Here is a 40512-nt window from a genome sequence, read left to right as displayed (position 1 = left end):
CAAGCGGCTTCTCGCCCTTGGGATAAAGACCGCGATGGCTTTGTGCTTTCTGACGGTGCAGGTGTTGTTGTAGTTGAAGAGTACGAACATGCTAAAGCTCGTGGCGCTAAAATTTATGCTGAGCTAGTAGGCTTTGGTATGAGCGGCGACGCGTATCACATGACGTCACCACCAGAAGATGGGGCGGGTGCTGCACTTGCAATGCAAAACGCACTAAACGATGCGCAAGTAAACGCTGAGCAAATTGGTTACATTAACGCACACGGTACATCTACAAATGCAGGCGATAAAGCAGAAACTGCCGCTGTTAAGTCTATTTTTGGTAATGCAGCTAAAGATGTAATGGTAGGCTCGTCTAAATCGATGATGGGTCACTTGTTAGGTGCTGCAGGTTCAGTTGAATCGATTATTTCGATTTTATCGCTGACAGATCAAAAAGTGTCGCCAACTATCAACCTTGATAACCCAGACGAAGGGTGTGACTTAGATTATATTGCTCACACTGCACGTGATGCAAAGTTAGACTTTGCACTGTGTAACTCGTTCGGTTTTGGTGGTACTAATGGCTCGTTGCTATTTAAAAAGGTATAATCTTTTTTAACAACGAATCAAATTATAAGAGCTCAGTTGTTTAACTGGGCTTTTTTTATATGCCAAACAAAATGCAAACAATAATAGCAGTAGATCAAAACAGCACTTTAAGCACGCGTGACAGGGGCTTAAATTACGGTGATGGCTTTTTTACAACCGCTAAGGTTGTTGATGGGCAAGTACAGTATTGGGCTCATCATAAAGCGCGTTTGATTGAATGCGCACAGCGTTTGGGTTTTCCTGAGTTAGACTTTAATAGCCTTGAAAATCAAATTGCTTTGCATATAAACGCTGCACCACTAAACGTGCTTAAAATACTTGTAACGCGAGGCGAAGGCGGACGTGGTTATGGGCTGCCAAGTGAGTGTAATATTACTATTTTATTGAGCATATTAGATTACCCTAGTAATTACGAAGCGCTTACTAAAAAGGGTGTTAATCTCGAAATAAGCCCGATTAAATTAGCGGCACAGCCATATTTAGCGGGCCTTAAAACATTAAACCGGCTTGAACAAGTGCTAGTTAAAAAAGCGATGCAAACGCAAAACTGCGATGATGTTTTAGTGCTTGATTACAATAACAATGTAATTGAAGCTTCAGCTGCTAATATTTTTGCGATTAAAAATAAGTGTGTGTTTACGCCATTGCTTGATGAGTGCGGAATAAAGGGCGTTTATCTACAATCGTTATGTGATAAATTGCCTGTTGAATTTAAACGCGTGAAAGTAGAAAATTTAACCCAAGCAGACGCCGTATTTGTGTGTAATAGCTTAATGGGAGCAGTACCTGTTAAACGTATTGAGCAACAGGTATTTAATACAGACGACAGCCACGCATTACTAACTAGATTATTAGCCAAGGAGGCTGAGTGTTAAAAGTTATTTTATCGGTACTTTTTTTAGCTGTTATAACCACTGCTATTGGTTACCAGCAATTACAAGCAACAATAAATAGCCCGCTAAAAGTAGCGCAAAACACACAATTTGAAGTTAAGCATGGCACTGGCTTTAATAAGTTATGTCAGCAGTGGCAAGCTAACAACTGGGTAGAAGGCTGCTGGCGTTATCAAGTAATTGCCAAATTAGATCCCACACTCACCGACTTAAAAGCGGGCCTTTACGAGCTAACAGCCGATAGCGTTATCAACAACGTAAAAAAAATTAATCAAGGCCAGCAAATCAACTTTAGTTTTACCATAATTGAAGGGCAAAACTTACGTGAAGTACTTAGTGCTATTAAAAAAGCCGATAATTTACAAAACGATTTAAAAAGTGATGAGCTAAGTACACAAATACTGGGCAAGAATACACACGTAGAGGGCTGGTTATTCCCCGACACTTACCATTATCATAATAACGATACTGCAAGCAGTGTATTAAAACGTGCAGCACAAAAAATGCAGCAAACGTTAGACGGTGCTTGGCAGCAGCGGGCAGCTGAGCTCCCTTACAAAACAGCATATGAAGCACTTATAATGGCTTCAATTATTGAAAAAGAAACAGGCCTTGCCAGCGAGCGTCCGTTAATTGCATCAGCGTTTGTTAATCGATTAAACACTAATATGCGCCTACAGACCGATCCAACCGTAATATACGGACTAGGCTCCGATTTTGATGGCGATATTAAATACAAAGATTTACGCGATTATACGCCTTACAATACGTATCGTATTAATGGCTTACCGCCAACACCGATTGCTATGCCATCTAAAGCCGCTATTTTAGCTGCAGTTAATCCGCCTCAAAGTGAATATGTTTACTTTGTATCAAAAGGCGATGGCAGCCACCAATTTTCAACCACGTTAAAGCAGCACAACGCGGCAGTTAAAACGTATATATTAAATAAAAAGAATTAATATTTTATGAAATCAAAATTTATAGTAATAGAAGGGCTAGAAGGGGCCGGTAAATCAACCGCAATTTCATTATGCCAAGACTTTTTAAACAAACAAAAAATAGACTTCATTAACGTCCGCGAACCTGGCGGCACACCGCTTGCTGAATCGCTTCGTACGCTTGTAAAAGCAGAGCACGAAGAAGAAATTGCCTTTGAAACCGAGTTGCTTATTATGTACGCAGCACGTTCGCAATTAATGCACAATGTTATTACCCCAGCGCTTGATAAAGGCCAATGGGTACTTGCCGATCGTCATGATTTATCGTCTCAGGCGTATCAAGGTGGTGGGCGTGGTATTAGCTCAAATACATTAGCTTCACTTTCGTCAATGGTATTAAAGGGCTTAAAGCCTGATTTAACTATTTACCTTGATATTGACCCGGTGATAGGCCTTGAACGTGCAAAAGGACGTGGTGAGCTTGACCGTATTGAACAAGAAGCCATTGAGTTTTTTCAGCGTACACGTATGCGTTATGTTGAACTTGCTAATGACGACAACACAATTAAAACGGTTGATGCAAACCAAAGTATTGATAAAGTACATCGCGATATAACCAATGTACTGCATTCATTTTTTGAAGGCCTAAAATAATATGCCATTGCCGTGGCTACATGATACCCAAGCACGTTTAGCGCAAAGTTATCGTGCAGAGCGTTTTCATCATGCGCAATTATTTTGTGGGCCTGTAGGCGTAGGTAAGTTTGAGTTAAGTGATGAGCTTGGGAATGCTTTGTTATGCCAAAATATAGCTAAGCAGGTAGCTGCGCAAAACAGTATGCTAAAACCTTGCGGACACTGTAAAAGCTGCTTACTTACTCTTGCGGGTACTCACCCCGACAAGCGCTTAACGCAAGTTGATGGGCAAAGCATAGGCGTAGATGATATACGCGGCATTAGTGATTTTATGAACCACTCAGCAGCGCAAAATGGTAATAAAGTAGCAATAATCGAAAATTGCGAAAAAATGACTACAGCCGCAGCAAATGCACTTTTAAAAACACTTGAAGAGCCAACTAATAGCCGCTTTTTAATATTAACTACAAGTCAACCAGCACAGCTCCCTGCAACTATTTTAAGTCGATGTGCTAAAAGCGATGTAAAAATAACAAATACAGCACTTGCTCAGCAATGGCTAGAAACATTAGATATACCTAACTATAGTTGGTTAGCACTTTTTTATAACCAACCGCTGCAAGTAAAGTATTGGCAACAGCAAGACCAGCTAAAAAATATTGATACACTTTATAAGTTTGCAACTGAGTTTAAACAAAGCCATAATTTCAAAGCGTTAGTCGATATAATAAATAAACAGCCTGAACTTGTTCGCATATTTACTTTATTTTTAAGCGTGCAATTAAAGCAGCAATTACTGCAAGGCATGAGTTTTGACGCTTATCAAAGTGCGCAAAATGCATTAGGCGAGTTTTTACAAAATAACACACAAGTACTTGGCCTTAATTTACCGCTTGCTGTATCACGATTAGCATACACATTGCGAAATTCTTAAAAGGATTAATCATGCAAGAACTACTAGTAGACATAGACGATTTAGACGAGTTATACCGTTGTTATATGCCTTACTTAAAAAAAGGTGGCTTATTTGTACGTACTAATATGCGTTACGAAGCAGGGCATTCATTAGCGCTTAGAGTTACCTTGCCCGATGCCTTAGAAGATGATGTAGTAACAGGTAAAGTGTCGTGGATCACGCCACAAGGGGCACAAAGCTCTAACCCTCCAGGTATTGGTATTAGCTTTTTAGATGACAAAACAAACCTAAACGCTAAAATCGAAAAGCTACTTGGGACTATGTTAAACTCAGGCGATCAAACATATACCATGTAGTTATAGGGTCGGTTTTTCATTGAGATTAACGCCGCCCTATATTGGGTTCTTTTAATTGCTAACATAATAAATTAAAAGAACAAATTTAAACCCTGAACATAATACAGGCCTTATAGTGATTGTAGATTCTCATTGCCATTTAGATCGTCTTGATTTTGATAAACTAGACTTAAACCTTGACCAAGTTCTTGATAAAGCGCGTGCAAAGCAAATAGAGCACTTTTTATGTGTAAGCGTAACGCTTGATCAGTTTCCAAGCATGCTTGATAAAATTAAGCACTACGACGATGTATCAGCCTCATGTGGTGTACATCCACTTGATCAAAAAGACGCCCTTAACAAACAGAAACTAATCGACTTAGCCTCACACGAAAAAGTCGTCGCTATTGGCGAAACGGGCCTTGATTACTACTATTCAAAAGATACTCACGCAGTGCAGCAAGCAAGTTTTGTTGGGCATATTGAAGTAGCTAACGAATTACAAAAACCGTTAATTATTCATACTCGTGATGCCCGCGCCGACACCATTAATTTAATGCGTGAGCACAAGGCCGAAAACTGCGGTGGTGTACTACATTGCTTTACTGAAGACTGGGATATGGCTAAAAAAGCCATAGACATGGGCTTTTATATTTCTATTTCGGGCATTGTTACCTTTAAAAATGCAATTGAGCTAAAAGAAGTAGTAAAACAAATACCGCTCGATAGATTACTAATAGAAACCGACTCGCCTTATTTAGCGCCGGTACCGTATCGTGGGCAAACAAATCAGCCAGCGTACGTAGAAGATGTTGCTTATTATATTAGCGAACTTAAAGGCATTAGCTTTAATGAACTGGCTAAAGCGACTACCGAAAACTTTTATTCTTTATTTAAATTAGCAGCTAAAGGCTAAATACATGATTACTCACACGGCAAACCTTCCTATTTTACTAATGGGGCCAATGGTGCGCCGTGCAGAGCAAACTGGAGTCTGCATTCAGTTTGCTACCTCCAGGCCTGCAAACTGCCAAATAAACTTATTAAATGTTGAGTGTTATAGCGATCAACACACTGTTTCTTTAGGCGAACATTTATACCTGCATTTCGTCATTATAAAGCCAATAAATAACAAACTCCCTGTAGATAGCTTATTAAGCTATGAACTTGTAATTGACGATACAGCAATCGATTTATCGCCTTGGTGCTATAGCAATCAAACAACGCCTGCATTTGTAATCCCCGATAAACTCAGTGATATTTTGCATGGCTCGTGCCGTAATGCACATCACCCAGCAAAAGACAGCTTAGTGTCTGCAAGTCACTGGCAAAATACTCAGCGCGGTAATAATAATCAAGGCGCACAATTGCTATTACTGAGCGGTGACCAGGTTTACGCCGATGACGTAGCAGGCCCCATGTTATTAGCTATTCATCAGTTAATTAAAGCGTTAGGTATTTATAAAGAGCAACCACTTGCCATTGAGCTACCGGATGATATAAATGAGCAACTTTATAATCGCCATTTGTTTTTACCAAAAACGCCTTGGCAAAAACGTTCAAAGTTAGGTGTTGGTTACTGGCTAAAAAAAGACGAACCTCATTTTTCAAGCGTAAAAGCCTACAATCACCTTATCCATTTTGAAGAATATATAGCACTCTATTTATTAAATTTTAGTGCTGCTGCTTGGCAATGCGTTGATATACAAAACACAACGTATTTAGGTCAAAGCGAGCAAAACAAAACTATTTTTGACGCTGAAAAAACAGCACTGATTGATTATGCAAAAGGCTTAAGTGAAGTAGAGCGATTGTTTGCCAATGTATCTACATTAATGATGTTTGACGATCACGATGTAACCGATGATTGGAACCTCACCGCTGGGTGGGAGCAAGCTATAAATGAAAATCCAAGTAGTAAACGAATCATTAATAACGGCTTAATTAGTTATTGGCTTTTTCAGGGAATGGGGAACGATGCACTAAATAAAACAGGCGAGCTACTTACACCTTTTAAGCAAAGCCGTACTGCTAATAATTTATGGCAGTTTAAAGCATTTGATAAACCACTAAACGATTTTAGCTTTTGGCATTACGAGTTAACGACAATACCCAAAGTAGTGGTGCTAGATACGCGTACGCACCGCTGGCGAAATGAGCAAAACTTTAATGAGCCCTCAGGTTTACTTGATTGGGAACGCCTCACAGAGCTTGAGGAAAGCCTATTAAGCCACGACCAAGTTATTATTGTATCGCCAGCCCCCGTGTTTGGTGTTAAATCAATAGAAGCCATTCAGGCCATGTTTAATATTTGCGGGCAACCGCTCATGGTTGACGTAGAAAACTGGATGGCACACGAAGGCTCAGCCAAAAAGCTACTCGATACTTTTAGACGAACCGACACCCCAAACGAAACGCTTATTTTATCGGGTGATGTACATTACTCATTTTGCTTTTCAGTGCAAAAGCGTTTTGGCGATCACCACAATCGAATTTGGCAACTTACCGCCAGCGGTATTAAAAACGAGTTCCCGCGTAAATTAATAAACATACTCGATAAACTAGATTCAATTTTATACGGCCCAAAAAGCCCCTTAAACTTTTTTACCAAACGCTGGCACATGGAAGTAGATAAGCACCAAACCATAGGCGAAGGGCAAAAATACTTAGTAAGCGACTCAGCTATTAGTTTAATAACACTAGAGCAAGGGAATTTAGCCCGCTATCAGTTAATACACGGTGAAGGGCATTTAACTGAGTTTGATTTAGAGCATAAGTAATAAGTTACTCATAAACGTAAAAGCGTTGCTTTTAAACTCCAGCAAGTTATGCGTCTACGAGTGAGTTTAACCACAGTGTTAAATTTTACCGGTAGACGTAGAGCTTGCTCACGTTAGAAGCGAAGCTTCTCATTACTTAAAAATTGGTCTCAACACCGAGAGTACAGAGGCGCCTTGTGCTACACAGAGAAAAGCTAAGTTAAATTTGTTTGCAGTTACTAGCTCCTAAAATTACTTCTCTTTTTCTTCTCCGTGTCCTCGGTGGTTAATTTATTATTGATATACCAGCGAATTCGATTAAATATAAAAGCGTTGCTTTTAAACGCCAGCAAGCAGCGCGTCTACAGGTTATGTTTGAGTGTGGTGTTTACTTGTAGAAGCAGAGCTTGCTCGCGTGAGAAGCGCAGCCTCTAATCACTATATTGGGTAATTACTTAGCTTTGTATTTAACCATGCTCTTTTCGGCTTCGTTTAGACGCGGGTAATTTACTACTTAATATTGCTAAACATAAAATAGTCATAAACAACATTGAATTTGCTCCAGCTTGTAAAGAGTAATCTACCAACGAATGCAGCAGCATATCTATAATTGCAATGGCGCAACCAAAAGCAACGCCCTGAAACAACGCTGTTTTACGCTTTCTCATAGCAGCTATACATAACCATAAACAATAAAGTATAAGTGAGCCCAGTGCAGCTGTAGTTGGTATCCCCAGCTCTACTGCAAACTGTACGTAATCGTTATGGGCGTTATCGTAGTAACCTGAATAAGGCTCAGACTGATACGCCGGAAACGCAGTATAAAATGTACCACCACCAGAGCCCAACAAAGGCTTATCTAAAATAAGGGGTATTGAATCACGTACAACTTCGTCGCGGGTTTCTGATGAAATACTGGTTTCGCTTATACGCTGTTTAACTTTTTCTACATCAAATATAGCGCCTATAATAATTAAATCGATTATAAAAAAACTAACTATAAGTAGTTTAAACGCTTTAGGTTTTTGCCTGTAAATAAAAAATGCGAGTAAGCTAACAGCCATTAATGCAATAAAAAATGCAGAGTTACCCATACGGCTACGCGTTAAAATTAACGCAACAATAATAATAATTAACGAAATACGTAAAATTATTTTTGAGCTTAAAAGTATTTCAGTCCACGCCCGAAGTGTTTGTTTTAATGTTTGTTTGTAATCGCTAGTTGAGCGTTTTAGCTCGCTAACTAAAACCCCAATACCTAGACATAAACATAAAGCTAAAAAGTTAGCCAAAAAGTTAGAGTAAGTAAACGTACCAATAGCACGGTCGGTATGTTTATAGCCAAATAGCGGGCTAATTATATCTGGTGACAGGTTTAAATAAGTAGCATATAAAGCTTGAAACACGCCGGCACTTATAATTGCATATATTAAATTTTTAATACGCTTTTCGCTATTGCAATAAATAAGTACAAGCCAACAAAATAAAATCATAAAACTTGTTTTAATAAGCATTTGTTTAGTTTGAAACGGGTCAACACTTACGGTAAATATTTGTACTGCGCATACGCCCGCCACTATACTGAGTACAGTAAATAAGGGCCAAGAATATAAAGGTGGGTATAAAGGCTTATCGTTATTAATACTGCTGTAAACTAAATGGATGAAAAAGGTAGCACTAATTAAGATCCCCATTGCTAAAATTGCCCAAGGGCGGTAACTACCTAATGGTAAGGGCAGCAAAAATAAAATAGCGCATAGTAAAAAAAATATAAAACGATTCACAGTATTCTCAAACAAGGAGCTAAAAGGTAGGAGCTTAAAGTAATGGGTCTAAAATAAAAACGCAGCCCAAAGGCCGCGTTATTATTATTTAGATAACTGTTAGTTGCCGACTTCAGATATACCTGCATCGCCACCTGTGCCGCCGGCACCTTGAGGTACTGTAGTTGTAGGTAGGTTCACAATTACAGGGCCAGTTGGTGCAGTAGGCTCAGTAGGGCCAGCTGCAGTAGCCTCTGAAGCTAATGTGGCATCAACTCCAGCAGTAATCGCGGCAAGCGTTACTGCATCACTATCAACACCTGCAGTTACTAACGCAGCCAAAAAGTCTGAAATAAATGGACTATCTAAGCCAATTGCGGCAATTACTGCATTCATTATTATATCAAGTTGTTCAGGCGAGCAAGTTCCATTAGCTATTGGGGAGTCTAAATCCAATGGAGCTGTGTTCTGACATAGTTGTTCAATAGCAGCAACTAATTTTTTTTGTAGTTCTTCAGAAGGTATATCTACAGATGCATTATTTAAAATATTAATTAATGTATTAAGGTTATCAGTCTGCACTATTACATCATTGTCTGATTGTGCATAAACTGGAAACGTTGCAAATGCAGATACGCTAACAAATAAACTAGCAAATAAAAGTGATTTCATCTTGTGTCCCTTTAAGAAATTATCTAATTACAAAATTTTAGCGTATCGGTGCAAAAAGTAAACTCTTTATTTACGCCATTATTATTAGTTTTTAGTATTTTAGAGGGGGGCATTATTAAATTGCCCTGTACGCCATCGCAACCTAAACCTTCAAGTACCTTTAAAGTTTCAGGTTTTTCAATTAAACAAGCTAAAACTTTAATACCAAAGCCATGACAAATATTATTAACTGTTTGAATAAAAAATTGGCTTTGGGTGTTATCTAACAAATCTTGAATATAGCTACCATCTATTTTTATATATTCTATATCTAACCCTTGCAAGTATCTAAACGAGGTTAAACTAGTGCCAAAGTGTTCAACACACACACTTATGCCAATATCTTTTATTGTATCTATATGTAAAGAGGCAACATGCACGTTATAAAGTAAGCTAATTTCATGCAATTCAAAAACCAAGTTTGTTTTAATAATTGGTTTAGTGTGAGCATAAAGAGTAAGCCATTCAATAAAGTCAGTTGAATACAACGAAGCTTTACTAATATTTAACGCAAATGTATCGTCTGGGTGTTGCTCTTTAACGTTTACAAAGTTACGAATTATTTTTTTGTCTAACTCTTCGGTTAAGTTAAGCTTTTCGGCCATAGCAAATAAATGGCCATTATTAACCTTTTCGCCTTCATGTGTAAAATGAGCAAACACCTCAAAGTAGCACTGCTTGTTTTCTGATTTAGTGCGTTTAACTGGCTGCACCGAAAAACTAACTTCACCAGTAGCAATAATTGACTGAATAAGCGAACGCCACTCTTTAACACTAAACAAAGTATCTTTATCTACTTTATTTACAGCCGAATCGCCAATAGTACAGCCAGTATCAAGCGCCGAAAGCACACTCACAATAGATGAGCCTTTATCAACACTTACTAACGCTAAGTTAGCAAAACCATTTACGTGCAAGCTGTTTTTCTTTTTACTAAAAGCATCATTTATATCGAGGCGTGTTCTACTTAAAAATTGCATATCGAATGGGACTAAAGCAATAAAAGTACTACCGTTAAGTCTAAATATTTTAGAGTTGGTCAAAGCACCAAACACATTTTGCAAAGTAACGCTTACATCATGTACGTGCTCGTCACCATCTTGGTAACTTACAGTTTGGTTAATATTAGCAAGTGAGGGGAGAGTAACCATCATTGCAGTGATTGGAGTGTCGCTAGTAATGGTGTCAACCACTGAGTTAAAGTGGTTCTCAAACGAACGGCGGTTACCCAGCCCAGTGAGTGAGTCTACATATACTTCATCGGTAAGTGCTTGTGTTTGCTTTGTTAAAGAGTCGAAGGTGCTTTGTAGGTTCATTACCATATTATTTATGGCTTTAGTTACAGTACGCAGCTCGCGCGCAACAGGTATTTCGTCGTTTAATGTAAAGCGTTTACGCGTTACCAGGTGAGCTTGGTTCTCTACTGCTTTTAAAGGTTTAAATACAGCACGTAATATCAAATATGCTACAGCAAGCGACGCTACCAATAATAATAAAGAACCATAAAAGCTGCGTTTAGTATGTTCCCATAGCGTTAAATACGATTGCCCAACATGGCTTGTTACTTNCCAGCCATAATCCAGCCATTGTTTAATTCTGATTGCATAGTCGGGGCTTTAAGCTTTACTGCTGTAATAAACCAATTAGGTACAGACTCAACGCGTTTTGGGCTTGTTAGGTTAAATACCACGTTACTATCGGCGTTAGTAAATTTTATTTGTTTGTAATAACCTGAGTCGAAAATAGCGGTTGCCATGGTTTGAGCAATCATTAAGCTATCTTCTTCAAGGTAGGGTGAAATAGAAAGCCCTAAGCTTGTTGCTGTATCTTGCGCGTGGCTACCCATTTGTGTTTGTAAGTATTGGCGAGTGGTATCAACGTCAGTAATTACGCGTACAAAAAACGAAAGTACCGAAATCAATATAATAAGGCCATATACTTGGGTTTTTAAACTTAATCCATTTTTAAAAAGTCGAGACATAACTCGGTGTTCCTTTATCACTTTTGGCGGGCGCAAGCTCACCTTGTTCAATTCGCTCTAGCATGGTGTTCCAGGCAGAAACACCACGGCTATTTTTTACTTTATTGCCTAACCCTTTTGATTTGGCTAACCATAAACCTTGGCCATTAAAACTATATATAGGTGTTAAATCAGGGCGTTTATTGGCGGGCAGTAGTTTAGTATTAAAGTTACCTAAAACAAAGGGGATTTGATTAGGAGTTTCAATATATATCAGCACCATGTGAGGTTGATTAACTGTTTTTTGACGTACATACATTAAACGAATTTTATCTTCAGGAATCCCAAGGGCTATTAACGTAAAGTATTTGGCAATTACGTAGTCTTCACAATCACCCATACCCACGCCTAAGCTTTCAAGCGGGGTAGCCCAATAATCTTTTTGGTGCCAAAGCTCATCATCGGTTTTGTATTTAATGTGCTTATTAAAAAAGTCATTCACTAAATGGATTTTTTGCCATTCACTTTTGTCAGCCGATTCATCTATAAAACTTAGCCAGTTTTTAATGCGTTTGTGGCCCTCATCACCATACTGTTTTTGAGCGCGCGCAATTATATCGCTATTGCGTAAATACAAAAGCATATCTTGTGCGCATACAAACAAAGACACTAATAATAAAATGCAAAACCCTAAACGCACAAATGTTCCTTTAAGTCTGTTTTTCCAAATAACCAAACAAGCTAAGCCTAGTATAGTATTGCTAGCTTTGAAAAGGTAGATCACCAAAAAGTATGGGAGTACTGAAATAGTGTGATGAAATCGAATTCTATGCAACATAAATTTAACAAAAAAACAATCAAAAAGTACTCTTTAATTATTGAGTGCATTATTGTGTTGTGTATAATAGCAATCTCACAAGGCTTGTGAAGCGCTTAAAAGGGATTCAGCTTTAGTTATCCCTTTTTTTGCTGTTAGCAAAATAATGAAAGGAATTAAAGTGAAAGTTTTAAAAGCAGTATTACCTGTAGCAGGCCTTGGTACGCGTATGTTACCAGCCACAAAAGCCATCCCTAAAGAAATGCTCCCTCTGGTAGACAAACCTTTAATCCAATATGTAGTTAACGAAGCTGTAGCCGCTGGCATAAAAGAAATAGTATTGGTTACACACGCTTCAAAAAACTCAATAGAAAATCACTTTGATACTAGCTTTGAGCTAGAAGCCACGCTAGAAGCACGTGTAAAACGTAGCCTACTAGAAGAGGTTCGCTCAATAGTACCAACAGATGTAACGGTAATTTCTGTGCGCCAATCAGCACCACTAGGCTTAGGCCACGCGGTATTAGCAGCGCGTCCAATTGTTGGTGATAACCCATTTGCGATAATGCTACCCGATGTAATTATCGATAAATATAAATCAAATTCAAAAACTGACAATTTAAGCCAAATGATCGACCGATTCGATAAAACAGGCTTCAACCAAGTAATGGTAGAGCCAGTGCCTCAAGAGCAAGTGCATCAATATGGTGTGGTTGATTTAGCCGGTAAAAAAATAAATGCAGGCGAAAATACTGCTATTAAAAACATGGTCGAAAAACCTAATAACGACGAAGCGCCAAGTAATTTAGCTATTACAGGGCGCTATGTTGTATCTACCGCTATTTGGGATTTGCTTGAGTACACCCCACCAGGTGCGGGCGGTGAAATACAGCTTACTGATGCATTATTACAATTACGTCATTTGGAAACTCTAGAAGCATACCATCTAAGAGGTAAGTCACATGATTGTGGTTCTAAGTTAGGTTATATGCTTGCTAATGTCGAATATGCAATGCAATCGAGTCAAATGGGTCAGGAATTTACCCAACAAGTTAAAAAGCTATTTGCTGTAAGCAACTAATAAATTGAATTATTCAAATTAAGGAAAGTAATGGCTATTAAGATATTGAGCATATTTGGTACGCGTCCTGAGGCTATTAAAATGGCACCATTAGTCAAAGCATTGAATTTAACTGATGGTTTCGAGGCTAAAGTATGCGTTACCGCGCAGCATAGAGAAATGCTAGATCAAGTTTTAGACCTGTTCGAAATTGTACCAGAATACGACTTAAACATAATGAAACCAGGCCAAAGTTTATACGATGTAACCACCAATATTCTTTTAGGTTTAAAACCTATTTTGGAAGAGTTTAAGCCAGACCTAATACTTGTTCATGGCGATACAAGTACAACACTTTCAGCAAGCCTTGCTGCATTTTATCAACAAATTCCGGTTGGGCATGTAGAAGCTGGCTTACGCACAGGTAATTTAGGGTCTCCTTGGCCAGAAGAAGGAAATCGCAAATTAACAGGTGCGATTACAAAACTTCACTTTGCGCCAACAGATACTTCACAGCAAAACTTACTTAACGAAGGCGTTAATTTAAGCGACATAGTTATAACGGGTAACACCGTAATAGATGCACTATTACAAGTTGTTGATAAAGTAAAAACAGATAAAGTATTAATAAACACACTAAAAGCAAAGTTTCCAGAATTAGACGAAAGTAAAAAATTAATTTTAGTAACAGGCCACAGACGAGAAAGTTTTGGTGGTGGTTTTGAACGTATTTGCGAAGCACTAGCAGAAATAGCACTTGCACATCCAGAGGCGCAAGTACTTTACCCTATGCATTTAAACCCAAATGTACGCGAACCTGTAAATCGTATTTTAAAAGACGTTAAAAACGTACAGCTTATAGAACCTCAAGACTACTTGCCATTTGTATACCTGATGAGTAAAGCCCACATAATAGTAACCGATTCAGGCGGCGTACAAGAAGAAGCACCAAGCTTAGGTAAACCTGTTTTAGTAATGCGCGATACAACTGAACGTCCAGAAGCAGTTGCTGCAGGTACAGTTAAATTAGTAGGCACCGATAAAAATCGAATTATAGATGAAGTTAAAAACCTACTAACAAATCAAGCTGATTACCAAACAATGAGCCGAGCACATAATCCATATGGTGATGGGAAAGCGTGTGAGCGTATTATTTCAAAAATTAAACAACACTTTAACGTGCAATAAAAAGTTTTTTAAAGGATTTTGTAATGACAATTAAAACAGTATCAGTAGTAGGTTTAGGCTACATAGGACTACCAACAGCAGCTGTAATAGCCTCAAGAGGGATCAACGTTATTGGTTTAGATGTAAATCAAAAAGCGGTTGATACAATTAACGCTGGTGAAATACATATTGTAGAGCCTGATTTAGATATTATTGTACGCGGTGTTGTTTCTACAGGTAACTTACGAGCAACAACGGTTCCAGAAAAAGCGGATGTATTTATGGTTGCAGTACCAACACCATTTATCCATAGCGAAAGCGGTGATCATAAAGCAGATCTAAGCTACATAGAATCTGCAGCTAAAACTATTGCCCCTGTACTCGAAAAAGGCAATTTAGTCATTTTAGAATCAACTTCACCAGTAGGTGCAACAGAGCAGTTGGCAAAATGGTTAAGCGAAGCTCGCCCTGATTTATCGTTCCCTCAAGATAAAGGCGATGCAGCCGACATTAACGTCGCACATTGCCCTGAACGCGTATTACCAGGTTATGTACTACAAGAACTGGTATCTAACGACCGTGTTATAGGTGGTATGAGTAAAACATGTAGCGAAAAAGCAGTAAAGTTATACGAAACATTTGTGCGTGGTGAATGCATCGTAACAAACGCACGTACAGCTGAAATGGCAAAGCTAACAGAAAACTCATTTCGTGATGTAAACATAGCATTTGCTAATGAACTATCGGTAATTTGCGACAAGCTTAAAATTAACGTGTGGGAATTAGTTAAATTAGCTAATCGCCACCCTCGCGTAAATATACTTAACCCAGGCCCTGGTGTAGGTGGGCATTGCATTGCTGTTGACCCGTGGTTTATTGTTGCTAGCTGCCCAGACGAAGCAAAAATAATTAAACAAGCGCGCTTAACAAATGATGCAAAACCGCATTATGTAATAAATAAAATAGCTAAAGCCGCTGACGAATTTAAACGCCCAGTTATAGCGTGTTTAGGGCTTGCATTTAAAGCCGATATTGACGACTTGCGTGAAAGCCCTGCACTACAAATAGTACAAGAGCTAGCCATACAAAACGTAGGTAAAATTTTAGCAGTAGAACCTAATATACAAGAATTACCTGAAAAGCTTTCATCAAAAGGTGTCGAGCTTACAACATTAGAAACCGCACTAGAGCAAGCTAATATTATAGTAGTGCTAGTAGATCACAAACAATTTAAAGCAGCAGATAAAACAGAATTTGCCTCAAAAGTTGTTATAGATACGCGCGGGATAATGTAAGTTAATATGATTATCAGTAAGTTAAATGAAAGTAATATATATGGATGCTCTTCATGCAATTTAAGTCTTTTATTTATAATAAATTTAGCAGTATGTTTTAAAAAGAAGAGCTATGCCTAAACAACATGTAGTGTTAATTATGCCCCTCTCAACTTATGAGTGGGGTACAGAAAACTGTGGTGGGGTAGACAGTGTTTGCCAAATGTTTGCCGAATATTTGGTTAATCATTCTGACACTAGCTTTAAGTTTACTATCATTGGGCTCGATCCGCAGAGTAAAACATCCTACACAGGTGAAGTTATTAACTTAGCCGATAACGTGGATTTTATTTGGTTGCCAGCATCTAGTAAGCAAACGGGTTTAAAAATTCCAGGTATTCTTTGGCAAAATTGGCATATTCGTAAATTATTAAAATTACTCGAGCCAGATTTAGTTCATACGCATTTTTGGAGTTCATTAATTGGAAGCGGCTTTACAGGTAAGATAGTAGTTACAGTTCATAGTTATAAAAAAATAGGTCGACATGACTTTGGTTTTTTTAATAATTATTTATATGAAAAAATTATTCCACAATTCACCAAAAAATTAGGTAATAAAATAATTGTTGTTGGTGACATTTTAAAAATAGCACTTGCTAAAAATAAAATAAAAGCAGACATAATTTATAATCCTATTGATAACAGTTTTTTTAGCAGCACTAAAAAAACTAAATTAATAGGGCCCACTAAACCAATTAAATTTATAACCTGTGCCTTGATCAATCCTAAAAAAAATATTGAGCAGTCTATAGATGTTGTCAACCTGCTATATAAAAGTGGCATTTCATGTCATTTAAATATAATTGGAGGGATATCTGATAAAGAGTATGCGCAAAAGCTTCAGCACAAAATTAAAATATTACAGCTCGATGAATCAGTTACTTTTTTAGGTAAAAGAAATAAATATGAGTTAGTTGAGCTTTATAGCAATGCTGATTGCGGTATTTTTACCTCTAAGGAAGAAACATTTGGTCTAGTACCGCTCGAAATTATAGCCACGGGGCTACCGTTAGTCTGTACTGAAGTGGGTATACTCGCTGAGCAAAAAGAGTTCTTTCAATCAATAGGTATTCTCTATATAACCGAATCGACAACTGCTAATGAAATTACGGCATGTATAAATAAATTCGATAGCGAATTGTCTGTGAGAAAGTTAAAAGAGCTATTTAATACTTCAGAAATAATGAAGCAATATCAGGCTGTATATAATCAGTTTTTAAGCATGAGTGATAACAATAATGTTTAATATATTACTTAAATATGCCCCAGTACAAATATTTGCAGCAATAAGTGTTTTCGCTTTAATTAGTATTCATACGAAGCTATTAACAACTACTGAATATGGTATGTTGTCGCTAATGCTGCTTACCGTTGAAATAGTCAGAGCAGTTGCTGCTCAGTGGGTCAACTCGAGCATGCTACGTCTATTACCAAGTAAAACTAAAGAGCAACACTCACGTTTTGCTGCTATAGCGTGTTCTATAATTTTGTGTTGTACCATACCTGCATTTTTTTTGGTGGTTTTAGGGCTGTATTTAACCGATTTATTAAGTTTAAATATTTTAGTTACTACATTTATACTTTTTGTAACTAAAGCGTTGTACTTATTTTATTTAGAGTTAGCACGAGTTATGGAACGCTTGAATCCGTATCGCCTCGCTGTTTTAGTTCAATCTGTATTGGCGATAATATTTACCTGGTTTTTTCTAATAATTAAAGCAGATTTATTACTGGCTCTATTTGCTTTAGCCTTAAGTAATTTTATAGCAGGTATAATTGTATTTAAAAGCTTAAAGATAAGTATAAAAGAACTTTTTTCAGTTGATGCCAATATTATTTATACATATGGAATACCATTAATGGTAAGTGGCCTCGTAGCGTCCATATCAAGTCGTTTAGATCGTTACTTTATCGCTGATTCATTGAGTTTGGCTCAAACGGGCATTTATGCGGCTATTTCGAACATTCTTTTGGGGATAGGCGCATTAATTTTCATGGTTGTTGCTTTGCCGAGCTACCCTGAACTCACAAAAAAAATTAATAACAAGACTGAATTATATAAAGCCCATAGCGAGTATTTAACGCTTCTAATGTTTATTACGTTACCAGGGCTATTAGGCTTTTGTATATTAGCTCAACCGATTACTCAATTACTGCTCAGCGAAGAATATTTGTCGCAAGGAACGACTATAATTTACATATTATGTGCAGCAGTTTTCATCTTGAATGTAAAAGCGCATTATATAGATCATGGTCTTCAATTTTCATTAAGTACTAAGTATATACCGAGAATAAGTTTAATATCATTACTATTAAATTTAGTGTTATTAACGATATTAATACCAAACTATGGGTTAACCGGTGCAGCATTCTCTTTTTTAATAACCAGTTTAATATCTTTTTTTCTAAGTTTATTTGTATCACTTAAAAAAGGTTATAAATTCATCATTCCTAGACAAGTATATAAAATAATTTTCTCATCTGCTTGTATGGGCTATTTACTCGGTTTTTTTTATACAAAGCAATTCTTATATATAGAAATTCCAACTTTATATTTAGCCATAAATGTATTATTCGGAATATTAATATTCTTAGTAGTAATGGTTTTATTAAACTATAAAAAATGCCGACACTGGATTCGCAATCATGAATAGCCAAACCATGTATAGAGCAATGCTTTTCGTTTTTATATCTTCTTTTATTTTAGGCGGGTATCTGCTGGAAGATTTAGGTGTTAAATATGTTTCTGATGGCGGTAGCCCTTTAGTAAAAGTCCATATATATAGTTATGTTTTATTGTTTTTTACTGTATTGCTTACGCTTAAAAAAGGCATCAGTAAACCGTTAGGTAATTTAAAAGAACTAAAGAGCGCTTGGCTAATCAGTTCGCTGAGTGTTTCTATTGTTGTATTATATGGATTATATCGATTTGGTACTTCAGGTATGGCCTATTTAATAGATACAATAGTGTCTGCATTGTTGGCTATATATATTTTAAGCCAATTAACAAACGAACATAAAGACAAGCTATTAAAGCTAGTAGCTTATTTGTTATTTATTAATGCCGTAATTGCTATCTTAGAATTTATATTAGGCAAAACTTTGGTTGATGTTAGTTTTTCAAGCTTTTCACATTTTCGTTCAACTGCTCTATTAACACATCCATTAAATAATGCATTAATTACTGCCTCTTTGGCTTTATTATTATTAAATAAAACGAAGATCCCTGTCTTTATTTATTTTACAGTTATGTTAATCGCGCTATTTGCTTTTGGTGGAAGAGGTGCCGCAGGAATGTTTTTGGCCGGTTTCGTAATAATGACGCTACCAAATTCGATGCGTTTTTTTACAGCTGGCATCAAAATGTCAAAACTTAAATTTGCATTGGCGCAAGCATTTTTTTTACTCACATTGATAGTAATAATCTTAATTTTAACACTTACACCAGTGGGTGAGCGGATTATAAGTAAACTGTATATAGATGGCAGCGCACAAGCGCGTTTTGATGTTTTTATTATTTTAGAACAATTAAGTATTAGTGAATGGCTGCTAGGTGCTTCAGCTTCAATTATGAATAATATAGAGTTTTATATTGGTATTAATGTAATAGAAAACTATGTAATAGGGTGGGTAGTCAGCTTTGGTTTATTTGGCACTATTTTACTTCTTCTTTCTAGTTTTTTAATATCAATAAAAATGGTTTGGAAAAATGATATTTATATGCAAGTTTCTTTACTCGTGTTATTTGCAGTATCGTTAACAAATAATGCACTGACCACTAAAACCCCTGTTATTATGTTATTTTTTTCGTGTTTATATTTAGTTTATTCAAGGAAATATAAAAATGATGTTATATAAAATAGGTTCTTGGTTTTATAAAAACAAAATCCCACTTTTACCAAAGTTATTTAATGCTTTAATTCGTATTTTCCACAATAGTGCTGTTTTTTCAGAGTGCGAAATTGGTAGTAACACTATATTCGCTTATGGTGGAATAGGGGTAGTGATACATAAAAGATCCATTATCGGCAAAAATTGTGTCATAGGATCTAATGTTACTATTGGCGGGAAATCTAAATCGAAAAATGTTCCCATTATTGGTGATAACTGTTTTATAGCTACAGGTGCTAAAATTTTGGGAGAAGTAAAAGTTGGCAATAATTGTGTTGTTGGAGCTAATAGCGTTGTAGTTATTGGCGTCCCAGACAATAGTGTAGTAGCTGGTATACCGGGTAAAGTAATTAAATCGAACGTTAATCCAAAGGACTACTATTAATGTTTACGAATAAAATATATCAATCAAGCCCTATTTTAGTTCAAAATGTTTTATTAAGTATTAGAGCTCTCATAAGGCAGAAACTACGTGAGAATAAAGAGTGCGCAAAGCTTACTAGTGAACTGATGACTCACGATTTTGATATTAACGCATTAAGTAGTTACCAAACTAAAATGCAAAAAAAAATAATTAATGAAGCGACCCAAAATACTGAGTTTTATAAAACGAATGCAAAAGAAATAAACGATTTTTCTTTTATAGATAAAAAAACTATTAATGAAAATAAAGACCAGTTTTTATCTTCAAAAAGAAATGGACCAATAATTAAAGGTGCAACTAGTGGGACTACAGGCTCTCCGTTGACAATCTTACAGAATATGGAGTCTGTAGTTATTGAGCAAGCATTCGTCAACAGGATGATGGCTTGGGCTGGCTTTAAGGATGGTGATAAAAGAGCATGGATAAGAGGGGATATGATTGTTCCTTTAAATCAAAAAAAAGCGCCATTTTGGCGTTACTCTTATTTTGAAAACATGATTATGCTTTCTTCATTTCATATGAGTCAGCAGCATTTATCTAGTTATATTAAAGCAATGGCTGATTTTGATGCGCAAATAATTCAAGCATACCCATCTTCAATAGTTACACTCGCAAAATACTTAGATACTAATGATTTATATTATCCGGGTGTATTGAAGTCGATAGTTACCTCATCGGAGTCTTTGGCAAAAGAAGATAAAATATTAGTCGAAAAAAGGTTTAAATGTACAGTATTTGATTGGTATGGCCTTTTTGAACGTGTTGCAGCTATTGGCAGTTGTGAGCACGGGTCTTATCATATCCTAACGGATTACTCTCACGTTGAATTAATTTCGGCAGGTAAAAACGAAGAAGGCAAGGAAAGAGCTGAAATAATAGGTACTAATTACAATAATTCACTTTACCCATTAATACGCTATAAAACGGGTGATCATGTGATTTTATCTGATAAAACTTCATGTGCTTGTGGAAGAGTATTCCCTATTGTTGAGAGTATAGAAGGTCGGGTTGGCGATTACTTAGTCGCTGAGGATGGTCAAAAGGTACATATACTAAACCATATACCTAAAGGCGTTAATGGTTTGCTAGGTACACAATTTATTCAAAAAGAGTTAATGAAAATAGAAGCTCTAGTTACTTGTAATTCAGATTTTACCGACTCTGAGCGCTTAAAATTAATAATTAATATTAAAGAACGGTTAGGCCATAAAATGGAAGTCACTATAACTGTAGTTAATGATTTTATTAGAACTAAAAATGGCAAAATGAGACAAGCTATTTGTGAATTGCAAAGGTAGCAATATGAAAATGTTACAGTTATTAAAACATACAGTTATGGAAAAAATTCGGTGCCTTTATTTAATTAAGTTTAATTATAGGTACAAAGAAAATATGCAGCGTTTTAAGCAATCTACGGATAAAAAAGACATTGCTGTAATGAAGTTTGAAATTAAAGCATTAAAAAAGTATTGGGGGTGTTTTCCCTTGCAATATTTTAATCATGATTTTTACTCAGCTAACTGTACGTTGACCATTGATGAGATGAAGCAATTCATACCTAGTTATTATTTTTATAAGATTATATTTCCGCAGTATGATGACTCTAAAGCATTACTTAATATTGTAGAAGATAAAATAGTAATGGATGTTTTATTTGATGGAATGAACTTCCCAGCGGCAAATGTCATAGCTAAGAAAAAGACTCACTATATTTTTAATTCAAAAGGTATTGCACTAAATAACGATAGTTTTGCAGAATTATTGAGCTTCTCACATAGTGCTAAATTATTTATTAAACCTGCAAATGGGCGCGGGGGGAGCGGAATTTTAATTGCTAAAAAGCAAGACGATGTTTATAAAATTAAAGGCTCTGATTTAGAGTTAAATTTTGATTATGTTAGTAAGTTGAAAGGTGATTTTGTTATAGAAGAAGCTATTTCACAGCATTTGGATATCGAAGCCGTCTATGCTCACAGTGTAAACACACTTAGAGTTATTACAAAAAGAAATACCCAAGGGCAAGTAGAGATAATAGCTACGACGCTTAGAATGGGGTCGAAGGGTAGTGAAATAGACAATACATCTGCAGGAGGCCTTGTTATAGGTATTGATTTATTAACCGGTCACGCTTTTAGAGATTATGCGACACAAGAATATGGTTTAGAGCGTTTTTATGAACATCCAGACTCCGGTTTTAAATTTAAAAATTTAAAAATTCCTAATTGGTTAAATATTCAAAATGAAATATTAGAACTTGCGAATAAAAATATAATTTTGAATTTAACCGGCTGGGATATTGCTATAACAAATAATGGAATTGTAGTGATTGAAATCAATACATTATTTGGTATTGACGGATTACAGTCCGCATTAGGGGGCTTGAAAAATAAGTTTATGGAAAATTATACAGTAAAACTGTAAGGGATTATAAAATTGAAAAGTAAAATTTTAGTCATTAGTGTTTCTAATAAAGCTAAGGGTGGTGTTGCCTCAGTAGTTACCACATTTATGGATAATGATCTTTTAAATAAAGAGCATGATATAGAGTATTTTCACTCTCACAACCCAAGTGGGTGGGGTAATAAGTACTTTTCGTTATTAATTTCGGCAATATATTTTCCTTTCTTACTATTATTTAAACGATTTAATGTTGCGCATATACATGGTTCGTTAAAAGGAAGTTTTCAGCGTAAAAGTTATTTTTTATTTTGGTTGAGACTTTTTTCCATACCAACGATTTATCAATGCCATGCAGCGCAAGTGGATAAATTTTTTGATAATTTAAATAGTAAACAAAAAAGCAGAGTAATTAATACGTTTAAAAAATATGAATTATGTTTGTGTTTAGGAACTAGTTGGGTAAAAGAATTTGAGCGATTAACGGATAGAAATTGGAATGTTTTATTCAACCCAGTTCCTGAAATTAAATTAAATAAAGTACAACACGATACTTGCAACTTTACTTTTATGGGAGAGTTATCACAGCGTAAGGGCATTAAAGATTTGTTAAATGCTTTTGCATTGTCACCTTGCGATAATGCTCGTTTACTAATTGCAGGTAATGGCAACATTCAAGAAATCCATGATTTATGTAGCACATTAAAAATTGCAGACAAAGTTGAAGTTTTGGGCTGGATCGATAAAGAACAAAAACTGGAGCTACTATCTCGCACTGATGTCGTTGTACTACCAAGTTATGCTGAAGGCCTACCTATGAGTATTCTTGAAGCTATGTCCGTAGGTTTGCCTGTTATAACAACACCCGTAGGTGCAGTAGAAGATGCAATTACACACAATGTTCATGGCTTGTTAGTACAACCAGGTAACATAGAGCAAATTTCTGATGCATTAAATGAGCTCACACATAACATAGACAAGCGAATTCAATTTGGAAAGGCTGCCAAGGGTAAGTTTTTAGAGTGTTTTAAAGATGATGTAGTAGCTAAAAGCTTATCAAATTACTACCAGAAATTAATTATAAGGGTGGAGAAATGAGTTGTCAGGTTGGTTTAATAACAAAAAAAATGTTTCTTATCGCTAAAAGTGATGATTATGCAGGACAAGACCCATTTGATGGACTCAATAGTAAGCTATTTGAATTATTCCCTCGTTTAAAAAGGGGTCTTGTTGGGCTTGCTTGGATTCAGTTACATAAACGTTCAGCAGTAAACTTAAGACCATTATGCGGGGTACCAAAAAAGCGTAATCCTAAAGGAATTGGTTTATTTATTTTAGGTTTACTGGAAGACTATAAAGCAAAGAATGAGCAAATATATTTAGATGAAGCCATAGAACTTGCTGACTGGTTACTTACCCAGCAAAGCGATAAAACTACTTGGTTACATAGTTGTTGGGGATATCATTTTGACTGGAATGCACGCGCTTTTTTTGTGCCAAAAGGTAAGCCCAACGTTATTACTACTATTTATGTGGCACAAGCTTTATACGCATTAAGTGAAGTGACCGGCGGAAATAAATATAGAGAACCAGCGCTTGATAGTGCTCATTTTATAGTTAAAACTTTATACAAAGAAAGTGATGATAAACAGTTTTTTGGCTACATACCAGGTGAAAATACATTTGTACATAACGCTAGTCTATGGGGCGCTGCATGGGTAGCAAAAGTGGCTACACTTACAAGCAATGAACCTTATAAACAGCTTGCTTTAAACGCTGCGCGCCAGTCAGTAAAAGGTCAGGGAACTGATGGCTCTTGGGTTTATGGCGCTCGCCATCATCATCAATTTATAGACGGTTTTCACACAGGCTACAATTTAGAAGCATTACGCTTATTAAGTGATGCTCTAAATACAGATGAATTTGAAGAGCCTATTAAGCTAGGATTACAATATTATAAAGAGCACCTATTCGAAAAAGACGGTACCGCTAAATATTATAATAACAACCGTTATCCATTAGACATGCATAGTGTGTCGCAAGCTATTTTTACGTTATTAAAAGTAGGTAAAACAGTCGATGACTTTGCTATGGCTGAAAAAATAATAAATCGATCTATTGAAATACTGTACCTATCAAAAGAGCAGCGTTTTATTTATCAAAAAAATAAGCTTTTTACTAATAAAATAAACTACATACGTTGGACCCAAGCGTGGGTTTATTATTCGTTTGCTTATTTTAATCGTAAAAAAATGAACAGCACAAAAAGTGCGGCTATTGAACAACTTTAAAAACGGACACAGCAATGAAACGTATTGAATTTTTAAAAGCGCCTATGGATATAGCAACAATGGAAGAAACAGTTTCTTTTATTGAAAGTAGAATAGAGAAAAAGCAATTTTTACAGCACGTGGTAGTTAATGTGGCAAAAATTGTGAACATGCAAAAAGATCCTGTTTTAGCTGATTCAGTAAGAGCGTGCGATTTAATAAATATAGATGGTATGGGCGTCGTGTTTGGGGCCCGCTTTTTAGGTCATGATGTACCAGAACGTGTTGCTGGTGTTGATTTATTCCATGAGCTATTAACAATGAGTGCAAGACGAGATTTCCCTGTGTTTTTACTCGGTGCTACCGAAGAGGTTGTAAGCAAAACAGTAGAAAAAGTAAAAGCACAAAACCCTAACTTAAACATCGCTGGATATCATGATGGTTATTTCTTTGGAAATAAAGAGGGGGATGATGAGGAAGCTGTTGTAAATAAAATACGTGAATCAGGTGCAAAGTTATTATTTGTAGCAATTACCTCACCCAAAAAAGAAAACTTTATCAATAAGTGGCAAGACAAATTAGGTGTTGATTTTGTTATGGGAGTAGGCGGTACATTTGATGTGGTTGCCGGTAAAGTTAACCGTGCACCACTGTGGATGCAAAATGCGGGCTTAGAATGGCTTTATAGAGTTATGCAAGAACCGGGTCGAATGTGGAAACGTTACTTAATGACAAATTCTAAATTTTTGTTTCTATTAATTAAAAATAAAATAGCTAGTTAATCTTATGCGCATAAACTACATTGATAATATGAAAGCACTAGGGATTTTTTTTGTAGTGCTGGGGCATGCCGCTTGGTTAGATGAAAATTTATATATTCTTATATATTCCTTTCACATGCCTTTGTTCTTTTTTCTTTCAGGTTATTTATTTTTTAAAAAAAGTTTATACAAAGTAGAGTTTCTTAAAATTATTCAAAGATTAGTAATTCCATTTTTATTTTTCTTTTGTATATCGTATTTATGCTGGCTTCCCTTGAGCTTATTTGGTAATGGTCAAGCTAGTGAAATGCCATGGTTTGATCCATTGCTTAGGGTAGTGACCTCAAAGGCTGATAGTTTTCATATTAATGGGGTTCTTTGGTTTTTTCCTTGCTTAATTGTAATATTTTTGGCTGAGATTACGTTTTTCACTAGGTTAAAAATAACTGTTTCTTTATTTTTCTCTATTTTTGTATACATCATTTATTTAGGAGTTATCTATCCAGTTCACGGACGTCTACCTTGGAGTGTAGACTCAGCAATCGCAGGAATGCTATTTTTTCAACTAGGAAAATACATTAAGTCTACAGAAATACTGAATCGTTGTATTTTTGAAAAAAAAACCTTCAACCTTAGCTTTTTGTTGATATTACTACCTGTTTTTTACTTTTTAGCGATCTACAATGGACGTGTAGACATGAGAGAGCTTAATTTTGGTTTCAATTCTATTTTCTATCCTATAATTGCAGTTATAGGTATTGCAATTGTTTTTCTAATAAGTAAGCTTTTGGGACAGAATTTACTGCTTCAAAAATTAGCTCTATCATCAATAGTTATCTTCCCATTACATTTGATTTTTTTCAGGTTTTTACAGAAATTTGAAAGTAAGACATTAGCAGATGATTCCCTACTGTATACCTTACTTCCTTATATAAACACGTTTGTCGCAATTTTGCTCTGCAAGTATGTTTTTTACTACCTTAAAAAAAATGCGCCAAGGGCTATTGGTTTATAAGTAATTATTATTGAGTATGGGTAATTATTTGGCTAGAGGAAGAACAATAATCATTAAAACAATTTTAAGTTAATTTGAGTTTTAAAGTGCGAACAAATGTCAGGTCTTAAGGGCAGGTTAATTGTGTGATAAGGTCATTTTAGCTGTTGTTTTTATGTTAGTTATCGCTGTGGACTACACATATCTTAATTGCTCGACTTATTCAACTTAAAACCAGATTGTTTAATTAAATTTATATTTATTAATGCGATTATTTATATTGGTTAAATACCTGGTGTAAAAAGTAACATTATGTAGTTATTTAGTATTGGTAATTTTAAAATTCATCTGTTTAATATCTTTTATTAATCGTAAATCATTGATATTTTAATCTCAAATGTTTAAAATTTGTTTTTATTGGTACTTTTGTTGTATTTTTTGTTTCATTTTCCTCCCCGGTATATATAATAGTCTGCTTGAGTTGTGGCTTTAATTAAGTCGATGGTTAAAGTTCATAGCAGAAAAATGATGTATACCTTTTATTTTCGAGGGAAGAAAATGACAAAAACTGTAGTGAAATTTAATAAACTAAGTGCACTGATTGCGCTTACTTTAGTGAGCTCGCAAACATTTGCAACTGACTTAGGTATTGCAAATAACTTTTCTGCATTTGTATTTGACGAGTTTAAGTCTCACGTAGGCCGTGCTGATGGCGCTATTGCTGCTGGCGATATTAATTTAAAAGGTGTGTATAGTGTTGGCTATAACCGCCCATCGAGCCCTAATGAATATTATTTAATCAGCGAAACAGGCATTGAATTTGAGCGCGGTCGCCAGTTTGTTGGTAGCATGTTTGCCGGTGGTGGTATTGACACCCATTGGAGTGTGCGCTGGGGCATGGAGCAAGGCTCGAGCATTAAAAGCCACCAAGATGAGTCTGCATTCCCGTTTAGCTTTGATGAACAAGAAGAATACTATAAAAATTTAAGCTCAGAACTCAATCAGCTTGACGAAACAGGTACAGCTAAATGGAAGTGGGGTGGGCTTTACCTAAAAGGTGATAGTACATCTGAAACTCAAGTATTTAATGTAGATGCTGAACGATTTGCTAAAGCTCATACTTTTAGGGTTCGTGGTATACCTAAAGGCGCTACTGTTATTTTTAATATAACAGGCGATCAAAATGTAAATGTAAGAAGTAAAAGCTTTGCTAGGTTAAGAAAGCATGCTTCTAAAACTGTATTCAATTTTGTTGATGCTCAAAATCTTAATATTAAAGGTAGCCGCTGGGAAGGGGTGATTTTAGCTCCTTATGCTGATATTAAAGCCTCTTTTGGTATCGCAAAAATGCCTGTAATTGGCCAGAGTTTTCGTGGTTCGATGGCATTATTAGGTGGTGAGTTCAAAGGGAACCTACCATCTGTTGCTGAACCAATTGCTCCATTTGCAATGGAACCAAAATGGCAATGGAATTCTAGCGACTTTATGCCGCAATACAATCAAGTAATGAGCACTCCAGTTGTTGTACAACTGAATGATGATAATAACGATGGCTTGATTAATGAACGTGATGTAGCTGATATAGTTGTAACAACGTTTAAAAATAATGTAAATAAAGCTGGGTTAGTCCGCGCACTTAACGGGATTGATGGCACAGAGCTATGGGATTATAAAAATGGTGGTGTTCTCAGTGATCCACGTAACTCAATTGCAGCCGCTGATTTAGATGACGACGGTATTATTGAAATTGTTTTAAATAATTACGCGTCAGATGTTATCCAAGTAGTTGACAACTTAGGTAAAGTGAAGAAGGAGCTTTCTAAATCTGGTAAGCCTTTAGGGGCTATTACCTTGAGTGACATTAACAATGATGGGATGCTTGAAATTATTACAGGCAATAATGTACTCAATTATGAGCAAGGATTACTTTACACAGCGAATTGGTCTGCTGCGTCTATAACATTTGACGCTGATAATAATGACTCTCAAGAAGTTTTGTCTGGAGGGGGATTATATGATTTTGATGGTGTGCAACTATGGCAGTATGGTCAGCCTGGTAGTATTTGGTTTAGTTCAATTGCCAATTTAGATTATGATTTAGAACCTGAAATAGTAATCAGTAATCCAAGTAGTGTTAGCGATGGTGTATTTGCAGTACTTGAACATAATGGTAATGTAAAGTGGGAAGTTAAAAACGAATTAAATCCAGGTGGTGGCGCGCAAGCTGTATCTAACTTTTTAGTTAATAAAGAATTAGGTATTGTTTACGCAGGTTATACTGCTGTTGATATGTATAGTAAAAATGGTGAATTAGTTTGGTCAGTACCTAATGACGACGAGTGGAGTGGTAAAATAGGCGTAAGTGCTTATGACTTTAATGGCGATGGTATTGATGAAGTAATAGTTCAAGATCATCTTACTGTTAGAGTGCTTAATGGTGTTAATGGTGAAGTTTTATCAACCGTTGATAATTCAACGGCATCACTTTGGGAATATCCAATAGTAGTAGATTTAGAAGGCGATAATAACGCTGAGTTAGTTGTTGTTTCTAATAACTATGATTCTCGCTGGTCAATTAACAACGGTGTAACTGTATATGGCGCTGCTGATAGTAGTAAACCATGGAAAAATGCGACTAGAATATGGAATCAGCATTCTTACCATCAAACTAATATATCTCAAGATGGTCAAATTCCTAAAGTCGAAAAACCTAGTTGGTTAAATAATAATACATATCGCTCAAGTACAATTAAGTAAATATTTACTTTTTATTTAAAAAGCCAATTAAGTTTTTAATTGGCTTTTTTTTATTGTTTATATTATTAACATTTTGTATTTCAAAAATAAGTAGGATTTACGTTTGTCGAAATTAAAAGCAGATCCAGCTATACGCAGTTTACTAAATCGTATGCCTAGTAATGTGCAAAAGAGCTTTACTGAAGAGCAGCTAGCTCATTTAAAAGTGGCTATAGGTGCAAGGCAGTGGGGTAAGCATGCTGTGGATTGCAGAGGTGTAATTAAGTTTTTTAAATACAGATACTATTTTGTTTTACTGGCTGGTCGTAACAGAAGAGAACTTAGTAAAAAAGAGCAAAAAATAGCAGCTATATCGCAGGCAATCACTATATCTATGTTTAGTTTTTTTGTTATTACAATTTTGCTGCTTATTATTTATTTAGTTAAGTCGGCTTTAGGTATTGATATATTTAGTAATTACTCTTTTGGGGTATGGGCTTGGTTTAAAGATTTGTTTAAATAAAAATAAGATGCTTCTGTTTGGAGGTGGTTTATAAATGTTTATGTAAGTTTATATTTGTTTTGTTTTGTGTAAGTTCCTCGCTACTTAAAGACATTTTACATAATATTACTATATATAAAGTCATCCTTAATGTTGAATACTTTAGTATGATACTGTAACATTTGCCGCACAGTTTTGTGGAGCTTATTTCACTTTTAAGATATCTATAGGGATACATAGTATGACATCTTCAAGGACGTTTAAGCCTAACGGCTCGTCTGATGCGAATTTTTATCGATTATTCGATATTTTTGCATTGTTTTTAGCCTTTCAGTGCTCGGCTTTGTTCTATAGCTTTGAGCTCACTCCTATTTATATGGTTTCGGTTTTAACCGTTGCTTTAAGCTTTTTATACTGTGCTGAAATATTCTCCGCTTATCGCTCTTGGCGTGCTGGTAAATTTAGAACTATGGTGCTTTGTGCTTGGGGCTCCTTATTTGCTGCATTTTCTGTTTTATTAGTTATATCGTTTGCATTTAAGTTTACTGAGTCGCTTTCGCGTATTGGTCTGGGTTTGTGGTTTTTGTTAAGCGTAACTTTTTTATATGCTTGGCGCCTTGCTGCATACTTATTTAAAAGAAGTAGACGTAAACTAGGGTTAAATTTACGCAATGTTGCCATTGTTGGGGCTACCGAGTCAGCAGTACATTTATATAACGAGATTACTAAAAATGACGAACTTGGCTTTAAGTTTTTAGGTTTTTATGATGACAGGCAACCAGAGCGACTTTTTGAAAACTCAACAAAACACGATGTTGCAGGACGAATTCAAAATGCAGTAGATGCAGCCCGTGATGGTGAAATTAGCGTTTTATATATTGCTTTACCTATGAAAGCTGATAAGCGTATAGCTGATATTTTGCGTCAACTGGGTGATACAACGGTTGATGTGCATATAATTCCTGACTTTTTAATATCTAACTTAATACATGCTCGTATTGAGCATGTGGGGGATGTTGACACATTAAGTGTGTTTGAATCACCGTTTATAGGTGCTCGTGAATTTATAAAGCGTACTGAAGATATAGTTGTTGCCTCTATTATTTTAATGCTGATTTCTCCTGTACTTGTTGCAATTGCGTTTGCTGTTAAATTTACCTCAAAAGGCCCTGTGATTTTTAAGCAAGACCGGTACGGGCTTGATGGACGTAAAATTAAAGTATGGAAGTTTCGTTCAATGAGTGTTACCGAAAACAGTGCAGTGGTAACGCAAGCCACAAAACATGATGTGCGTATTACACCTTTAGGTGGCTTTTTACGCCGCACAAGCCTTGACGAATTACCGCAATTTATAAATGTTTTAAAAGGCGATATGTCGATAGTTGGGCCAAGGCCTCATGCGGTTGCCCATAATGAGGAATACCGTAAAAAAGTAGAGTTTTATATGTTTAGGCATAAAGCAAAGCCAGGTATAACAGGCTGGGCTCAAATTAACGGATGGCGCGGCGAAACTGATACGCTGAACAAAATGGAAAAACGTGTTGAATTTGACTTACATTATATTAAGCACTGGTCGTTATGGTTTGATATAAAAATTATTTTTATGACAATTTTTAAAGGATTTAAGAATGCGAATGCATACTAAAACACTTGCACCTATATTTGCTTTGTTAAGTGTAGGGGTCGCAGCACCTGCGGCTGCTAATTTAAAACCAGGTAGTTTTATAACTAAAGATGGCGCCGAAATTACGCCAACGTTACAAACGGGTATAAGCAGTAATAATAACTTTTTTAGTACGCCAGAAAATGAAGAGTCACGTACAATTTGGACCATTACCCCTAATATAAAGGCAGCTATTGAAGACGGCCCCGATAGTTACAACCTTGATTTAGGCACAAGTAGCTCTTTGCATAATAAGGAGAGCGTTGATAATTTTACCCAAGTAAATATTGGTGTTGGTGTACATAAAGAGTTTACCAGCCAGCATCGCCTAGATGTTAATGGTAAAGCCGACTGGCTTTATGAGCCGCGTGGCAGTGGTTTAACTGAGGGCCTTGGGGATGCAGTAAATGAGCTTGTAAAATACCAGCAGCAAAATATTACAGCACGCTATGAATATGGTGCGCAAAGCTCAAAAGCACAAGTTGCTTTAAACGCGGGTTTTTATAGTAAAAAATATCAAAATTTTAGAGCCGTGTCACAGTTTCGTGATTATGATAAATCGTTAGTTGGTATTACCGGTTATTACAATACTCAAGCTGCTACACGTACATTTTTAGAAGTTAAGCAAGAAAATTACCGTTACGATTTTTTAGCAAGTAGCGGCATATCACGTGACTCAGACGACGTAAAGGTGCTGCTTGGTATGGAGTGGGAAGCAACCGCGCTTACCTCAGGCTCATTTAAATTGGGTTATCAAAATAAAGATTTTAGTGCCAATGAACGTGAGAGTTTTAGCGGTTTAAGTTGGGAAGCTGGGGTTAACTGGCAGCCACTTAGTTATTCTACAGTGCAATTAACAACAAGTCGCTCAGCTAAAGATCCGCTAGTACAAGGCGATTATATTAAAGAAAGTTTTTACGGTATTAATTGGACACATAGCTGGAGCGATTATTTAAGTTCGCTTGTAGGAGTTACTTATATTGACGAGCAATACACAGGTGATATTGGCCGAAAAGATAAAACTAAAAGTGCACGCTTAGGTTTAAATTATATTGCGAGTAGATTTGGTATGGTTTCTACTTATGTCGATTTTATTGATAAAAATTCTACACAAAATGCAATTGAGTTCGATCGAGTAGTTGTAGGTGTTAATTTTACGTTTGCTTTAAAGGCTAACTAATGAAGTTTATTTTTAGTTTAACACTACTAATATTTAGTAGTGTTAGCTTTGCGCAAACAGCGCAAAGTTATGTAATTGGTGCTGGTGATAAGGTAGAAATAAAAGTATTTGGCCAACCCGATTTAGAGGTTACTGCACTTTTAGGTAATAGTGGGGAAGTTAATTATCCTTTTTTAGGTAAAGTTAAATTAGCTGGTCTTAACACTTCTGAAGTTGAACAAGTTATAACACAAGGTTTAAAACCTGATTATTTAGTAAATCCAAATATATATGTGCAGGTAATTGAATACCGACCTTTTTATATTCATGGTGAAGTTAAAGAGCCAGGCGCTTATCCTTATCAACCCGCAATGACAGTTAATCAAGCGATTGCGCTTGCCGGTGGTTTAACTGAGCGCGCCTCTATTGATAAAATATACATATTTAAAGAGCAAACTAAACAGCAGCAACAAAAAGGTAGTTTAAATAGCCAAATTGCAGCGGGCGATACCATAAAAATTGAACAACGGTTGTTTTAAGCAGTTTACAGGGCAGTATTTAATGAACCAAACAAATGAAAACCTAAGTAATAATGAAGAAATTATTGATTTAGGATCTTACCTTAATGTAATTAAACTCGCTAAATGGCGTATTTTAGGGTTTGCTATTGTAGTTACTTTGTTAACTATTATGGTGGCTTTGACCTTAGTGCCAAAATACATTGCAACTGCTACTTTACTTATAGAAGCTGAGCAAACTAAGGCAGTAAGCTTTGAAGAGATATACGGTCTTGATTCGACAAAAAAAGAATATTATCTGACGCAGTTTGAGGTGATTAAATCGGACAGTATTGCCCGCGAAGTAATCACTAAGCTTAATTTAAAAGCGCATACAGACTTTATAGCTAAGCCGTCTGCGTTGGGTGAACTTAAAACAGCGATAAAAGAGCAACTCCCTTTTTTAAATAAAAAGGAAGAAACGGTATATGATGCACAAGAACAAGCAGAACGAGAAATGCTTGGTTTATTAGCTGTATTTAAGTCACGTCTTTCAGTCTCGCCTATTATTAAAACTCAACTCGTTAGAGTTAGCTTTGAATCGAGCGATTCTAAACTAGCAGCGCTTGTAGCGAATACCGTTGGTGAAGTTTATATAGATAGCCAAATGCGTGCAAAAATGGGGATTACTCAACAAGCCTCTAACTGGTTAAATACGCGTTTATCGCAATTACGAATTCAACTCGATGACTCAGAAGTGCGCTTACAAAACTACAGAGAGAAGCAAAAACTAGTTGATATTGAAGGTATAGCAGGGCTCGCCACACAAGAGCTTGAGCAAATATCACAACAGTTAATTGTAGCGCGCAATGAAAAAAATAATCTTGAGAGTATAAATCGCGTAATAACTGAGTACGGCAATAATAACTTGGAGTTATTAGGGAGTATGCCTGAAATTACATCCCACAAAGTAATACAGGACGTAAAGCGCGAAGTTATATTAGTAGAGCGTAAACTCAGTGATTTAGGCGAAGTGTACGGCCCTAAACATCCGCGTATGATCTCAGCTAAAGCAGAGTTAGCAACGGTAAAAAATAATTTAAACAAACAAATTAAAGGCCTTATTACGGGTATTGAAAAAGAGCTAAACCGGATAACACGTACCGTTAGCGCGCTTGAACGTGACTTAGTTAAAATTCGTGCCGAATATCAAGATATTACCCGCAAAGAAACTCAATACAACCAATTAAAACGTGAAGTAGAAACAAATCGCAGTATATTTAACACGTTTTTATCTCGCTCAAAAGAAACAGAAGTAACGAGTGATTTTAGCTCTGCTGCTGCACGTTTTACTGATAGAGCTTATGCCCCAAATGATCCAGCAAAACCAAATAAAAAATTAATTGTTATTTTAGCTTTTGTGGCAAGTTTTGGTTTTGCAGTAGTCATGAGCTTTATATTTGACGCGCTTAACGATACCGTTAAAACTAAAAGTGATGTCGAAAGTAAGTTAGCACAGCGTATGCTTGGGCTTTTACCGCATGTACAAACACCCAAAAATAGCGTGTTTCCGATACATGCTTATCTGGATGATAACTATAGGCGTTTTGCAGAGTCGGTACGAACGTTCAGAACTAGTTTGCTATTAACTCAGTTAGAGCGCGATCATAAAGTAATAGCCGTAACATCAAGTGCTCCGGGTGAGGGTAAAACAACGACCTCAGCTAATTTAGCTATGTCGCTTGCTCAAATGGGTAAAGTATTGCTAATTGACGCCGATTTGCGCAAACCAAGTATAGCTAAGCGCTTCGATATACCGGTATTTCATCCGGGGTTAAGTAATTTAATCGTAGGTACTGAGCAGTTAAGTGAGTGTGTTCATGTAGATGGGCAGTCGGGTGTTGCTATTATGCCAAGCGGGCAGATCCCAGGTAATCCATTAGAGCTTTTATCTAACACGCGCTTTAGTGAAGTACTCGATATATTAAAAACTAAGTATGACCATATAATTATAGATACACCACCAACACAGGCTGTGAGTGACGCTTTAGTTATTGCACAGAGTGTAGACTCGGTAATTTATGTTGTTAAGTCGGATATTACACGAATTAAACCGATTAAAGCGGGTATTGAACGGTTGTTTGAATCTAAAGCTCATGTTGCAGGTATTGTGCTTAACCAAGTAGATATGAGTAAAAGTAAAGACGAGCATAGCCATGGTTATTACGACTATTATGATTACTCGCAAAAACCTGAACAACCTAATGCATAGTTAAATGCAAATCTATGATTGATATTCATTCTCATATTTTGCCAGGAATAGATGATGGCGCTAAATATTTAAGTGATTCTTTAGCGCTATTGAATATTGCACAAAATGATGGAATAACCCATATGGTTGCCACGCCACATATACATATTGGGCGATTTAATAACTTGGCCTCGCAATTGTATAGCGAACTTGCTAATTTAAAAGCACAGGCATTAGTAAATAATATTGGTATTAAACTAGCTGTGGCCGCTGAAGTTAGGCTTGATGTAGAGCTAATGAGTTTAGTGCTTAGTAATAAACTCCCGTTTATTGGTACACTTAATTCAGTAAATTATTTATTATTAGAACTCCCGCACTCGCATGTACCGCAAGGTTACGATAAGTTTATAAATTGGCTAGCTAAACAAAATATAAAGGTGATTATTCCTCACCCTGAGCGTAATCGCGATATTCAAGCAAATCCTTTTTATATTGAGCGTTTAAAGCAATTAGGATGTGAGTTTCAATTAACGGCTTCAAGCATTGAAGGTGCATGGGGCGAAACTGCAAAAAATATTAGTATAGATATGCTAGAAAAGGGTTTAGTAACTTATGTTGCATCTGATGCTCATTCAGTTAAGCGTAGGCCTCCTATTTTAAGTAAAGCTAAGCAAATAGTGAGCGAGCAAATTGGTCAAAATGATGCACATGATTTATTTTTTACTAATCCTAAGCGTTTAACAGAGTCGTTGTTTAATGAGTAATTTAAATACAAACCGCCTCACACAAATTGCTATACTTGCAGTTATTACATTAGCTATAGGTTATCAAAGCTTACAAAGTATGCGTGCAAATACATGGTATTTTAATGCACTCAATATTTTGAAGCAGCCCGAAGGTTCAATTACGGCTGTAGAGCTCAAACTTGCTAATGACGCTATTATCCTTGCTGTAGAATTAGAACCAACTCAATCTCATTACTGGCAGTTAAGTGCTTATATAAAAATGCTCAATTTAGCTGTAACTAGCGAGCAAAATAATAATAAGCTTTTGGTTTATCAACAAGCAGAAAAAGATCTATTAAAGTCATTAGAGTTAAGGCAAACATGGTCAGAAACTTGGATTGCACTAGCGCAAGTAGTTAGTTATCAAGAAGGGCCTACAGAACGAGTATATGAGTATATTCAGCAGGCTAAAAAATTTGGGCCGTACAAGTTTGATGTGCAGCTTGGTATTATTCAAATAGCTCTAATGAACTGGCAGAAACTATCTCCAAAGTATAAAGCATTGTATGTTGCTGAACTAAATTTAGCCGTTAAATATGGTTATAAATTTTATCAAGTTTTTGATGTGGCTAAGCAAGTTGATGCTCTACCTATTTTATGTCTATCGCTTAAATTTGGCCCCCACTTTGAAGCCGTTAGAACAAGGTGGATGTTTAAAAAACATTGTAACTAGGTTGGCTTTGAATGCGCTGAGTTTGTTTACGTTAAAGTAAAATGTAAAAAACCAATTGCTCAAAGAGAAGAGAATGAGGAGTAATGAGTAGACACCAAGTAAGCTATTCACGAATTGATTTATCACTTCTCTAAAAGCGCAGCGACTCATAACCTCTTTGTGAATATTTTTTCGGTAAACTCGTTGTTTTTAAACGCCTGCAAGCAGGACGTCTTGTATCTCTACAAGAGAATTGTGCTTACTTATAATCGTGAAGCGGGTTCACGTTAAAGTTAAATCTGAAAAACCAATTGCACAAAGAGAAGTGAATGAGGAGTAAATGAGCAGAGACCAAGTGATCTATTCAATTAACTGATTTATCACTTCTCTAAAAGCGCAGCGTCTCATAACTTCTTTATGAATACTTGTTTTTTGGTAAAGCTAAATTGTTATTATACTGCGCAAAAAATTGCCCAGAGGTTTATAAAAAACCTCTGGGCAATAAAATGACTCTAAATTGAGTCTAGCGTTAACTAAAAACTTTCTGGTTCGTTAGGGAGAAGAAGAAAGTACTTAAAACTATAGTAAAGCTACTCAATAAAGCATAACTAATTTTGCCACCTAGTTACATTTGATAACAAAGGATTAGATTAATTATGCGTAATTTGTACTTTAGTTTAACCCCAGCTTATTAACTGCGTATTTTGCACTAGATCGCGTGGTAGTGAGTTTTTGATCTTATTTTTTTGCCATTTACCCAGCCCGATAGGGCAACCACACAGCGTTAAAACTACTTCACCTATTGTTTGAGTTGCCTCAGTTAAGCGTATATCTTTACCTTGAAAATAATCATTGGCTTGCTCGTTATTTAACGCGTAAATATTCGTTTTGCACTCGTTGCCAAACACAGTAGCAAATTCGTGCGTTAGTCTTACGCCATTTTTATGAATAATGCCAATTTGAATACCTAAACGTGCGTACTTAATTTTATTTTGTATGGCTTCAAACCCCTCAGGAAATAACCACAGCTCTTTGTCGCGCTGCATTAAGTTGCCAGGTATATTAGTTAACCCAAAGTGCTTTTTAAGCGATTGCATAAACGCGGCACTTTGCTTTTTATCAAACTCGTTAAACGGGAATGCACCTTTTTTAACTGTTTGATTTGGATTGTTGCAACTTGTGTGCTTTTTAAATTTTGCAATAAAAAAGCCTTCGCTATCGAATGTTTGCGGCCAAACATGCAAATAGCCTTCACTTGTTGTTGCTTTACTTGCACCTTCAAATAAATCACTGAGTGACTCAGGCGCTATATAGTCGCTAAATTCACTGAGTAAATAATCGCACACATGTTGGTTTTCGAGTGGGGTAAGTGTGCAGGTTGAATACACTAATGTGCCACCTGGTTTTAATGCATAAAAAGCGCTTTTAATTAAGTCTTTTTGTACTTGGGCTATTTTGATATTTGATTCTATTGACCAATTTTTTAGTGCGTCGGCGTCTTTACGTACTGTGCCTTCGCCAGAGCATGGCGCGTCTAGGAGTATGCTATCAAAGCATTCAAACATGTAGTTGCCAAATATAACGCCATCAAAGTGCGAAAGTGCACAGTTACCAACCCCCATGCGTTTTAATGTAGCGCTGAGTACCTTTAAACGAGATGACGAAAGCTCGTTTGCAACAAGCACGCCTTGGTTATCCATAAGAGCTGCTAGCTGCGATGTTTTAGAACCTGGCGCTGATGCCATATCAAGCACGGTGTTATTTTGCGAGTTAGCGAGTTTAATACTTTGCTTTAATGCGATAGGCGGCAGCATTGAACTTGCTTCTTGTACGTACATCGCACCGCTTAGGTGTAAGTCGGTATTACCAAGGGCTAGGTTTTGCTCTTCATCTTCGGGACGTTCTAACCAAAAACCTTCACTGCACCAAGGTATGGGGGTTAGCAGCCAATTTTTTTCAGTTGCACGTTCTACAAATTTTTCAATGCTAATTTTTAATGTATTAACGCGGATAGATTTTCTGAGGGGCCTACGACACGCATTTAAAAAGTCATCTAAGTTTAGATGCGCTGGTAAATAGGTTTTTACGTCATCAATAAAGTGCTCAGGAATAAAAGTGTTGGCGTTCACGCGTTAGCTCATACTATAAAAATAAAGCGCGATAATAGCATTTATGCGAGGTGTTTTCAGCGCTAAAAAGCGTAACATCTGATTTATTACGCTGTCGACACTTCACTGTTTTAGTCCATTTTAAACCCATTTTTATGCGACTTTAGGTTAATAGTGTCGACAATAAGTGTGTTTTTTAGCCATTGTGATGTGTTTAAGGGTTGACATGATTTTTTAATAAGCCCATAGTAACCACATTAATTGTCGACAATCTAAAAAATAACTTATGACACACACATTTTTAAACGAAGCGCCTATAACTACCGCATCTGATCAAGTATTTGTAGATATGCGCCGTGAGATTGTTGAAGGCAGTATAGTTCAAGGCAGTAAAATATCAGAGCCTGAGCTTGCCAAACGTTATGGTGTAAGCCGCGCAACGCTTAGAGAGGCGTTAAATCGCCTAGAAAGTTGCTACCTTGTTGAGCGTAAAGCTAACGTAGGTTGCCGAGTAGTTGCCCTTACCGCTGAACGCTTGATTGAAGTTTACCAAGTTCGTAGTTCGCTTGAAGGCTTGGCATGTAGGCTTGCTGCCGACAATATGGAACCCGAAGAAGTAAAAGGCTTAAAGCAATTACTTAATCAGCACCTACAAACACAGCGTGTTAAAGAGGGCGAATCTTATTATCAAGAAGCCGGCGATTTAGATTTTCATTACCGTATTATTCAAGGCAGTAAAAACGCGCATTTAATTCATTTACTGTGTAATGAGCTCTATCAATTAATACGCATGTACCGTGTACAAATGGGCATGGTGGGGCCGCGTGTATCAAAAGCATTTGATGAGCATTTAGCTATTATTAACGCGATTGAAAACCACGACGGCGAACTGGCCGAAATGCTTATGAAGCGCCACATAAGTGCATCGCAAGCAAATATTCAAACCAAATTTGATTTATTAGCTAAGCAAAAAGCATAAGCTGTTAAAAGTTAAAAGTTAAAAGTTAAAAGTTAAAAGTTAAAAGTTAAAAGCTAGCAAAAGCAGTTAAACAGTCACAATTACAGATTAAAACTATAAGTTACTCCACGTAGCAACCGTTCAAAGTGAGGAGAAAGTAATGTCAGCAGGATTAAAATTTAAACACGCTATTGCCAATAACCGCCCGTTACAAGTAGTAGGTACTATTAACGCCTACACAGCGATGATGGCTGAAAAAATGGGTCACCAAGCTATTTACCTCTCAGGTGCCGGTGTTGCAAACGCCTCGTTTGGTATGCCTGATTTGGGTATGACAAGCCTTGATAACGTGCTTGAAGATATTCGTCGTATTACGGGTGCGAGCGATTTACCACTACTTGTTGATGCCGATACCGGTTGGGGTGGGGCATTTAATATTGCACGCACAGTAAAAGAAATGACTAAAGCCGGTGCAGCGGGTTTTCATATAGAAGATCAAGTAGCGCAAAAGCGCTGCGGGCATCGCCCAAATAAAGAAATTGTAAGCCAAGGTGAAATGGTTGACCGCATTAAAGCGGCGG

The 40512-nt window shown here is 36.4% G+C and carries 35 protein-coding genes and 1 pseudogene; 31 read left to right on the top strand and 5 right to left on the bottom strand.

All coding sequences use genetic code 11. The features are described from left to right. The 8 genes from L654_RS0123990 to L654_RS0123955 form a co-directional block, all read left to right on the top strand. A partial coding sequence (locus tag L654_RS0123990) for a beta-ketoacyl synthase N-terminal-like domain-containing protein (RefSeq protein ID WP_024609270.1) occupies nt 1–591 on the top strand: 591 nt, incomplete at its 5' end. A gap of 59 nt (nt 592–650) precedes the next feature. Further along, complete coding sequence (pabC, locus tag L654_RS0123985) at nt 651–1466, top strand: aminodeoxychorismate lyase (RefSeq protein ID WP_024609269.1); 816 nt, start codon at nt 651–653, stop codon at nt 1464–1466. Further along, on the top strand, nt 1460–2446 hold the full coding sequence (gene mltG, locus L654_RS0123980) for an endolytic transglycosylase MltG (protein WP_024609268.1): 987 nt from the start codon (nt 1460–1462) through the stop codon (nt 2444–2446). Before pabC ends, mltG begins: the two co-directional genes overlap by 7 nt. A 6-nt stretch (nt 2447–2452) precedes the next feature. Continuing rightward, on the top strand, nt 2453–3079 hold the full coding sequence (gene tmk / locus L654_RS0123975) for a dTMP kinase (protein ID WP_007585737.1): 627 nt from the start codon (nt 2453–2455) through the stop codon (nt 3077–3079). A 1-nt stretch (nt 3080) separates the two neighbouring features. Next, on the top strand, nt 3081–3995 hold the full coding sequence (locus tag L654_RS0123970) for a DNA polymerase III subunit delta' (protein ID WP_024609267.1): 915 nt from the start codon (nt 3081–3083) through the stop codon (nt 3993–3995). 11 nt (nt 3996–4006) lie between these two features. Further along, nucleotides 4007–4333 (top strand): PilZ domain-containing protein, encoded by a 327-nt coding sequence (locus L654_RS0123965; RefSeq protein WP_002962367.1) that lies wholly within the window; start codon nt 4007–4009, stop codon nt 4331–4333. Nucleotides 4334–4448: 115 nt separating this feature from the next. Beyond that, entirely contained in the window at nt 4449–5228 is a 780-nt protein-coding gene (locus L654_RS0123960) for a YchF/TatD family DNA exonuclease (protein ID WP_024609266.1), read from the top strand. A gap of 4 nt (nt 5229–5232) precedes the next feature. After that, nucleotides 5233–7092, top strand: a complete 1860-nt coding sequence (locus L654_RS0123955) for an alkaline phosphatase D family protein (RefSeq protein ID WP_024609265.1) — start codon at nt 5233–5235, stop codon at nt 7090–7092. A gap of 446 nt (nt 7093–7538) precedes the next feature. Here the strand turns inward: L654_RS0123955 and L654_RS0123950 are convergent, their stop codons facing one another. The 4 genes and pseudogenes from L654_RS0123950 to L654_RS0123935 all read right to left on the bottom strand — a co-directional run bounded on the left by L654_RS0123950 (nt 7539) and on the right by L654_RS0123935 (nt 12205). After that, the gene (locus L654_RS0123950; protein WP_024609264.1) at nt 7539–8855 is read right to left on the bottom strand and encodes an O-antigen ligase family protein; all 1317 of its coding nucleotides are present in this window, start codon (nt 8853–8855) and stop codon (nt 7539–7541) included. Nucleotides 8856–8954: 99 nt separating this feature from the next. Next, nucleotides 8955–9506 carry a hypothetical protein gene (locus L654_RS0123945; RefSeq protein ID WP_024609263.1) on the bottom strand — a complete coding sequence of 184 codons (552 nt, stop codon included), beginning with the start codon at nt 9504–9506 and terminating at the stop codon, nt 8955–8957. A 23-nt stretch (nt 9507–9529) separates the two neighbouring features. Continuing rightward, nucleotides 9530–11526, bottom strand: a pseudogene (locus tag L654_RS01000000126780) (EAL domain-containing protein). Then, on the bottom strand, nt 11510–12205 hold the full coding sequence (locus L654_RS0123935) for a transglutaminase-like cysteine peptidase (protein WP_024609262.1): 696 nt from the start codon (nt 12203–12205) through the stop codon (nt 11510–11512). Before L654_RS0123935 ends, L654_RS01000000126780 begins: the two are co-directional and overlap by 17 nt. 298 nt (nt 12206–12503) lie before the next feature. On the opposite strand from L654_RS0123935, the gene galU reads away from it, so the two are divergent. From galU to L654_RS0123830, 21 genes are all read left to right on the top strand, one after another. Then, nucleotides 12504–13403, top strand: a complete 900-nt coding sequence (gene galU / locus L654_RS0123930) for a UTP--glucose-1-phosphate uridylyltransferase GalU (RefSeq protein WP_024609261.1) — start codon at nt 12504–12506, stop codon at nt 13401–13403. A gap of 30 nt (nt 13404–13433) precedes the next feature. Next, nucleotides 13434–14570 carry a UDP-N-acetylglucosamine 2-epimerase (non-hydrolyzing) gene (gene wecB, locus L654_RS0123925; RefSeq protein WP_024609260.1) on the top strand — a complete coding sequence of 379 codons (1137 nt, stop codon included), beginning with the start codon at nt 13434–13436 and terminating at the stop codon, nt 14568–14570. A gap of 23 nt (nt 14571–14593) precedes the next feature. After that, complete coding sequence (gene wecC, locus L654_RS0123920; protein ID WP_024609259.1) at nt 14594–15844, top strand: UDP-N-acetyl-D-mannosamine dehydrogenase; 1251 nt, start codon at nt 14594–14596, stop codon at nt 15842–15844. A gap of 112 nt (nt 15845–15956) precedes the next feature. Continuing rightward, entirely contained in the window at nt 15957–17129 is a 1173-nt protein-coding gene (locus L654_RS0123915) for a VpsD family glycosyltransferase (protein WP_024609258.1), read from the top strand. Further along, nucleotides 17122–18537, top strand: coding sequence for a lipopolysaccharide biosynthesis protein (locus L654_RS0123910; protein ID WP_024609257.1), 1416 nt, complete (start codon nt 17122–17124; stop codon nt 18535–18537). The genes L654_RS0123915 and L654_RS0123910 overlap by 8 nt, the downstream gene beginning before the upstream one ends. Continuing rightward, nucleotides 18530–19741: a VpsF family polysaccharide biosynthesis protein gene (locus L654_RS0123905; RefSeq protein ID WP_024609256.1), complete on the top strand. Its 1212-nt coding sequence runs from the start codon at nt 18530–18532 to the stop codon at nt 19739–19741. The genes L654_RS0123910 and L654_RS0123905 overlap by 8 nt, the downstream gene beginning before the upstream one ends. Further along, on the top strand, nt 19728–20159 hold the full coding sequence (locus tag L654_RS0123900) for a DapH/DapD/GlmU-related protein (RefSeq protein ID WP_024609255.1): 432 nt from the start codon (nt 19728–19730) through the stop codon (nt 20157–20159). Before L654_RS0123905 ends, L654_RS0123900 begins: the two co-directional genes overlap by 14 nt. Further along, nucleotides 20159–21496 (top strand): phenylacetate--CoA ligase family protein, encoded by a 1338-nt coding sequence (locus L654_RS0123895; protein ID WP_024609254.1) that lies wholly within the window; start codon nt 20159–20161, stop codon nt 21494–21496. Before L654_RS0123900 ends, L654_RS0123895 begins: the two co-directional genes overlap by 1 nt. 4 nt (nt 21497–21500) lie before the next feature. After that, entirely contained in the window at nt 21501–22619 is a 1119-nt protein-coding gene (locus L654_RS0123890; protein WP_024609253.1) for a sugar-transfer associated ATP-grasp domain-containing protein, read from the top strand. Nucleotides 22620–22631: 12 nt separating this feature from the next. Next, nucleotides 22632–23693 carry a glycosyltransferase family 4 protein gene (locus L654_RS0123885; RefSeq protein WP_024609252.1) on the top strand — a complete coding sequence of 354 codons (1062 nt, stop codon included), beginning with the start codon at nt 22632–22634 and terminating at the stop codon, nt 23691–23693. Further along, nucleotides 23690–24886 (top strand): aspartate-semialdehyde dehydrogenase, encoded by a 1197-nt coding sequence (locus tag L654_RS0123880; RefSeq protein WP_024609251.1) that lies wholly within the window; start codon nt 23690–23692, stop codon nt 24884–24886. Before L654_RS0123885 ends, L654_RS0123880 begins: the two co-directional genes overlap by 4 nt. 14 nt (nt 24887–24900) lie before the next feature. After that, the gene (locus L654_RS0123875) at nt 24901–25647 is read left to right on the top strand and encodes a WecB/TagA/CpsF family glycosyltransferase (RefSeq protein WP_024609250.1); all 747 of its coding nucleotides are present in this window, start codon (nt 24901–24903) and stop codon (nt 25645–25647) included. Nucleotides 25648–25651: 4 nt separating this feature from the next. Next, nucleotides 25652–26641, top strand: a complete 990-nt coding sequence (locus L654_RS0123870; RefSeq protein ID WP_024609249.1) for an acyltransferase family protein — start codon at nt 25652–25654, stop codon at nt 26639–26641. Between the two features lie 537 nt (nt 26642–27178). Continuing rightward, on the top strand, nt 27179–29377 hold the full coding sequence (locus tag L654_RS0123865) for a choice-of-anchor A family protein (protein WP_024609248.1): 2199 nt from the start codon (nt 27179–27181) through the stop codon (nt 29375–29377). Between the two features lie 103 nt (nt 29378–29480). Continuing rightward, the gene (locus tag L654_RS0123860) at nt 29481–29879 is read left to right on the top strand and encodes a hypothetical protein (protein WP_024609247.1); all 399 of its coding nucleotides are present in this window, start codon (nt 29481–29483) and stop codon (nt 29877–29879) included. A gap of 220 nt (nt 29880–30099) precedes the next feature. Then, nucleotides 30100–31503: an undecaprenyl-phosphate glucose phosphotransferase gene (locus L654_RS0123855; protein ID WP_024609246.1), complete on the top strand. Its 1404-nt coding sequence runs from the start codon at nt 30100–30102 to the stop codon at nt 31501–31503. Then, nucleotides 31487–32701 carry an outer membrane beta-barrel protein gene (locus tag L654_RS0123850; protein ID WP_024590396.1) on the top strand — a complete coding sequence of 405 codons (1215 nt, stop codon included), beginning with the start codon at nt 31487–31489 and terminating at the stop codon, nt 32699–32701. The genes L654_RS0123855 and L654_RS0123850 overlap by 17 nt, the downstream gene beginning before the upstream one ends. Continuing rightward, nucleotides 32701–33219, top strand: coding sequence for a polysaccharide biosynthesis/export family protein (locus tag L654_RS0123845; protein WP_010554202.1), 519 nt, complete (start codon nt 32701–32703; stop codon nt 33217–33219). The genes L654_RS0123850 and L654_RS0123845 overlap by 1 nt, the downstream gene beginning before the upstream one ends. 22 nt (nt 33220–33241) lie before the next feature. After that, complete coding sequence (locus L654_RS0123840) at nt 33242–35449, top strand: polysaccharide biosynthesis tyrosine autokinase (RefSeq protein WP_010554203.1); 2208 nt, start codon at nt 33242–33244, stop codon at nt 35447–35449. Nucleotides 35450–35463: 14 nt separating this feature from the next. After that, on the top strand, nt 35464–36192 hold the full coding sequence (locus L654_RS0123835) for a CpsB/CapC family capsule biosynthesis tyrosine phosphatase (RefSeq protein WP_024609245.1): 729 nt from the start codon (nt 35464–35466) through the stop codon (nt 36190–36192). After that, entirely contained in the window at nt 36185–36886 is a 702-nt protein-coding gene (locus L654_RS0123830; RefSeq protein ID WP_024593361.1) for a VpsP family polysaccharide biosynthesis protein, read from the top strand. Before L654_RS0123835 ends, L654_RS0123830 begins: the two co-directional genes overlap by 8 nt. Before the next feature lie 656 nt (nt 36887–37542). Here L654_RS0123830 and rsmF read toward each other — a convergent pair. Next, nucleotides 37543–38994 (bottom strand): 16S rRNA (cytosine(1407)-C(5))-methyltransferase RsmF, encoded by a 1452-nt coding sequence (gene rsmF, locus L654_RS0123825; protein WP_024609244.1) that lies wholly within the window; start codon nt 38992–38994, stop codon nt 37543–37545. Nucleotides 38995–39259: 265 nt separating this feature from the next. Between rsmF and L654_RS0123820 the strand changes: the two genes are divergently transcribed. Together L654_RS0123820 and L654_RS0123815 are read left to right on the top strand one after the other, a co-directional pair. Beyond that, nucleotides 39260–39952 (top strand): GntR family transcriptional regulator, encoded by a 693-nt coding sequence (locus tag L654_RS0123820; protein WP_002962362.1) that lies wholly within the window; start codon nt 39260–39262, stop codon nt 39950–39952. A gap of 139 nt (nt 39953–40091) precedes the next feature. Beyond that, the coding region (locus L654_RS0123815) for an isocitrate lyase/phosphoenolpyruvate mutase family protein (RefSeq protein WP_024609243.1) at nt 40092–40512 on the top strand (421 nt) is incomplete at its 3' end.

Origin of the sequence: Pseudoalteromonas sp. TAB23, assembly GCF_000498075.1 — a bacterium.
GTDB lineage: Bacteria > Pseudomonadota > Gammaproteobacteria > Enterobacterales > Alteromonadaceae > Pseudoalteromonas > Pseudoalteromonas arctica.
The sequence above is the reverse complement of the archived record's forward strand: the minus strand, read 5'-3'. Positions and strand labels throughout refer to the sequence as shown.

Excerpts from the sequence above, each read along its gene's own strand:
- pabC (WP_024609269.1), top strand. The coding sequence starts at position 651 with ATGCCAAACAAAATGCAAACAATAATAGCAGTAGATCAAAACAGCACT.
- tmk (WP_007585737.1), top strand. The coding sequence starts at position 2,453 with ATGAAATCAAAATTTATAGTAATAGAAGGGCTAGAAGGGGCCGGTAAA.
- L654_RS0123970 (WP_024609267.1), top strand. The coding sequence starts at position 3,081 with ATGCCATTGCCGTGGCTACATGATACCCAAGCACGTTTAGCGCAAAGT.
- L654_RS0123965 (WP_002962367.1), top strand. The coding sequence starts at position 4,007 with ATGCAAGAACTACTAGTAGACATAGACGATTTAGACGAGTTATACCGT.
- L654_RS0123955 (WP_024609265.1), top strand. The coding sequence starts at position 5,233 with ATGATTACTCACACGGCAAACCTTCCTATTTTACTAATGGGGCCAATG.
- L654_RS0123945 (WP_024609263.1), bottom strand. The coding sequence starts at position 9,506 with ATGAAATCACTTTTATTTGCTAGTTTATTTGTTAGCGTATCTGCATTT.
- wecB (WP_024609260.1), top strand. The coding sequence starts at position 13,434 with ATGGCTATTAAGATATTGAGCATATTTGGTACGCGTCCTGAGGCTATT.
- wecC (WP_024609259.1), top strand. The coding sequence starts at position 14,594 with ATGACAATTAAAACAGTATCAGTAGTAGGTTTAGGCTACATAGGACTA.
- L654_RS0123915 (WP_024609258.1), top strand. The coding sequence starts at position 15,957 with ATGCCTAAACAACATGTAGTGTTAATTATGCCCCTCTCAACTTATGAG.
- L654_RS0123910 (WP_024609257.1), top strand. The coding sequence starts at position 17,122 with ATGTTTAATATATTACTTAAATATGCCCCAGTACAAATATTTGCAGCA.
- L654_RS0123905 (WP_024609256.1), top strand. The coding sequence starts at position 18,530 with ATGAATAGCCAAACCATGTATAGAGCAATGCTTTTCGTTTTTATATCT.
- L654_RS0123900 (WP_024609255.1), top strand. The coding sequence starts at position 19,728 with ATGATGTTATATAAAATAGGTTCTTGGTTTTATAAAAACAAAATCCCA.
- L654_RS0123895 (WP_024609254.1), top strand. The coding sequence starts at position 20,159 with ATGTTTACGAATAAAATATATCAATCAAGCCCTATTTTAGTTCAAAAT.
- L654_RS0123890 (WP_024609253.1), top strand. The coding sequence starts at position 21,501 with ATGAAAATGTTACAGTTATTAAAACATACAGTTATGGAAAAAATTCGG.
- L654_RS0123880 (WP_024609251.1), top strand. The coding sequence starts at position 23,690 with ATGAGTTGTCAGGTTGGTTTAATAACAAAAAAAATGTTTCTTATCGCT.
- L654_RS0123875 (WP_024609250.1), top strand. The coding sequence starts at position 24,901 with ATGAAACGTATTGAATTTTTAAAAGCGCCTATGGATATAGCAACAATG.
- L654_RS0123870 (WP_024609249.1), top strand. The coding sequence starts at position 25,652 with ATGCGCATAAACTACATTGATAATATGAAAGCACTAGGGATTTTTTTT.
- L654_RS0123865 (WP_024609248.1), top strand. The coding sequence starts at position 27,179 with ATGACAAAAACTGTAGTGAAATTTAATAAACTAAGTGCACTGATTGCG.
- L654_RS0123855 (WP_024609246.1), top strand. The coding sequence starts at position 30,100 with ATGACATCTTCAAGGACGTTTAAGCCTAACGGCTCGTCTGATGCGAAT.
- L654_RS0123850 (WP_024590396.1), top strand. The coding sequence starts at position 31,487 with ATGCGAATGCATACTAAAACACTTGCACCTATATTTGCTTTGTTAAGT.
- L654_RS0123845 (WP_010554202.1), top strand. The coding sequence starts at position 32,701 with ATGAAGTTTATTTTTAGTTTAACACTACTAATATTTAGTAGTGTTAGC.
- L654_RS0123840 (WP_010554203.1), top strand. The coding sequence starts at position 33,242 with ATGAACCAAACAAATGAAAACCTAAGTAATAATGAAGAAATTATTGAT.
- L654_RS0123835 (WP_024609245.1), top strand. The coding sequence starts at position 35,464 with ATGATTGATATTCATTCTCATATTTTGCCAGGAATAGATGATGGCGCT.
- L654_RS0123830 (WP_024593361.1), top strand. The coding sequence starts at position 36,185 with ATGAGTAATTTAAATACAAACCGCCTCACACAAATTGCTATACTTGCA.
- L654_RS0123820 (WP_002962362.1), top strand. The coding sequence starts at position 39,260 with ATGACACACACATTTTTAAACGAAGCGCCTATAACTACCGCATCTGAT.